We start from the raw sequence: 56,569 nt of genomic DNA, 5'->3' as shown, positions 1-56,569 counted from the left end.
CGACGCGATCCTGAAGGCGTTGCGTATCGAAGACCTTGCCTTCCGGGGGCTAGACGCCCTGTCGGGCGGCCAGCGACAGCTCGTCTCGCTCGGCCAGGCGCTGGTGCGCAAACCCGAGGTCTTGCTGATGGACGAGCCGACCTCGGCCCTCGACCTCCATCGTCAGATCGATGTATTGGAATTCGTCGTCGATCTTGCCAGCCGCACCGGCATGATCGTGCTCATTGCACTCCATGATCTCAATCACGCCTTGCGCTATTGCACAAACACGATCGTTATCGCCAATGGGGAAATGACCTCGAGCGGCGCGACCGCTGAAGTGATCACATCGAAAATGCTGCGCGACATCTATCGTGTGGATGCCCGCATCGAATCCTGCTCGCGCGGGCGACCTGTAGTCATTGTCGATGGGGCGCTCTGATCAAGTTAATGCTGGCGCGATAAGCCGGAGCATTCCTATCGCAAATCCAGAATCGCTCGCTTCGCGCAGGCACGATGACTCATTTTCGCTTCAAACAGGCTATTCGACGAGCTGACCTTCGAGTCACTTGCGCGCGGCGATAGCGATGATCGCAGTGGTCTGGTGGCAGCTCGTCGAAACCTCCAGCATGGTACTGATGTCCGGCCTTGAGCGCATCGACACAGGCCGCGGCTTTGGGCCGAGTTCTCAAACATCGCCCAGTCTGACGAGGTATATCCCATTGACATATCCCATTCGCGAAACTAAATGGGATATGGCTTTCGTATATTGCGGAGGATAGGAAATGGAACAAGGTGCAGTGTTTCAAAGCAATCGTAGCCAGGCCGTTCGGTTGCCGAAGGCCGTCGCTCTGCCTGATGATGTAAAGCGCGTCGACATTGTCGCAGTTGGACGCACGAGGATTATCGCCCCTGCCGGAGAAGTTTGGGACAGCTGGTTCGAAGGCGAAGCGGCTACCTCGGATTTTATGACCGAACGTGATCAACCGGCCTTGCAGGAGCGTGACGCATTTTAATGCTGAAGTACATGCTGGATACAAACATCTGTATCTTTACGGTGAAGAACCGCCCGCAGCAGGTGCGCGAGGCGTTCAACCGACACCATGGTCAACTCTGCATTAGCTCCATCAGTCTGATGGAACTAATCTATGGAGCAGAGAAGTCAGCCGCCCCAGAGCGGAATCTGTCGGTCGTCGAAGGCTTTGCCGCACGGCTCGAGGTCCTTCCATATGACGAGATGGCAGCAGGCCATACAGGACAATTGCGTGCAGAACTTGCACGCGGCGGCACCCCGATCGGGCCTTACGACCAGTTGATCGCCGGTCACGCCCGCTCGCGGGGGCTGATACTGGTCACGAACAATCGGCGTGAGTTTGATCGCGTGCCTGGCTTACGTGTCGAGGACTGGACAGCCTAGGCGCTTTGAATGATCACGACGGGCGAACTAAATTCGCCGAGTGTGATCTTCGTCGAGGTCGCCTTGCTGAAGCGGCATACAGGATCATTGCACCGACGGATGTCGCCGCTCATTCAGGTGTCGGTCTCGAAACCAGACACAATGCTGGTTAACCCAGCACAAGAATTTTCTCAATGTCGGGTTGGAACGCCCACGGCTTCTCGACTTGCCTTGTCCTTGCTGAGCCAGTCACTCCACATCCATTCGTGTAGGTTCCAGAGGAACCTCCGGCCGGCGGGGTGATCAACGTATGAGGTGAAAACGGAGTGCCACAACGTCTCCGAACTGGATGGTGACTTCACCCGATTCCGCTATCGAATTAGTCCACTGAGCGCGCCGGTCGTGACAATTGTCCCATTTTTGAGGGGACTCAATGTGGCCGACGTGCTGACGCCATTGGCGTAAGCAATGAGTGGACGCAACGTGTCGCCAAACGGAAAGCCGGCTGGTCGCTCGTTGACCGTTGGCCGTTCAGCCTCACAAAGATTGGCAGGTCCTCGATTGGAGGTTGCCGGTCGAATGCTTCCCCGGCCGATCACGTACCGCCTGTATTCATGAGGTAGCCAGTCCACATTGAGCGCAAATTCCGCCAGGCTCAGATCCTAAGATCTTATCGACGCCGCTCATTTTTTCACTTTGGTTGACCGGCACTTCCCTGCCAGCCAATTCAGGCGATCGAGCGGTGCGTATTTCCGATCTTGCGTATCGTGTCGTCGTCAACGCCGGCCTGGCTTGCGTAACGAGGCCAGTTCGAGACCACGTCGCGAATGTTGGCGACGAGTGCCTTCGCTCTCGCGGGCTTGATTGACGCGTTTCCGGCAAATGCAAGAAGGTCTTCGGAAATGAACCCGTCGCGCTTGCCGTTCAGGCTCATCTGATGTTGCCCGGTCCATTCGCCACCAGGGTTGTAGGAATAGTTGACGTCGAAGGCCGGCGAGAGCTTCCACTCCCCGGCCTGGTTCATCAGGAAGGCGATGTTCTTGACGTGGTCGTCCTGGTTACGTGCGACAATGTTGAACACGGCGCGAACAAACTGTTGTTCCAGAGCCAATGCGCTGAGCCCCAGTTGCCGGATCGTCAAGATCGCCTGTTCGTAGGAATAGCCGCGGGGATCATTGAAGTCGAAGTGCTGCAACGCGCAGAGGGATTGCATATGCAGTTTATGCGTCACGCCTTTTGCATCAACGGGGCGATCGAATCGCCTCGTCATGAAATGGCTTCGACCGCCTTCGTGATGCAACCGGCATGGCATCATGTCGATACCCGCTGCTGTCGCCATGAGATAGTAGGCATATTCGATCAGGCCGAAGCCTTGCGGATCGGGCTCTTCCTTGTCCCGGTTGGTGTCGATCCCGTCAAACTTCATGAGCCAGTGCTCGAAGCCATCGCCTGCATCGATCTGGCCATGCCGAAATTCTCCGGTCGCCTCGTTCCATGCAAGAATGGCTTTTGCGCGCGCACCGCCGGCCGAGGTGCCGACACGAAGGATGTCGTCGATCGCGGCAAGATCGTTCTTTCCGCCCGGGATGCCTTCGAGGCTTGCTTTCTGATTCAAAACGAGGTTGGCAAGGCGCACCAGGTTGGCGACCTCGATCCTGCGAACCTTCTGGTTCGACCCCATGAGAGCAGGCTTGAACTCGAGGGCACCCATGCCGCGCGTTCCGACATAGCAAAGCCTTTCCACCGGATTGAAGCTGTCGGGGGTGCGGCCTTCTTCTGCCAGCCATGCGTTGATCAGTCGATCTCCATACTTGTCGGGAAGTGCGTCTGCCAGCATGCCCGGCAAACCCTTGAAGGTGGTCCTCGGCAAAGCGGGAAACGAATAGGGGTCGGGACCGAGCGGCATGACGAGCGGTGAAAGCTCTATGCCGGAGCCGGCGAATTCAGGATCATACTGGAAAACGGCGTGCCCGAGGTCCGGGATCCAGGAGACGGCCGCAATCTCACGCCCCCAAAGCACGACGGACGCGTCTGTGGACGGCTCAGCCATTCGTCATTCCTTGGTTCCCCATTCCCATGGTTTCGGTTGCTTTGCAGTCTTCGTGGACCTTGATCTTTGGCGCTCCGTTCCTTTGGTGCGGACGCGCTCAATCGGCCGTATTCGAGAATCCGGGATGAGCAGGTCTATATTGCCTTGAATCTTGAGTGCGATCAGTACCCGGATCAGGGAGTCGAGAGTGGGATTGTCTCCCGACTCAAGCCGCCGGAGCGTCCGCTCCGATATTCCGGCATCGGTTGCGAGTTGTTGTTGGGTGATGTTTCTCGATAGGCGGAAGCGTTCGAGTTTCTGTCCCATTTCCCTGGCGATCGCATCTGGCGCCCTGGCATCTTGCGGAGTAAAACCGGACATATGTGGCCTCGAATCGCAACTTTTATGAGTTAAGCGGACGCATACGGCCGATTGATGTCTTATAATCAGTTCAGCCAATATAGGACATATACGGCCGTTTAAATGGTATGGAAATAGCAATCGGCCGTATTCGGCCGCTTATGTGAATGGAATCAACGGAACTCGTTCGACCGGGTTGCCATCATACGGCGCACGCGCCGGTCAGGACTTTCCCGATACACAGGGTATGGGTGGTGCCAATCCGAGTTATAACGACGAGCCACAACACTCGGAGTTGATGCCTAACTGCCGGTAAGGGCCAGACACACCGAAATCGTGACGATCGAACAAACGGTCGACACCAGAACCCGTGAGCCCTGCATTCCTGTTGTAGAATTCGGCGAGCATGAACGAGCCCGTACCAGTCGGAAGTGCGGCCAGCAAAACCGCGGTATGGGTCGCGATGGGTGTCAGTCCAATCACGGGGCCAGCGATGACCCACGTTATTGCGGGTTGGGCAACAAGCTTCAGTCCAACCAGGATGCCGACGGTCGAGAGGCGCTCTGCCTTCCTGTTCGGCTGCATTCCGGCAAGAAACAGGCCGAGCGCGATCAGCGCACACGGCGCAGCAGCACCCCCGAGCAACTTCAGAAACGTGTGGGCCGGCGCCGGCAGTTGCCAGCCTGAGACGAGCACGACAGTACCAAGCATAGGGGATATCAAAAGCGGATTCTTGGCTCGCAGCTCAACGAGCGCTGCATCTACACCGATGGTCATGAGAGGGCCTGTCACACAAGTTGATCCCTCCTTCGACCGCATCAATCGATCGCAGTTCTTCTTCGATCGAACTTGCCCAATGAGTGTCAACGTGACTCGCTCATCACGCAGTACCAAAGCCAGCGGCAGTTGGCCAAGGCTGACCGGGCCTGCCGGCGATCGCGTTCAACGAAATCGGAAAATGTGGCGCTCCGGGAGCGTTTCTAAGCTTGGCACATTTGGCACCATCACGGGAAGCTCAAGTCCAAACCGAGCATCCTGCTAAAGGTAAAGGCGACTAGCCCCGCGCCTATTACTGCTAGCATGAAGACTGCAGCCATCTTGCCGCAGGTGCGTAGCATAGCTTGCGTTTCCCCCTTCTCCCCCTGATCGTAGTGCCACTTGATGGCGAAGAACATCGCGATGCCTAACGCCAGTAGCTTAAAAGTAACGAAGACTACAGGTACCCAATCCATAATGAAGGCTCTCATGTGCATCGTGACGACCAACTTTGAAACCGTGCGCAAGCACCCTGGCTTCCGGTTTGACGCGTCAGCGCGGTTTCAATTCGGTCTGCGATTGCTGGTGTCGATATCAACCGCGCTCGGTGTGCGATTGTGCGGCTCCCATCGACCCTAGTCGGGGTCGATCATTCCCTCTTTTGCGTTGAAGCAGAACCGGCTGCTGATAAGCCAGCCTTTCAACGCCCGAAGGGGCAGAAGACAAGCGAGAAGCACGGGCGGGAAAGCGGCGAAGAGGTGGACCCAGATAGAAGGCGAATAAGCAACCTGGATCCGCCACGCCAGCGCAACACCTGTTACCCATATGAAGCAAATTACAAAGAACGCCAGTCTATCCGCCGGCGCGGCCAACGAACGATCGGGGCCACAAACTTCGCATTTAGGCTTCACAGTTAGAAAGCCAACATAACGCTGGCTTTGCTCGCACTGGGGACACAGCCCTCGCAATTCAGCTTTCATTGACGACAGCGGAGGCCATTGGTTGGTCATTTTCGTGCGTTCCAAGAATTGATCGGATGTGTCTATGCCCACAGGAGCCGACGTCAGTCGTGCTCGATTCGCGGCTCGGGTGCAGTAGGCCTCACGTAGTCGCGGTCGATTTTTCCTTCCTCTGCCTTGAAGAAGAACTGACTGTTGATCAGCCAGCCCTTCAATGGCCGGAGCGGCAAAAGACATGCCAGCAGTACCAGCGGGAGAGAGGTGAATAGGTGCACCCATATTGAAGGGGAATAGGCAACCTCAATCCAACATGCCACCGCGACGGCCGGCACGCATGTGAAGCAGATCACGAAAAACGCCGGCCCGTCTGCGGGATCGGCGAAGGAGTAGTCGAGGCCGCAAACTTCGCATTTGGGCTTCACAGTCAAAAAGCCGTCAAAAAGATGCCCTTGCCCGCACTGGGGACACAATCCGCGCAGTCCCGTTTGAATGGGTGGCAGTGGAGGCCATTCCATCGTCATCGCGTTACACTTCCAGAATTGATTGAATTAATGTATGCATACAATAATCCAATCAACACCGACAGTTTACAATTTGTCGCAGCTGTCGGCGCGTACCTGAAGTGATTGGCCGGTTCAGTTTTCAGACTGAACACCGCCGCAACCTCGACGCATCTGGGAGCTGCCACTCGACCACCAATCCGACAAAACATCATTTCTGTTACTATGGCTCCGAATTTCTGGGAGTCGTTCATCCCGGGCTCAAGCCCCTTGACAGCCAGGAGATATATATGGAGCTTATATGGATAACATGTTGTTACATTGAATGGAAAATCGATGACTGCGGCATCTTGGACACCTCGCCTTGGCACCCGTGAGGGGCCAATCTATTTGTCGATTGCGGATGCCTTGGCAGAGGACATCGCAAGTGGTCGCTTGGCCGAAGGGGTGCAACTTCCAACGCAGCGCAAACTCGCTGACAACCTCGGCATCGACTTCACCACAGTCAGCCGAGCCTACTCGGAGGCCCGCAGCCGTGGCCTGATTGAAGGCAAGGTGGGTCAAGGGACATACGTGCGATCAAAGCGTGGCGCGCGACCATCACAGCAGCCCTCTGGCGTCGTCGACATGAGCATGAATCTGCCGCCGCGGTTTCTCGATCCCGTCCTGGAACAGAGAATGTGGGATGGGGCGAAAGAGCTTCAGCAACAGGGCTTGGACCTCCTGCTAAGGTATCAGGAACCCGGCGGCATCATGGAGGATCGTATCGTTGGCGCGTCTTGGCTTTCAAGGCGGCTTCCGGGGATATCGCCTGATCGTGTGTTAGTCGCCTCAGGCGCGCAGGGAGCGCTTCACGCCATTCTCAGCGTCTTGACAGAGCCTGGTGATATCGTCTGCGCAGAAGAACTCACGTACCCCGGATTCCGCTCGATCGCATCCCATCTCAGGCTCAAATTGGCACCGGTTGCAATGGACGATCACGGGCTTGTTCCGGACGCCTTTGCGCAGGTATGCAGGGAGGCGAAGCCGAAAGCGCTCTATTGTATGCCAACGCTTCACAATCCGACTACACGGACACTGCCCGTTCATCGAAGGCACGATCTCGTAAATGTTGCGCGGACGTATGGCGTGCCGATTATCGAGGACGACGCGTATAGCGCCCTTGTTCCGGCCCCGCCACCGCCAGTCGCTGCGCTGCTGCCCGAGGCGGTCTATCACGTGGCCAGCTTATCCAAATGCCTGTCTCCCGCCCTTCGAGTCGCATATGTCGCCGTGCCGGAAGGTCGTACACACAGGGTGGCCAACGCGATCCGGGCGTCAGCGTCAATTGTTTCTCCGCTCACGAGTGCTCTCGCGTCTCAATGGATAGAGTCGGGAGTAGCGGATGTTGTCAGAGGCGAGATTGTCAAGGAAACAGTGAAGCGCCTGGATGCGGTCAAGGCGCTCCTTCCGTTCGATGTCGAATCCTCACCGGGCGGCTTCCACGTGTGGCTGAAGGCTCCTGAACCTTGGACGCGAGGCGAACTGGTTTCCAGATTGCGTTCGATAGGGATCGGTATCGTCACCAGCGACGCCTTTGCAATTGCCTCCGCGCCCGAAGCCATACGACTTGCGCTTGGCGCTCCGGTGAACCTGGAGGAACTTACACGTGCCCTCCGGATTTTGGCAGACCTTCTAGCCCAGCAGCCCGCGTTCTCGACGATGGTTGTCTGACCGAAGAAGCGGCAAGGCCTCGACCATCCTCATCGTGCAAGCGGCGCACGGGTGGGCGATCTCATATCTTATGCCTAGCACTGTTAAGGATCGACGGTTCGATTCCGTTCGAGAGCGGCATTCATTGTGTGATGACCTCAGTGGTCACATCTGCGGCCGAGCTTCTCTTCGCCTAATTTTTCTTCGTGCCCAATTTTCACGCTTGACAGCGGGATTGCGAGTGGCATTGTAAAGCGGTTTAGTAAATCGCTTTACAAGCTTGACCAAGCTATCTTGTCAGGGAGACATGATGTCCAGCAAGCGTGCTACAAGCCTGAAGGATGTCGCCGACGCCGCTGGCGTATCGGTAGCGACGGTATCACGGCTTCTGAACGGTTCGCTTCAACTTCCCCCTGAAACCAAAGAGCGCATCGATAAGGCAATCCGGGATCTTCGCTACGAGCCAAACCCGCATGCGCGCCGTCTGAGCCGCGGCCGTTCGGAGACGATCGGTCTTGTGGTGCCGGATATTGCCAATCCGTTCTTCGCGACGCTTGTTGCTGCTGTAGAGCAGGAGGCGGACAAGCGCGGGCTGGCGCTGTCGCTGCATGCGACGCTCAATCGTCCCGGCCGTGAAATCTCGTACGTGACGGCGCTTGCGCGCAATCATGTTGATGGTCTCATCTTCGTTACCAACCATCCCGACGACGGCGAACTGGCGGCAGTGATCAACCAGGCTGGCAAGGTCGTCATCGTCGACGAAGACGTGCCGAATGCGATAGTGCCGAAACTCTTCGCCGATAACGAGGAGGGCGGCTATCTCGCGGGTCGGCATCTAGCCGACCATGGGCATAGGCACATCGTCTACATCGGCGGCCCACAGGAAATGATCAGCACTCGCCGCCGCTTCCTCGGCCTGGAACGCGCGCTTATGGAGCGGGGAGAGCCGTTCCAGGTGACACGCTACGAGGGCAGCTTCACGGTGGAATTCGGCCGGCAGGCGGCGCGCCGTTTTATCGACGAGGGCAAGCAGGCGACGGGGATCTTTGCCAGTTCGGACGAAATAGCGATCGGCTTGATCGAAGTGCTGCTTGCCGAGGGCGTCTCGGTTCCCGGCGAGGTTTCAGTGATCGGCTTCGACGACGTCGGACCGCTACATCTTTTCGCGCCGCCGCTGACTGCCATACGCCAGCCCGTCCGGGCGCTTGGCGAACGCGCCTTGGCGCTGCTTCTCGAAACAAACTGGCAGGAGCCCGAGACCTTGCGCTCCGAGGAACTGCTGCCGGTCGAAATCGTCGTGCGGAACTCCGTTGCACCGCCGTCGAAACAATAAAAAAGCAACGAAGATGAACCTAACCAGAGGAACAAGACATGACTATTCTGACACGCAGGACGTTTACGACTGCACTCGCGACCACGGTCTTTGCCGGCATCTCGTTCGGGGGTGCCTTCGCCGCTGAAAAGACCTTCGCGCTTGTGCAGATCAACCAGCAGGCGCTGTTCTTCAACCAGATGAACGAAGGCGCGCAAAAGGCGGCCGACGCGGCCGGCGCCAAGCTGGTGATCTTCAACGCCAACAACGACCCGGCCGCGCAAAACAGCGCCATCGAAACCTATATCCAGCAGAAGGTCGACGGCCTCGCGGTCGTTGCCATCGACGTTAACGGCATCATGCCGGCAGTGCAGCAGGCCGCCGCCGCGGGCATTCCCGTTGTCGCCATCGATGCGATTCTCCCGGAAGGCCCGCAGAAGGCGCAGATCGGCGTCGACAATGCCAAGGCTGGTGCCGACATGGGCAAGTTCTTCCTCGACTACGTGAAAAGTAACATGGGCGGCAAGGTGAAGTATGGCGTTGTCGGCGCACTGAACTCCTTCATCCAGAACGTCCGCCAGGAAGGCTTCGAAAAGACCGTCAAAAGTGTCGAAGGCGTCACCACCGCCGGCGTCGTCGATGGCCAGAACATCCAGGACAACGCGCTGGCCGCCGCTGAAAACCTCATCACCGGCAACCCCGACATGAACGCAGTTTACGCCACCGGCGAGCCAGCGCTGATGGGCGCCATCGCCGCTGTCGAAAGCCAGGGCAAGCAGTCTGATGTCAAGATCTTCGGCTGGGATCTGACCGCCCAGGCAATCGCCGGCATCGACGCGGGCTACGTCACCGCCGTGATCCAGCAGGATCCGTCCGCCATGGGTGCGGCGGCCGTCGATGCCCTGAAGAAGATCTCGGACGGCGGCAGCGTCGAAAAGACGATCTCGGTGCCGATCACTATCGTCACCAAGGAGAATGTCGAACCCTACCGGGCCGTTTTCAAATGATCTCTGACGGACAGCACCCGACCGCTGTCGCAGGATCCGGGGGCGGAGAAATCCTCCCCCGGCAGTCCGGCGAAGGCGGCAATCGCCAGCCCCGCATTTCCTTGAAGGGCATCCGCAAGAACTTCGGCTCGCATCAGGCGCTGCGCGGCGTCGATCTCGACATTTATCCCGGCGAATGCCTGGGATTGGTCGGCGATAACGCAGCCGGCAAGTCGACGCTGACCAAGGTCATCTCCGGTACCTATATCCCCGATGACGGCACGATTGCCGTCGACGGACAGGAGGTTCGCTTCAGCGGACCAGCCGACGCCCGCGATCGGAATATCGAAATGGTGTTCCAGGACCTCAGCCTGTGCGACCATGTCGATGTGGTCGGCAATCTATTTCTGGGCCGCGAACTGACCAAGGGACCGTTCCTCGACCGCGCGCGCATGCTGACCGAGGCCCGCGCCATGCTGGATGCGCTCGAGATCCGCATCCCACGACTTGGTGCTAAGGTGGAGAAACTGTCGGGGGGTCAGCGGCAGGCGATCGCTATCGCGCGCGCCGCGTCCTTCAATCCGAAGGTGCTGATCATGGACGAGCCGACATCGGCTCTTGCCGTGGCGGAAGTCGAGGCTGTGCTCAACCTGATCAACCGCGTCAAGGCCAAAGGGGTCTCGGTCATCCTGATCACCCACCGTCTGCAGGATCTCTTCCGTGTCTGCGACCGTATCGCCGTCATGTACGAAGGCACCAAGGTCGCCGAACGCGATATCGCCAAGACCGACCTGCAGGATCTTGTGCAGCTCATCGTCGGAGGGCAGAAGCATTGAGCGCCTATACCGAACGCGCGGCCGGATCGCCGGTCGCGGACTTCCTTTCCGAACACGCGCAGGTGCTGTCGATCACCGCGTTCTTCCTCGCTTGCCTCGTCTTCTTCTCCGCCACCACGGACACGTTCCTGACGCTCGGCAATATCCTCAACGTCGTGCGCCAGGCGGCTCCCATCCTGGTTGTCGCGGTTGCGATGACGCTTGTCATCATCACCGGCGGCATCGACCTTTCCGTCGGTTCGCAGGTGGCGCTGGTTAATGCGGTGGCGGCAATCATCATGGCCATGGGCTATCCATGGCCAACTGTCGTGATCGGCATGATCGCCTTTGGCGCGCTCATGGGCATCGCCCAGGGCTGGTTCATTGCCTATCAGGGCATCCCGGCCTTCATCGTCACGCTCGCGGGCCTCTCCATTCTGCGAGGTTTCGCGCTGTGGCTGACGCAGGGATATTCGATCCCGATCAAGGATGCGCCCGGCTTCTTCTGGCTCGGCCGGGGCGAGTTCCTCGGGCTTCCGGTTCCGGCGCTGATAGCCGTGCTTGTGGCCGTGATCGGCTACGTTGTGATCGCCTACACGAAATACGGCCGGCAGGTCGTCGCGGTCGGCTCCAATCTCGAGGCCGCACGCCGTGTCGGCATGCCGGCGAAATGGATCGTTGCCTCGGTCTACATGGTGTCGGGGATTGCCTGCGCATTGGCCGGACTTCTGATCGCCGCCCGTCTCGGCTCCGGCTCGTCCAACGCAGCCGTCGGTTTCGAACTGCAGGTCATCGCGGCCGTGGTGCTCGGCGGCACATCGCTGATGGGCGGACGCGGCAGCATCCTCGGCACGGTGCTCGGGACACTCACCATCGCCGTCATCGGTAACGGGCTGATCCTGATGCACATCTCGCCCTTCTTCACGCAGATCGTGACGGGCGCCATCATCCTCGTGGCAATCTGGCTCAACACCAAGATCTTCACCACTAACTTCCGCTTCGGCGGAAAGAAGAAGTGAGGTCGGCATGAGCGAACTTTCAGAAGCCCATGTGCGCTCGGGCAAGGTGATGACGGTAGCGGGGGCAATCCCTGCTTCCGCTCTCGGCATCACGCTGATGCACGAGCATATCCTCAACGACTGCCGCTGCTGGTGGCATGCACCGAAGACGCCGGAGCGCCAGTATCTCTCCGACAGCTTCGTCTGCATAGAGATCCTGAGCGAGCTGCGCCAGGATCCCTTCGTCAACAAGCACAACATTACGCTGGATGATGAGCCGCTTGCTATCACCGAGCTCAAGGATTTCGCCGCACATGGCGGACAGACCGTTGTCGAACCGACCTGCCAGGGCATCGGTCGAGATCCCCGGGCACTGAAGCGGATATCGCAGGCTTCCGGGCTCAATATTATCATGGGCGCCGGCTACTATCTTGGCTCTTCGCATCCGGCAAAGGTCGCCGGCATGACGATCGACCAGATCGCCGACGAGATCGTTCAGGAAGCAACCGCCGGCGTAGATGGCACCGACATCAAGGTCGGATTGATCGGCGAGATCGGGGTGTCCTCGGATTTCACTGATCAGGAAGAGAAGTCGCTGAGGGCGGCGGCGCGGGCGCAGGCGCGCACCGGTCTTCCGCTGATGGTGCATCTGCCCGGCTGGTACCGCCTCGGCCACAAGGTGCTTGATATCGCGGCGGCAGAGGGGGCGGAGCTTCGCCACACCGTGCTCTGCCACATGAACCCGTCGCATGACGATCTTGCCTATCAGGGCGAGCTCGCCTCGCGTGGCGCCTTCCTGGAATACGACATGATCGGCATGGATTTCTTCTACGCCGACCAGCAGGTGCAGTGCCCGAGCGACGAGGAAGCGGCGCGCGCCATCGTCAAGCTCGTCGAGCAGGGGCATATCGACCGCATCCTGCTGTCCCATGACGTGTTCCTGAAGATGATGCTGACCCGCTACGGCGGTAATGGATATGCCTATATTCTTAAGCACTTCCTGCCGCGTCTGAAGCGCCATGGGCTGACCGATCAACAGCTCGATATTCTCATGCGCGACAATCCGAGATCGGTATTCGAGGCCAAGCCCTGATCGCAGAGCGTTTATAGAAATGGAAAAACCATGACAAAAAAAGTCCTCCTCGTCGGCGAGAGCTGGGTCAGCTCCGCCACCCATTACAAAGGCTTCGACCAGTTCGGAAGCGTCACCTTCCATCTCGGCGCCGAGCCGCTGGTAAAGGCGCTCGAAGGCAGTGAGTACGAGCTGACCTACATGCCGGCCCATGAGGCTGTTGAAAAATTCCCCTTCGACATGGCGGGGCTCGACGTCTATGACGTGATCATCCTGTCGGATATCGGCGCGAATTCGCTCCTGCTGCCGCCCGCTGTCTGGCTGCATTCGAAGACCGTGCCGAACCGGTTGAAGCTCATCAAGGCCTGGGTGGAAAAGGGCGGCGGCCTGTTGATGGTCGGCGGCTATTTCTCCTTCCAAGGTATCGACGGCAAGGCGCGTTGGCGCCGCACGCCGGTCGAGGATGTGCTCCCCGTCACCTGCCTGCCCTATGACGACCGCGTCGAGATTCCAGAAGGCACGGGAGCCGTCATCACCAAGGCGGACCACCCGACGGTAGCAGGCATGGGCGGTGAATGGCCGCTGCTGCTCGGCGTCAACGAGGTGGAAGTGCGCGACCGCGCCGACGTCGAAGTCGTCGCCCGCCTGCCGGATGATCAGGGCGGCCATCCGCTGCTCGTCACCGGAACGTTCAAAAAGGGGCGCAGCGCAGCCTGGACATCCGATATCGGCCCGCACTGGCTGTCGCCCGCCTTCTGTGAATGGGAAGGCTACGGCCGCCTGTGGAAGAATATCCTCAGTTGGCTGAGCGACAAGCGCTGAGGCGTCGATGGCCCTTGGCGCACTTCAGCGCGCCAAGATCGCCTGCAGCTCCTCGGTGGTCGGGAAGGCCGAGCGGGTACCGCGGCGGCTGACTGTCAGGGCGGAGGCGGAGGCGGCGTGGCCGATGGCGCGGGGGTCGAGTTCGACGCCGCGCAACGCTGCGGAAGCCAGCGCCACCGCCATGAAGGTGTCGCCGGCGCCTGTTGTGTCGATCGCCTTGGTGGACACGGCCGGGATGGTGGCGATAGCAGCCCCACGGCTTGCCAGCAGGGCGCCGTCGCCGCCGAGCGTCAGAACGACGTGGCGCACGCCCGATTGCAGCAGCTTTTCGGTCGCTGCCGTGTCGGATGAACCGGTGAGGCTCTCCGCCTCGCCTCGGTTCAGGAATGCGATGTCGACCAGCGGCCAGAAGTCGCCGAAATAGGGCCTGAGGGGCGAGGGGTTGAAGGCGGTAACGAGGTCGCGGCGGCGGGCTTCCTGGAGCAGGCCAAGCGTGGTTGCCTCGCTGAGATTGCCCTGCAGGACCATGAGGTCGCCTGACACGGCGGTGTCGAGCGCAGCGATGGCCTCTTCCGGCGTCAGCGATCCGGCTGAATCGGTGGTGGTGACGATGGCGTTTTCGCCATCCGGTGTGGTGAAGATGATGGAGAAGTCGCTGGATCGGCCGGCAAGCGCAATCAGCTTGGCCTCGACCGGTTCCGGCGCCAGCTGATCGCGAATGGTCTGGGCGCGGAAATCCTCGCCCACGGCCGCAACGAGGGTGGTGGGGAGGCCTGTGCGGGCCATGACCACGGCCTGGTTCGCACCCTTGCCGCCAAGGTCGCGCGTTTCTTCGCGGCCAAGGATCGAAGCCCCGGCTTCCGGCATGGTCGAAACGGATATGGTTTCGTCGACGGCGACGTTACCGATGACATGAGCACGAACATTGGCAGGCATGGCTGGCCTTCGAAAGGAAATGAAAATGCAGACGATTTCGGATAACAATTCAAGCGCCATAAGGGAAATATTCGGCACTGACAAGGCGCTGATCGGGATGATCCATTGCTCGCCCTTTCCCGGAGCCCCACGCTACCGCGGCGCGACTGTCGATGCGATCTACGATGCCGCGATGCGCGATGCCGAGGCGCTGATCGAGGGCGGCATGCATGGCCTGATCATCGAAAACCACGGCGACATTCCCTTCTCCAAGCCCGAGGATATCGGCCCCGAGACATCCGCCTTCATGTCCGTCGTCACCGACCGGATCAGACGGGCGACCGGCATCCCGATGGGCATCAACGTGCTTGCAAACGCCCCAATCCCGGCCTTCGCCATCGCCATGGCCGGCGGCGCCAGGTTTATCCGTGTAAACCAGTGGGCCAACGCCTATGTCGCCAACGAGGGCTTTATGGAAGGTCGCGCGGCCGAAGCGATGCGCTACCGTTCGGCTCTGCGCGCCGAGCACATCAAGGTCTTCGCCGACAGTCATGTGAAGCATGGTGCGCACGCGATCACCGCCGACCGGACGATCGAAGAACTGACCCGCGATCTCGCCTTCTTCGACGCCGATGTGGTGATTGCCACCGGCCAGCGCACCGGCAATTCGGCGACCGTGGAGGAGATCGAGACGATCGGCGCCGCGACCCATCTGCCGCTGCTCGTCGGCTCTGGCGTTACGAAGGAAAATATCGTCGAGATCCTGAAGCGGACGAACGGCGTCATCGTCGCGTCCTCGCTCAAGGAAGGCGGCGTCTGGTGGAATCCTGTGGAGCTCTCCCGTGTCAAGGCCTTCGTCGAAGCCGCGCGTCCAGGTCTGGAAGGCTGATATGAGCGAGACACTGTCCGAGCAGATCCTGCGTGAAAATGCCGCCGTCTTCGATGCGATGGTAAACCATCGTTTCGTCAAGGACATCAAGGCAAACCGGCTCTCGAAGGTAGTCTTCGAACGCTACCTCGTTTTCGAGGGCGCCTTCGTCGATACCGCCATTTCGATCTTTGCCTTTGCAGCCGCCAAGGCCGAGACGATCGCCCAGAAGCGCTGGCTGATCGGTGTTCTCCATGCGCTCGCCAACCAGCAGATCGCCTATTTCGAAAAGACCTTCGCCGAGCGCCGTATTGATCCCGAGGCCTACAACACGGCGATCCCCGAAGTGGCGGCGTTCCGCGACGACATGCTGGCGATCTCTCGGGATGGGGGCTATCTCGACACGGTCGCCGCCATGTTTGCCGCCGAGTGGATGTACTGGACCTGGTCGAAGGAGGCCACCCGTTACGAGATCAGCGATCCGCTGCTCAAGGAGTGGGTGGACCTGCACGCGCACGAGGACTTTGCCGCTCAGGCATTGTGGCTGAAGGCAGAGCTCGATGACGCCGGCGAGGGCATGAGCCTGGAGGAACGTTCCCGCCTCAGCGGCATCTTCGGCCGCGCGCAGGCGCTCGAGATCGCCTTCCACGACGCTCCATATCTCTGAGGTGAAACCATGCTCGACATAGACGGCGATCGTCTCAACGCACGGCTCGAAACCTTCGCCGCCATCGGCGGCACGGCGAAGGGCGGCGTCAATCGCCAGGCGCTGACAGAAGGCGACCGCCGGGCGCGGCGGCTTCTGGCCGAGCTTGCCTGGGCGAGGGGATTCCTCGTCTTCCAGGACCCGATGGCCAACCTCTTCATCCGCCGCAAGGGCCGGGTCGATACGCTCGCGCCGGTGATCATCGGCAGTCATCTCGACAGCCAGCCGGCCGGCGGCCGGTTCGACGGCGCGCTAGGGACGCTGTCCGCCTTCGAGGTGCTGGAGAGCCTGGAGGACGCGCGGATCGAGACGGCGCGTCCCGTTGTCGTCGTCTCCTGGACCAACGAGGAGGGGTGCCGCTTTGCGCCGGGATGCATGGGATCCATGGCCTTTTCGGAGGGTGAGATTCCGGCCGCCTGGCAGGGCAAGGTCGCCACTGATGGCGCCGGCTTTGCCGAGGAACTGGCACTGACGATCGCGAGCCTGCCGGAGGCCGAGATGCTGCCGCTCGGCTTTCCGGTTCACGCCTATATCGAAGTCCATATCGAGCAGGGGCCCGCTCTCGAGGCGAACGACATTCCGGTGGGCGTGGTGAAGGGTATCCAGGGCACGCGTTGGCTGGATGTGTCGGTTGCGGGGCAGACGGCCCATGCCGGCACGACGGGACTGTCGTACCGGCGCGACCCACTGCGCGCGCTGACCGCTGCGCTGTCTGGCCTCTACGGGGCGGTGATGCCGGCCGATCCGGACGCGCGGTTTACTGTTGGGCGGATTTCAGCCGAGCCCGGCTCGGTCAATGCGATCCCGGACAAGGTCCACTGCACTATCGATATGCGTCATCCAGAGCCATCGCGGCTGGATGATATCGAACGGCTCGTGACATCGCGTATAGCGGAGGAAGCGAAGCGGCACGGATGCACGACCGAGATCGCGCGATCGTTCGATATGGCGCCCTGCGTCTTTTCCGACGCATTGCAGCGGGCAATCGAGCAGGCAGTAGCTACGCGCGGGGTCAAAAGCACGGTAATGCTATCAGGGGCCTTTCACGATGCGCTGTTCGTTAATCGCGTTGCGCCGGCAGCGATGATCTTCGTTCCGTGCCGCGATGGGCTCAGTCACAACGAGGCCGAGTATGTCGAGGCTGCGCATGCCGTCATCGGCTGTGATGTGCTGGCACAGGCGACGCTTGCAATTGCTAGCGAGAGCAAAAATATCTCAGTCATTTCATTTCGTGAGCAGACTTGAGGTGATCGCTTGCAAGCCCTGCCTCAGCGCAGTGCTTCCGTTCGTCAACGTCAGCGACAATCCCAGCAGAAATACTTCGCCGACGGCATGACCGATGGCCTTGTCACGGAACTGGCCCAGATATCCTATTCGTCACCCGCTGCGGCTACCTGACCTTCTTGCCTTCTGAGACTGTCCAGGAGTATGCGTGGCCCTCAATGAGGAAGGCGATACGCTTCCTGTCGCCCATGACCGCGTGGCATTGCCATACTTTGCCCTTTCCACCGGAATCCAGAAGGCGGACATCAGTGCTCACGTCAGAGCAGAGTTTGTAACCGTCGATCCTCCACCGTCCACTCACGCTCTTGCTGCCTTTCTGGTAGATCGTCGTTCCGTCCGGATTGAAATACTGAATCTCATCCTCGTTGCTGATCGAATTTCCCTCCAGCGTCGCCCTAATCTCGGGGCTCGTCATGGTTTGAGCAGAAGCCGTGCCGGCTGCGAGAGTTCCAACAGTCGCAGCGAGCAATATTGATGGTTTCAACCAAGCCATTTTATCTCTCCTCTGGACGTCCGGTCAGGGCAGCGGAACGGGCGAGTCGCTGAGCGCTCTCAAATAGGCGATCACGTTTAGCCGATCCGCTTCGTCGGGTGCGCCGCGAACGTCCATATCTACCCCCGGCGTTGTGAGGGTAGGACCGGCGATGAAGATGTTGAGGTCCTCGTATGTCCAGGAACCTGGCCAGCCTCTCAGCGTCTTGGAGTAGCCGCCGAACGGCGTCGAGGCCTTCTTGCGTCCTACGACATTCCACAGGTTCGGGCCCCTTCTTGGCGGGTCCTTCACGCCAGTGACATGGCAATTGGCGCAATTGGAGGCGAAGAAAGCTGCCCCTTTGGTCGGATCACCGTTCGCCAGTTTCGCTGAAATCGGCTGGGGTTTCTGAACAATGACGCCGTTGTTCAGGAGGTAGTCGGCGATTTCTGCGCGATCGTCATGTTTCGCGAGGTGATAAGGCGTTATGATAGAGGGGTTGCGCTTGGGATCACCCCGCACCCAGATGGCGTTGACGTCTGCGCCCGCTTCAACGAGCGCCTTGACGCACTCGAGGCAGTTACTGGCGACCGCGAAATGTAACATACGCTCGCCACGCGCGGCGGCATTGGGGTCAGCGCCATTCGCAACCAGCAACCGGACGAGGCCCGGAGACGCCGTCAGGACGGCAGCGGTAAGAGGCAATCCAAGTGCGGACTCCTTGTTCACGTCGGCACCGCGCTTGATCAGAAGTTCCGCTGAATCGGCATGGCCGCTACGCACCGCGACAACGAGAGGCGTGGCCCCTTTGTCCTGTTCCTCAATGTCTGTTCCAGCATCCAGCAATGCCGCGAGCGCGACCAAATCACCGGTCTTGGCGGCATCGTGAAGCGGACCGCCGTAGGACATTGCAAGAGTGCTAAAGTAGATCGCCACGCTTCCTATCAGCCCGCGCATGGGTCCCTCCCCAGGCTAAATCTTTGGCGGGAAAATTATAAACCTGATCCTTTCCGAGGAACAGTAACAAGCAATTTGCAACGCCAACGTCGTGGCCTCATTCGCCTCGGCACATGCCAGCGAGAAGTAGTCCTTCCAGGATTGGCTCGATCCGACCCGGAATATTGGCGGCTTGACCTTCGCGTATACTGGCGACAGAGATCGTGGGTGAAATAGCGAGCAAACTGGCGACATGTCTTCGGGCCTCGTCAATGCGACCGAGCCGTGCGTTGGCCGCGATTAGCATCCAAAAACATGGACCGTAGTGTTGATTGGCCGCCAGCGACTTGCCCGCCCAGACCAGTGCTTGCTCCAGATTGCCGCGCACCAACTCGGCGTGGGCGTAGAGTCGACAGTCGCGTAGTGAGCCAGGACACCATCGGCCACGCCCTGGCGCCACCAGTTCGCAATGATCGCCTCAGAAAGCTCGGCCTCGTCAAGGTTTGTAACTTTAGAACGGTTCTCAGGGACGAACCAGGGGGAGACAAAGTTCCGATTAGGCCCCTAGCCGTTTCTCTGCGTAGTTATCGTCGTAGTCGTCATTTGCGTGGCCGATCTCATGCTTGGCAGCTCGGACCAAGAAGCCTGATCGGGTCAACCCATGGGCTTCGGCGAACGCATCGATTGCCTTTAGGACATCTTCTGGCAGAGTGATATTTACGCGAACCGCTCTTTTGGCTTCCGTCTTGACGCCAACTAGAATTGCAACGCCGTCTTGGTTCTCCACGTCTGCCATCACCGCCTCCAGTGTGGAGGGTTCGGGAATTGCTTCGCCGTCTTCGGCTAGACCTTCGACGTGTAGGGCTAAGGCTTCTTCGGCCATAGCTCGCGCATCGTCGAGGTCCGTTCCAGCAGTGATCAGGCCAGGAAAATCGGGAAAGGACACGCCGTAATCACTGTCAGCGTCCTTATGGATCAATCCGATATAATTGCGCATGTTCGCTACCTCAGTTTAAGTCCCGCTTGTTTCTCGATACTCTTCAGTGTTCCGATTGGGATGTCCCTTTTCGGGTGTGGAACAGTGACGCGTCCATGTTTCTCGGGATGCCTAAACTGGACATGACTGCCCTTGGTGGCGACCTCGTACCAGCCATCCTTTTGCAAGGCCCAATGATATCACCGCTCTTCATTCCCAGACCATACACACGAATGTGTATGGTGACGAGCGCAACGCGGCGGACCCTTTACAATCGAAACATGTCCTGTTTGTGCTTAGAAAGTCGGGACCATTCGAAGGGAACCGGCGCCACAGGCGAACAAAGAAGATAAGCGTTAGCAGGTACATAGCTATTCGCACAGGTGGTTTCCGGTTCGATCCTGTTTAAGACCTTGGAATTTGCTACGTGCTGAAACTGGGTGAGGAGCGCGCCGTTCACGTGCGATGGAACAATTGCTCACCGAGGGGCGGCGTCGAGCCGACAAGCACTTATCCGATTGCTACCGTCTCGAGCACCCATGCCGTTCGCTCGGCGAGTTCGGGAATCTTGCCGAGATAAGCTTGATAGTGGGGTGTTATGCGATGCGCCTCGACGGCGGCTGCGTCCAGATAGAGTTCGTCCAGTATGTAGCGCTCGCCATGCGCTCGGTCGCACCATACATCCCAACGTAAATTGCCAGGCTCGGCTCTACAAAGCGGCGCCATGCCAATGAGCAATGCTCGCAGCTCGGGCGCCTTGCCAAGGTGAGCGGTCAGGATCGCGATGATCTTGGTCGGCGTTTGCGTCATGCCGAAAGCTCCTGATTGACCGCACGTGGGCGAGTCGTTGGGGCAGATAACAGGTTGTGGGTCTGAACAACTGCATGGAAGGTGTATCAACACCTTTCATGCCGCACTTCATCAATTCAGGCCGAAACCGTCACTCGGTCGAGGGCGGCGATCAATTTCGCTGCAAGGGGATGATCCGATCGGGGATTCTGGCCGGTGATAAGCTCGCGGTCTTCCACCACATGCGGGGAGAAGTCGACCGGGTTCGTTGTGACGTCGCCACCCGCCATGCTTAGCGCGTCGGGCATCGTGAAATAAAGCTTGCCATGGAGAATCTGCTCTTCGATTGGTTTCTCTTCGCTGGCTGAGAACACCGTCATCTTGTAGCTGGCATACTGCCAGCCCCTAGCGAGTTCGGACGCTTTGGAAATGTCGCCGGCAATCAGGGCCGCCCGATATTCCGTTGCGTGGGGTAGCGCGGCGAGCGAGGCAATAGGCCCGTGGCAAAGGAAGGCCGTTGGCTTCCCGCGTGCATGAAAGTGCCGCAGGATTTCGCCGAGATCAGCGTCCTGCATGAGATCGACGACCGGTGCCTGGCCGCCAGGCACAAACAGGCCAGCATAGCGATCGAGCCCGCCCTCTATCACGGATCGCAAGGTCCTAACATCGTTCATCGCTCGATGGTCTTTGAAAAATGCGTGCCCGCGCTTGTAGGCAGCTTCGTCGCCGTCAAAATGTTGCGCTACGTCCGACACGGGATCGATGTGCGGTTTGGTGCCGTCGGGGGTAGCCAACGTGATCTCGTATCCGGCATCAACAAGGGCCATCGCTGGCACCACTGTTTCATTTAGATATTGGCCGGTCGGACCGGTGCCACCTCCCTGAATTTCAATCCGGGTGGCGTTTGAGCCAACGACGAGAACGTTACCTTTGCTCATAGCAATCTCCTGATCTGGTGCGGGTTAGATCTATGCGCCGGCGGACGGCCACAGTGGTTGGGCTCGCCAGCGATCGGAATTTCGTTACTGCTCTGCCTGTGCTTGTCACGATTACCGGTCTATTGGGCGGCCCTCACAATGAGATCCGCAACCTCTTTCGGATGAGACAGCATCGCGACGTGACCAGACGGCACTTCAACCATCTCGGCTTTCGCGGATTTCACTTGATCCCTCTGTAACTCGGGAGCGATGATCTGATCCTCAGTCGCCACAACCATGAACGACGGTTTGTCGCGCCAGGCCGCATGGCTGACGGGCGTGGTGGTGGCGTTCGCATTCAGCCGTCCTTGAACAGCGGCAACGAGCCTCTGCTCTTCCGGAGGCAGCCCGGCAGCGAAGTATCTGGCGATACCGTCATCGCTTATCTTGAGAAAACCGTCCTCGTCCTTGACGTATGTTTTTCTGCTTTCTTGGGCCGGGTATTTTGAAGCGACGTCGACCAGCGATTTTCCGGCATCAGGCGCATAGGCAGCCACATAGACCAATGACTTGACCTTCGGAGCATCGCCCGCTTCGGTGATGACGACGCCGCCCCACGAATGACCGACGAGTACGACGGGTCCTTCGGCATCACGGATCGCTCGCTCCGTGAAGGCCACGTCGCTTTCCAGAGATTCCAGTGGATTTTGGACAGCGATGACTTTCAGTCCGGCTCGTTCCAAGAGAGGGATGACCTTCTGCCAGGACGATCCGTCGGCGAAAGCGCCGTGAACAAGGACGACGGTCTTGGCTTTGAGATCCGCCGCGACAGCGGCGGGACAGGTGGCTGCGAACGCCACCAGGGCGCTGAAGAGAAGTCCAGGGGCTCGGGACATGCGACATCCTCCGATAAGTGCTCTCAATGGCGATGCCGGGAATAATCATCCAAGGGAGGCTCGGAAGCATATTAATTGCGGTTAAATCCTGCGATTATTGCGCGGTTAGACGCGCGTATGCGTTTTCTCAACGTCTGTGTCTGGTCCCGATGGAAAATTGGTAAATCAGAGGCCGGCGGCGCTAAGGCGGGCCGTCGGAAGCGCGTGTCAGGTAGGTCGGGCAATCGTAAGGCGCTGCCCGAACGCTGACTACGCTTGGAGTTGAATCGCCCGTCCGTTATGCGAAGAGGCAGCCATGCTTCCGCGGCGCTGTCGGGGCGCTTGGGGCTGGTACAAAGATCGGCGTTCCTCGATGAGGGCGCGCTCCCCCGTAGCAAGGAGCTTGTACGCGGCATATGTCCTAGCGATCCCCGTCAACATGAAGTGCGCGGGTCCTGTTCCCGGATGAGGTGAAAGGAGAGACTTGTCGACAAGGTTGCCGATCGATTCAATGATGTCTGCGTGTCCGTGGCCATCGTCTTCCAGGATCGCGATGGCAGCATCAACGGAGAATTCGCCCGCAAATACCGACAGTCGCCTGAATACCTGTTGATCGGGTTCGGATAGGAGAGCGTAACTCCAATCCATCATCGCTTCAGCTGTTTGATGGCGTGCGCTGGCGTGGCGGTTGCCTCTCCATCGTAAGGCGAGTTGATTGTCCAATAGTTCTGCAACTCTCTCTAAGCCATAAGATCCCATGCGGCTTGCCACGAGTTCAATCGCCAGCGGATTGCCGTCCAACCGTCTGCAGATGGTCGCTATTGTTGCTACTTCCTCGGTGCCCATCGGCTCCAGGTAGCCGCTATCGATCGCACGGTCCACGAAGAGCTGGATCGCCGGCCAAAGCAGCGCCTTTGCGAGGGTCAACCGTCCTGCATGAGGAGGAACCGCAAGTGGGCGGAGAAGGTAAACTCCTTCACCGGGCAAACGGAAAGCTTCCCGGCTCGTGGCGAGAATATGCGCATTGGCACTATGCCGCAGTAGCGACCCCACGATATCTGTCACGGCGTCAATAACGTGTTCGCAATTGTCAAGAACCACCAGGGTGCGCTGTGACGACAGGTGGCCGACAATGTCGTCTGTGGTATTCGCTTCTGAAAGGGGAATCCCCAGAGCCGAGGCCACCGCTCCCAATACCGCCGCTTCACTATCGATCGTGCCAAGATCGACAAAATACGCATGTTCGAACGCGGGTAGCGCGTGCGCCACTAAAATGGCGAGTGTCGTTTTGCCCACTCCGCCCGTCCCCACAATTGTGACGAACCGGCGTTCCGCCACCATCTGCGAAAGTTTGGAAACGTTCTCCTCGCGGCCGACAGGATGGCTCAACCGAGGCGGAAAGGCGGTTGCCATTGCGACGGATCCACTGTGGTTCAAGTGTGTATAGACGGTTCGTTCGAGCTCGGCAGTGTCCTCCCATTTGACCGGGGCGACGAAACTGTAACCGCGACCTGCCACGCTGACGATATAGCGATTGCCGTTTTCGCCGCAGCCGATTTCGCGCCTGAGATGTGTCATTTGCACTCGTATGTTTGAGGCTTCGACATTGAGGCCGGGCCATGCAAACGCCATAAGTTCCGCTTGGGAAAGGACGCGCCCGTGGTTTTGGACTAGAGCAACAAGGATGTCGAAGGCGCGGCTACCAATTGCAAGCAGATCATCGTCTCGCAACAGAACCCTTGCCGCCGGATTCAGGCGATATGGCCCAAAGCCGAAATAGCCATTCCTGCCGTGAAATCCCATTTCGGTTCCCCTCAATGGCCTTGCCCCCGTGGGCAGGGTGAAATCCACATAAGATCACATACTGATAATACAGGACATCGCCGGCAACGGAGGTTAAATGCGGTAAATAATCGGCTGGGTTCGTTTCCCAAGATGCGAGCGCTTGCGCGCGATGGAGATTTCACGGGCTTTGACAATGTTTTACGCGCGACGGAGACGCTGCCGGCGTAGTTTTGCTGATGGCCGGTGAGAGTGACGACCCCTCCAAATCGATTTGCAAGTTGGGGTGCGGGTCGAGGTCGTTTCTGTTGGTCGGAGCTTCCGCAACCGCGCGCGAATCCCGGGCGAGGCGGCTCCCGATCTTAGGGTGCCGAGCCTCAAAATGCGTCAAACTGCAGTCTTTTCGCAAAGCGCATCCAATGACACGGAGTGAAGCTAATGCCCACAGCGTCTCTCTTCAAACCCATTAAAATTGGGAGCCTAAACCTACTTAATCGCATAGTGATCGCCCCGATGTGCCAATACTCGGCCGAAGAGGGCTGTATGAACGAATGGCATCTCATCCATCTTGGGAAGCTGGCGTTGTCCGGCGCGGCTTTGCTGACCATAGAGGCAACCGCCGTCCTTCCTGAGGGACGTATAACCTATGCAGATCTCGGCTTGTGGAACGAGCGGTGCTATGCGGCGATGGGACTTATACTTGAGAGTATCCGTCGCTGGACGGATATGCCCATCGGAATTCAGCTCAGCCATGCGGGTCGGAAAGCGTCGACTGAAGTTCCCTGGAAGGGTGGAGCACAGATTTCACCATCTGAAGCGCTCGGGTGGCAAACATTTGCGCCGTCGGCACTTCGGCACAGCAAGGGCATGTTCAATCCCGCGGCCTTGGACAAGGAGGGATTGAAGCTTGTTCGGAATGCGTTTGCGGCGGCAGCAAAGCGCGCCGCCAAGCTCGGCCTTGATCTGATTCAGGTCCATGCGGCTCACGGATATCTCCTTCATCAGTTCCTCTCTCCACTAAGCAATCGCAGGGGCGATGATTACGGCGGATCGCTGGCAAATCGGATGCGCTTTCCTCTCGAGATATTCGATGCCGTCCGCTCGGTGGCGCCCGCTGAGATGCCGGTCTCGATCAGGCTGTCCGCCACTGATTGGGTCGAGGGAGGCTGGGACGTGGAGCAAACGCTTCACTTTGCCGCGGAACTGCAGCAGCGGGGATGTGATGCCATACACGTCTCCAGCGGCGGCTTGCATTCAGACCAACGTATCCCGATCGGGCCGGGCTATCAGGTGCCGTTTGCCCGGGCGGTCAAGAAAGAGGTCAAGATACCCGTGGTCGCGGTTGGGCTTATTACAGGTTTTGAGCAGGCCGAAGCTATCGTCGGAACAGGTGATGCCGACATGGTGGCACTTGCCCGGACCATCCTGTTCGATCCGCACTGGCCTTGGCATGCCGCTGCACAGCTTGGCGGCAAGGTACAGGTTCCGAAGCAATACCTTCCGTCAAAGCCCAGTCGATTCAATAACCTATTCGAAAATGAATGACATACGCGGCGGGGCTTGGGGTCGCCACATGGTGGAGGTGACGCAGTCACATGAAATGAGTTAACACTACGACCGCCCGACTGCTTTCCGAAATTCCGAGCCGCTGGTCAAATCAAATAGCGGCGGGGCAATGGAGCAAACGGTTCGAGTTGCATTGGCAGAATTTGTCGGCGAGCGATGGCGATGATATGCAAGGAACCGATTGCGGTAGGCTTGTCTATTTGTAGCATCCATTGGCAGGCGACCCGCTGGGTGGCGAACTGGAACTACCACATCCGCTAGCGCGATAATGACCTCGACATCGTTTTTGTGCGGAGCCAACCAAAGCGCGCGAAGGGGAACATATGGCATCGACGGAACCGGATGAGGTAGTCGCATTTGGCCCCTTTCGCCTTCATGGGGAACATCGCCGATTGTTCTGCGGTTCCGAGGAGGTCCAGCTCGGCGGTCGGGCAATGGAGATGCTCCTGACCTTGGCCCGGAAGAAGGGTGAACTGGTACACAAGGAAGAGCTTTACAACGCCGCGTGGCCCGGCATCTTTGTCCATGAAGCCAATCTGAAAGTGACAATCGCCTCGCTGAGGCGAGCGCTGAGGGAATATTCTCCTGCGGAGGACTACATCAGGACACTGATAGGCCGTGGCTATTGGCTAAGCGATCAGGTCGTTGCCCCAGATATGCAAGGCATCGCGGATCTGCCTGCAGTGGCGAATACGCGGTTTCCCGAACTAGGCACAGTGATCGGGCGCGATGCCGAAATTGCCGAGCTTAGGGGCAAGATTGCCGCTAACCGCCTGACAACGATTGTTGGTCCAGGCGGCATTGGAAAGACAACGGTGGCCGTCGCCACCGTGCAACTCATCGAAGACGAGGAGGGGGGGCTCGTTACCTTCATCGATCTCGCGCGAGCGACCGGGGAGGAATTCGTCATTCCCTCGGTTGCCGCGGCGCTCGGCATCAGTGCCGGAAGCCAGGATCGCCTCGAGGCGATCTCATCGATCCTCGCCCGTAGGAGGGCCTTGGTCCTGCTGGATACGTGCGAGCATGTGCTCAATGCCGTCGCGCATCTTTGCGACGTCGTCCTCGCAAACACGAGGGACGTCAGAATCGTCGCGACGAGCCGTCAGGCACTCCGGGCGAAGCGAGAAGTTGTCTTCCAGCTTGCTCCTTTGGAGGTTCCGCCGTCGGGTCGCACCTACACTGCCGAACAGGTCGTTAGGTATTCCGCGCCGCAACTTCTCGTCGAACGAGCGTCCGAGAAGGGGAAGTACAAGGTTGGGGACAAAGATGCTTCTGCGGTCGCAGAAATATGCAGGCGGCTCGACGGCTCTCCTCTTGCAATCGAGCTGATTTCACCCCGACTCACGAGCCGAAGTGCTCCCGACGTTCTCAGGGAGCTTGGCGATCGCTTCACCACACTGGTTGGAGCTGCGCAGGACGGACCCCTTCGGCAACAGACCCTGCTCGCGACGCTGGAGTGGAGTTATGCGCTGTTGACGAAGAGCGAAGCGGCCGTATTGCGTTCCGTCTCGATCTTCATGGGTACATTCGACATGGATGCAGTTGTCAATGTCGTGGTTCACCATGATCTGGATCCGACGGCCGTTTTTGATGCCATTGCCGGGTTGCGCGCCAAATCTATGCTGAGTGTCGAACAAATTGCAGGCGGGATGCGATACCGCCTTCTCGACAGTACTCGCGCGTTCGCTGGCAATCTGCTCGAAACCTCTGGGGAATTGCCTGCGGTGTCAGGAGCACACGCCCGCCTTATGCTGGGTATCTTTGCTCGCGCGAACGCCGACCGGGCAAGGCTTCCCGCGCGACCATGGCACGCTGCCTATGCCGGCAATGCCGATGATTTGCGCAGAGCCATCGGATGGGCGCTGTTTCGGCGTGGCGATCCGCTGCTCGGTATCCAGTTGGTCGCATCCGGCGTGCCTCTATGGCATGAACTGTCGTTGAGCGAAGAGGCACGCAGGAATTGTGAGCAGGCCCTCGCCGAGTTCGATCGCATCGGCTGCACTGATCCAGCGCTGAAACTCAAGCTGATTGTCGGGCTGGCTGCCGTGAGCAGCTATATTTCCGCCGATGCCGAGAAAGCCACAGAAACCTTTGAGGCGGCAATTCAATTGTCACGACAGATCGGCGATACGAATGCCGAATGCCAAGCCCTGGGTGCCTTCGCAAGATACCGACTCCTGCCTGGCAACCAGACCGAGGTTTGGAAGATTCTCAAGGGGTTGAAGCGTGTCGCTATGCGATCGAACAATCGCCCCGCGAAGTGGGAGCATGAGTTTCTCCTTACTGAAGTGGATATTATCCACTGCCAATATCCACCTGCGATAGCCAGGATGGAGATGCTGCGCCAAGAGCTGCGGGGTGTATCCGATGGTTCCGTTTCGCGGTTTGATCTGGATCCCAAGATCAGATCAGAAACTGCAATAAGCGCAATGACGTGGCTTGGCTCCCGCAGACCTGGAACAGGCTTGAGCGGCGCCAAAGTTACCGCCCGCGAGGCGTTGGAAGCCCACCATGGATGGACACTAATCTATTCTTACGTGCACGGAATACTTTTCGTGCTCAGTGAATGTGAGGAATGGGCCCTGGCGAAGCACTATGCCGACCTGCTGAAGGACACGATATACCGACACGGAATGCCGGCATGGATCCCGGTCGCAAACTGCCACATTGAAGCACTTGACGCACTTTCCGGCTTTCGAACGGACCCTGACGGACTTATGTCGGCGTTTGATGAACTCCGCACGGGCCTTCGGCAGATGGGACGTCATGTTTACTATGCGCTTTTGATAAGGGCTCTCTATGCGCACGGGCACGTGGATCAAGGCGTCCAGATTCTCGACTACTTGTTCGACATAGGACCGCAACGTTCGATGGTGCCTGAATTGCTGCGACTTCGAGCTGTCAAGGAACGATCCGTCGGCCGCAACGAAGACGCGCTTTCCACCCTGCAACGTTCTTTGACGGTGGCAGAAGAAAATGGAGCATGGGCGTGGCGGATTCGTTGTGCTACAGATCTTGCCACTCTCCTGCGAGACCGAATGCAGGTCGACGAAGCCAAGAGGGTGCTTGAACCGGTATATGGTCAATTCCTCGATGGATTTGACATTCCCGACTTGCAGAGGGCCGGAAATCTCTTAACGGAGTTGCGGAATTTTGGACGCGCCCAAGGTTCATAGCGGGTTGCCAAGACGATCCTCAAACACCCGCCGCCGCCCGCCCTCCGGTTTCGCGGCTCACCGGGTTGTTCGTCAGCCAGCCGTGGATTGAATGCACCACGACTGATCCCTCGCCGACACTTGAGGCAACGCGCTTCACCGATTGGGCACGAACGTCGCCAACCGCGAATATGCCAGGGACGCTGGTAGCATAGGGCGAACTCCTAGGCACACGATTGTTGTCGTGCCCGGTAAGAATGAAGCCACGATTGTCGAGTTCAACGCAGCCGTCCAGCCAGTCGGTATTCGGGATCGCGCCGATCATAAGAAACAGGTTCGAAATTGGCTGTTCGAACTCCTCTTTCCCGTGTTGCGTCCATCGGACGCTGGAAAGGAAGTTTTCGCCGACAAGCGAAGTGATCTGGCTCCGCGTGTGGAGTGTGATCCGCGGAGACAGGGCGATGCGCCCAACGAGATAGTCCGACATGGTGTCAGACAAGCCATCGCCCCGCACGACCAGATGCACGTGACGCGCCTGCGCCGACAGGAAGATCGCAGCCTGTCCAGCGGAGTTCCCGCCGCCCACGACCGCGACTTCGGTGCCTTCGCAAAGCTGCGCCTCGATCGAGGTTGCCGCGTAGTGAATTCCCTTTCCTTCGAAGCGCGGAGACTCGGGAATGTCCAATCGGCGGTAGCGCGCGCCGGTCGCGACGACGACAGATCGGCCAAATACCACGTTGCCACCTTCCAAATGCACCCCGAACGGATAGCAGGTGCAATCGAGGCGGCATGCTGCATCAGCGACGACGAACCGCGCGCCGAATTTCTGAGCCTGTATCTGAGCTCGCCGCGCAAGATCCTGTCCCGATATACCCATCGGAAATCCGAGGTAGTTCTCGATACGCGAACTCGTGCTCGCCTGCCCACCGGGGCCAACCGCCTCCAAGACAAGCGTGTCCAGTCCTTCGGATGCCGCATAGACCGCCGCGGCGAGGCCGGAGGGCCCGGCCCCCACGACAATCACGTCATATGAATGTGAGGGGCTCAGCCGCTCGGTGATCCCGAGAGCCTCGGCAAGGTCACGGTTGCTTGGTCGAGTGAGCACCTTGACGCCATTGAGAACCACGATCGGCATATTGTCGATATCGGCATGGAAGGATTCCATTGCCGCTCGTGCAACCTCGTCGGTGTCGGTGTCCAGGCAGCGATAGGGATAACCATTCCTTTCGAGAAACGTCTGGATGCGGACCGTGTCTCCAGCGCGACAACTGCCGACGACCACGGTACCACCTTCTGCATGCTCGATAAGCCTGGCGCGTCTGAGTATGAACGAGCGCAGGATAATCTCTCCGATATCGGGTTCGGCGCTGACGAGTTTCAGCAGTGATGAGCGGGAGAGACGGATGACTGACGTGGAAACAGTCGCTCTTCCACAAACCAAAACCGCCCGTCCGCTCAAATGGTGCAGTTCCCCGGTGAACTGGCTTTCGCGATGTGTGGCGATAAGCTTATGCCCACCTTGTCCGTCGCTTTCGAAAACGTCGACCGATCCGTTCAGAATGACGAAAAAGTCAACCTCCCGATCGCCGACCTCGTACAGATACATGCCGCCATCGAAACTGTCCCTGCGTCCGAACGGGCTAATGCGCTCCACCATATCGGACGTGAGGCGAGGAAACGCCTCGCCGGGGATTTCACGCAGCGCGGCGGAAACCGGACTGCTTATAGTGCTGAAGTCAGCTCTCTCGGCCATCGGGAAAAACCTCGGTAAAGCCCCTTCCAATGCACTTGGTCGGAAAAGCCTACGCGGGCCAGCTGAGGGCGGCGTGTTAAAGGGCGCTTATCATCGCGAAATTCCGGGAACGGTCGGGGCATACGCTGATCGAGCGCGACGGCCTCGTTCAAGAACGACGAGGCGATCGGTCGCTTCCGGGCGTGCGAATGACGTTGGATAGCTGCAACACAGCTCCTGAACGACTGGTGCTGAAGGCCGTTCTCTACGCTCCATGGGAGTTGTTAACTTGAGCAAGAGAAGTGAAATCCCGGATTTCACGCGCATTGACGGCGTTTAGCGAGCGTTGCCGGGATCAGATGCTAGCCTGCATCCAATTCAAACGACGGACACGCATCGTCCGAACGTTCCGGCTTGTCGGGCGGTTCGCTCGGATGATGCCCTCCCATCGGAATCCAAGGGACGCAAGATGACCAGGCTAATCGCTACTCTTACGCTGGGTGACGCCAAACTGATGCTGTCAGCGGCAGAGGCAAAGGCGGCGGAGTTCGCCATTGCCTACAATATAGCGGTGGTCGACGCCGGTGGGCATCTGATCGCCTTCGTCCGTCAGGACGACGCTCTAATCGGCAGTATCGATCTCGCCATCAAGAAGGCCGTCACGACGAGGCTCTTCGACAAGAAGACTGACTACCTGGCAAAGCTGGCGCAACCCGGCGAGCCGCTCTTCGGTATTGATCAGAGCAATGACGGAAACGTCGTCATCTTCGGTGGCGGACTTCCTGTGATCCGCGACGGTCATTTGATCGGTGCCGTGGGCGCAAGCGCCGGATCGGTGGAGCAGGACATTGCTGTCGCCCAAGCCGCCGTATCGGCCATCGACCTCATGCCCGCAGACTCGCAATTGCTAACTTCAGGAAAGGAGCAAAGACGATGACAACAAATATCGAAGGGAAAGTCGTGCTGATCACCGGCGGTGGTACGGGACTGGGCGCTGAGACTGCTCAGATACTCGCCCAGAAGGGGGCGAAGGTCGCGATCGCTGCGCGTCGGCGCGGAAAGCTCGACGAAGTCGCAACCAGAATTTCCAACTCCGGTGGCAAGGCAAAGGGTTACGAGCTGGACGTGGCCAACAAGGACCAGTTCAAGTCGGTCGTGAATACGGTGGCATCCGATTTCGGAAGGCTGGATGTCCTTATCAACAACGCAGGGCTGATGCCAATCCGCCCGATGGCGGAAGTGAACACGGACGAATGGGACGCAATGATCGACGTCAACCTCAGGGGAACGCTCTACGGAATTGCCGCAGTTCTTCCGATGTTTATCAAACAGGAAGCTGGCCACATCATCAACATCAGCTCTGTTGCGGGCGTCAAGGTTTTCGCACCTGGTGGCACGGTTTACTCCGGCACCAAATTTGCCGTTCGTGCTATCTCCGAAGGGCTGCGCCAGGAGATAGGCAGCAAGATCAGGGTGACCTCGATCGAGCCCGGCGCGGTCGAGAGCGATCTCAAGCACACGACCAGCGGCACATCGCAGGATGCGGTCATGGAATTCTACAAGTCGGCAATCCCTGCAAGCTCGGTTGCCAGGGCAATCACCTTCGCCATCGAGCAGCCTGCCGACGTGGACATCAACGAGATCGTGTTGCGGCCGACGGCACAGGAATTCTGATCGGCGGATCAAACCCGCTATCACACCACCTTCCACTGATCGCGGCTCTCGATGGAGCGCAGTGCTCCGCGAATGCGCGCCGTAGTTCGCAAGACCTGGTCCGACCCAGACATCAAAAGGAGGAATGACATGGCTTATCAGAGTGTAAATCCTGCGACCGGCAAGGTTCTCAAGACATTCAACAACCACAGCGATGAAGAAATCGAGAGGGCGCTCACGCTGGCACACTCCCTCTACAAGTCGCCTTGGTGCAAGGGCGACCGGGGGCCTCGCCTTGAGGTCCTGCGCCGGTTTGCCGAGCTGGCCAACGCGCGCGTCGACGACCTGGCGCGCATTCTCACCCTGGAAATGGGCAAGCGGATCAACGAGGCGCGGACCGAAGTGCGGATAACCGCCGACATCGCCCAGTATTATGCCGACAATGCCGAAGCCTTTCTAGCACGCGAGAAGGTGACCACACCGAAGGGCGAGGCATGGCTGGAGTACCATCCAATCGGCGTCGTCGTTGCTGTCGAGCCCTGGAATTTCCCTTTCTATCAGCTGATCCGCGTCGCCGGACCGAACCTCGCGATCGGCAATCCCGTGCTCGCAAAGCATGCCAGCATGGTTCCGCAGGCTGCGGTGGCCTTCGAGGAGCTTCTTGCCGAGGCAGGTGCACCTGAGGGCGCCTGGACGAACATATTCGCAACGGGCGATCAGATTTCGAAGCTCATCGCCGACGATCGCGTACAGGGCGTAGCTCTAACAGGTTCCGAGGGCGCCGGCAGTATCGTGGCGGCCAACGCTGGCAAGAACCTCAAGAAATCAGTGATGGAACTCGGCGGCAGCGACGTCTTCGTCGTTCTCGACGATGCCGACCTGGACAAGGCGGTCTCCGCTGGGGTCGAGGCCAGGCTTCGCGGGTGCGGCCAGGTCTGCAATGGTGCGAAGCGCTTCCTCATCCACGAGAAGGTTGCCGACGAATTCACGAAGAAGCTAGCCGACAGGTTCACGAACACGAAGATCGGCGACCCCATGGATGAAACTGTCGGATTGGGGCCGATGTCTTCTATCGGGGCTCGCGACGATATCGCAGGACAGGTCGAGCGCGCAGTGAAGGCCGGGGCCAAGGTGCTGGTTGGTGGGAGCGCAATCGACGGACCGGGCGCCTACTACAAGCCGACCATCCTGACGAATGTGTCTCGAGACAACCCCGCCTATTTCGAGGAGTTCTTCGGCCCCGTGGCGCAGGTACATGTGATAAAAAACGATGATGAGGTCGTCAGGATCGCAAACGACTCGAATTTCGGCCTTTCGGGGGCGATATTCACTGCTGACGTTGAACGGGCGAAATCCCTAGCGTCGCAGGTCGAGACCGGATCCGTTTGGATCAATACGTCCTCTTTCACTGGGCCGGAGCTTCCGTTCGGCGGGGTCAAGAGATCCGGCTACGGTCGCGAGCTCGCAGGAGCAGGTATCAAGGAACTGGTAAACCAAAAGATGGTGCTCGTCGCGCACTGAGCCCTGGAGGAACCGAGCCGTCTGGTGGCCAGTCCGCTTAATGGGTCGCGTTCAAGCGGCCCATTGTGCTTGAGATGACGTGGAAAAGGGGATTGGAAGGCCTCCGTCAGTTCATCCACGCATGTTGCATTTTCGCGCAAGTTCGGTTCTCCCCCGATAAAGAGTAAAGCGCATGGATGATACGCAAAGCATCACGCCTTCGTCGTCGACTCTGGTGCTTTCCGCGGACACTCGTCTTCCACGACTGCCCCACCGATAACGCGAACGGAACGGCACTCCAATGCAAGACGTTGCAAATTTGAGGAGTTCCGATGGTAATGCGGAAAGCTTCTGGCCGAGCCGAGGCCATGCTTCGCGGAAAATGGCGTGATGAAGGATCGTTTTTTGACATGACTTTCCGTTTCTCTCGGCGCTAATGCCGAGGGCGAGCGGAAAATAGGAGAGGTGGCCTCTAACAAAGCATGTTCAGTGATAGGCAGGACCGCGCCAATGCGACAAGAGCAATCAAGCGTGGATGGCTTCGGCCAGAGCTTCGTCATCAGGATAGTGTCGCCGACCATCTAACGAACGACAGGTTGATCCGTGTACTCGACGCCTGGTGCACGCTGTCACCTTATACTACCCGGGTAGACGGCAACCTTCGGCAGCGTTTCGATGTTGGTCGAGGCCCTTCGCTACCAACTGTGAACGAGCCTGCAGGCTTCGAACTGGAAAGCAAAATGGAACCGGAAACCAGCGACGAGTGTGAGACGACCGTGAGGTCAGCAACAAAGGCAGACATCGATCTCCTTGGCATGTACGGAGCGGAGCTTGTCTCGATCCACCACGGCTGGGATGCGCGACGCTTTATCGCCGGAGGCCCTAGAACTCCGACGGCATATTCGGGCCACCTGAGAGGTCAACTCGACAAGCCGGACGTCCTGGTTCTTGTTGCGGAGATCCATGGAAAGGTTGTCGGATACGCTTATGCGGGTCTTGAGGGATCCGATTATATGGCACTGCGTGGGCCGGCTGGCGCTATCTATGACCTCTTCGTCGAGGAGAGCCACCGTCGACGAGGAGCCGGTCGAGCTCTGCTGACGGCAGTGGTCGGGGAATTGAGAGAGCGAGGAGCGACACAGATCGTCTTGTCGACGGCGCATCGCAACGACGCCGGGCAACGTCTCTTCGCTTCCATGGGTTTCGAGCCAACGATGGTGGAAATGACCCTCCAGCTTTGAACTGCGGCCTCGATTGGCAGCCGCTTTTGGATCCCATGATCGACGCCACCAAGTTGGCGAACCTCGACAAGATTGCAAACCGGCGGTTCCCATTGGATAATTCCGCGACACGCGGGGAGGAACATGAGCAGGGCGAATTACACGGACATTGCCCGCGAGGCAGGCGTGGGGACGGCCACCGTCGAGCGAGTGATGAACGGGCGAGGGGGCGTCAGGCCGGAACTGGTCGAGAAGGTCGTTATTGCCGCGCGCAGTCTGGATTATCCGCGCGTCCTTCCCGATACGCATCGCGGCCTGCTGCGGGTTGACGTTTTGATGGTCCGTCCGGAAACCACGTTTTATCGGCGGCTCTCCAAGGCATTCGAACAGATTGCCCACAGTATTGATCCGCTGGTCGTCGTCCACAGGCGCTTCGTCGAGGAAATGAACCCGCAGGAAATCGCTCGCGCAATTACAGCGGCGGACTATCCGCGAGCTGGGCTTATACTCGCCGTCCCCAACAGCCCGCTGGTCAAGGCGGCGGTGGAAGCTGTGGCAGCGCAGGGTATCCCTATCGTCCATGTGGTTACGCGCGCGTCTGAGGATCAGGTCGAATTTGTCGGAATAGACAACTATGCCGCCGGCCGCACGGCCGCCCATTTCATCTGCCGCATGGTTCGGTCGCAAGGGCCGGTTGTCGCCCTTTGCCACCCTATCTACCAGGTGCATCGCGATCGGATCCGCGGCTTTTCCGAGTACTTCCGTGATCACCCCGGTTCGATCAACTTCGAGTGGCTCGGCTTTACCCGTGACGAGGAGCGGTTCAGTGCGGAGACCTTGATCATGGCGATGCAGAGGTATTCGAACCTCGTCGGGCTCTATAATGCCGGTGGCGCGAATTCCGCCTTGATCGACGTTCTCCGCCGCAGCGACCGGGGCAGAGACATTCTTTTCGTCGGTCACGAACTGACCGACTACACCCGCACGGCGCTGCGCGACGGCATCATGGACGTGGTGCTGGATCAGGCGCCCGAAGCACAGGCGCAGCGCGCCCTCGATATCGTGCTGCACCGCGTCGGTCTTACGAAAATCGAGCCGGACCGAAACCCCATTCGCTTCATCACGATCACCGCCGAAAGCCTTTGATCTATTTTGATCAATGAAGTCTTCGCAGGTTTCAGTGTCTCCTGCTAGTTTCAAAAGCGGGAGGAGAGCCGGCGTTTCAAGGGAAACGACACGGATTCAGGCGCTTGGCCACTCCTTTCCGTAAAAGGATTTGCCGAAGGAGAGCGCCATGGACGACCTGAAATACGGGACGCGGAACAAGCGAGGCGACTGGGCGCCGAACAAGCCGGTCGAGACTGCGCCGCTGTTCGTCTTTCCCCCAAAGCTGTTGGCAATCGCAAAGTGGCTGCCGCACTATTTCTTCCCCTGGAACGTCATATTCGCGGCTTCTGCTGTCGCCTATTGGGCTTTGATCATTCCGTCGGTCGAGACGCTGCAGACGTTGAGTGTTGGGTGGGCACTTTGGCTCTATGCGGTAAACGCAGCCTGCGTGTTCCTGTTCTACGGAGCCTTCGAGTTGCATCTCTATGTGTTGAAGCGGCAAGAAAACCGCTTCAAGTACAATGGCAAATTCCCGGCTGATCAGAAGAACAACGTCTTCTGGTTTGATCGCCAGAACGTCGACAACATGTTACGTACATTCCTGTCGGGCGTGACGATCTGGACGGGCATCGAGGTCGTGATGCTCTGGGCTCATGCCAATGGCTATGCGCCGTGGCTGAGCTTTTCGGAAAATCCGTGGACACTGGCGCTTGTCGCTCTCGTTGTTCCTGTCATCCATGAGTTCCATTTCTTCTGCATCCACAGGCTCATCCACACGCCGTTCCTCTACAAGTGGGTGCACTCGGTACACCACAATTCGGTGAATCCGTCGCCCTGGTCGTCGCTGTCGATGCATCCGGTGGAACATATCCTTTATCTCGGGACCGCGTTTTATCACCTCATTCTGCCGTCAAACCCGATCCTGATGCTCTATCAGCTTCACTATGCAGGCTTCGGCGCAATCCCCGGTCATGTGGGCTTTGACAAGGTGGAAGTCGGTGAAGACAAGCTCGTCGACAGCCACGCCTATGCACATTACCTGCACCACAAGTATTTCGAGGTGAACTACGGCGATGCACTGATCCCCCTCGATAAGTGGTTCGGGACCTGGCATGACGGCTCTGCCGACGGCGAGGCCCGCATGCAGGAACGCTATCGCAAGCGCAAGGAAAGGCTCTCCGCCCGCAAGGCTTCCTCCGAACTGCAGGGAGCCGCCAAATGAGCTGGGTATCCGCATGCAAATTCGAAGACATCGAACAGGAAGGCGCGATCCGCTTTGATCATGAAGGCCGCACCTATGCGATCTACCGCGGACCGGATGACAGCATCTACTGCACGGCCGGTCTCTGCACCCATGAGAAGATCCATCTTGCGGACGGGCTCGTCATGGACTTCGAGGTGGAATGTCCCAAGCATTCCGGCGCCTTCGACTATCGGACGGGGGAGGCCATGCGGCTTCCGGCCTGCGAGAACCTCAAGACCTATCCGGCGGAGGTGGTTGATGGAGAGGTTCGTGTGGCCCTCGGTTAGGCCGCGCTTCAGCCAATAGCCCATCGGGCTTCCGGAGTGCAATCGGGGTGATCCGGCACCTTACGGAGGATGACATGAAATCATTGTGCTTGGCGGCTGCTCTGGCCGCCATGATGGGAAGTGCTGCCTTCGCTGAAACCATCGGCGTCTCGATGCAAAGCTTCGACAACAACTTCCAGACGCTTCTGCGTGAAGGCATCACTGCAAGGGCATCGCAGGTCGATGGTGTCAGCGTGCAGGTGGAAGATGCCCAGACGGACATTTCCAAACAGCTGAACCAGGTCAACAACTTCATAGCCGCCGGCGTCGATGCCATCGTCATGACGCTGACAGACACGTCAGCTGCCCCCGGCATCAGCGAAGCCGCGGAGAAAGCCGGCATTCCTCTGGTCTATCTCAACCTTGAACCCGACAATTCGGGCAAGTTGCCGGAAAAGCAGGCCTATGTCGGTTCGAAGGAAACGGATTCCGGCAGGCTTGGCGCAGAAGCGGCATGTTCGCTTCTGAAGGAGAAGGGAAAGGCCAGTGATGCGCAGGTCTACATTCTGATGGGCGATCTGGCTCACCAGGCCTCGCGCGATCGCACCAATTCCTTCAAGGAAGCGTTGGCGGCCGGAGATTGCAAGGGTGTCACGATTGCGGACGAGCAGTCCGCCGCCTGGAACCGCACGACCGCAATGGACCTGACGACGAACTGGATCACAGCGGGTAAACCGATCGATGTCGTCTTTGCAAATAACGATGAAATGGCCATCGGCGCCGTTCAGGCGTTGAAGGCAGCGGGCGTCTCTATGAACGACGTGATTGTCATCGGTATCGACGCAACCCAGGATGCCCTTGCCGCAATGGCTGCCGGCGACCTTGATGCGACCGTCTTCCAGAACGCAAAGAGCCAGTCCGCAAGTGCAGTGGATTCTGCAGTCGCACTTGCGCGCGGCAAAGCCATCGACAAGCAGGTCTGGGTGCCCTTCGAACTCGTCACGCCGAAGAACATGGCCGACTACACAAATAAGAACTGATCCTTCCGACCGGCGCTTTCATGCGCCGGCCACTTTTCAAGGGGAGAATGCATGAGCGGGATCGTCATTATCGGCGCCGGAGAAGCCGGCACGCGCGCAGCCTTTGCCTTGCGGGAGGCTGAATACGGCGGAGCCATTGCAATGGTCGGCACCGAGCCGAACATGCCTTATGAACGACCGCCTCTCTCCAAACCACTGGACGGGGCGGTGCAGATGAAGGCGATCTGCACCGCCGAGGCACTGGACGCTGCCGGCATCGAGTATTTTCCCGGCAGATCGGTGTCTCGGATTGATCCGCACGAGCGGCGCGTCGTTTTGAGCGATGGACAGGCGCTGGCTTATGACAAATTGCTTCTTGCAACGGGCGCGCGCCCCAGGCAGTTGTGCTGTCCCGGCGCGGAACGGGCCCTTGATTTCCGGACTTTCTCGGACGCGTCCACGATCTTCTCACGTGTGGAGAGCGCCAGAACCGTCGCCATCATTGGTGGCGGACTGATCGGCATGGAGCTTGCAGCGGTGCTGCGCGGCAAGGGGGTTGCTGTCAACATTATCGAGGCTGCATCAAGGCCGCTCGGTCGCGCTGTGCCGGCGCGATTTGCACAAAGCCTGCACGCCCGCCACGTCGAGGAGGGCGCCGGCGGCTTGCGCAGGACGCCGGGATTCCCGTTTTCATCGAAACCCATCGCGACCGGATGACGACGGACTTGTACTTCACGCTCGACCTTCTCGATCGGCGACCGGATCTGCCACTCCTTGCCGACCTCTCGCACTTCCTCGTCGCTCGCGAGTTCGCCTTTCCGGTTACGAAGGAAGACGATGTATCCATCCGGCGCATACTTGCCAATGCGCACGCCTTCCACGGCCGTGTCGCCTCGCGTGAACAGGTGCAGATCGAGATCTCCTTCCCGCACCATCGTCCGTGGGTCGATCTCTTCCTGGGTTGGTGGGAGTACGGTTTTCGCGCGTGGCGTGCGCGCGCTTCGGAAGACGCCAAACTGGTCTTTACCTGTGAGCTGGGACCGAAGCCTTACGCGATAACCGGAAGGGATGGTAACGACACGACCGACCGCTGGGCCGAGGCCCTCATGCTCCGCAAGATGGTGCATGATCTTTGGAACGCCACCGCGCAGTAGGGCCGTCGCCAAAGGCAGCTAACTTTACCGCCGCGCCGCCTGGCGATCACTTAATCTTCGGTGCGTCTAAAGATGCTGCTCGTTCATGAGTTGACGGCCTGCTTTCCGGAATGCCGAGGCCGCGGCAAATGTCGCGGCCTGGCTGTAGACAGAGGCGGACAAGGGCCAACCGGGGTCCGTCGGGCCTTGGCGCCGATAAACCCTGCTCACAGAAGAGCTAGAGTACATAGCATAATACCACTTTGACGGGAAAGTTTGGCGCATCCCTTCGAAGAGGTCGGCTCAGCCTTTAGGTGGGGCAAAGGACGAGGCCCCCAGCTGAGCCTATTCGTCGTCGTTTGGCACCAGAACGTCGAAGACTTCAAGGAGAGCCTCTGCAATGGCGGCTCCGAGTGCGTTTCCGGTCGCAGCGATTGCCGGTTCATCCATATCGCGTGCTGCAATCGCCAAGTTTCCACCTTGCTCGGCGACGATTGCCCGTGCCCGCTCGATTGCCCATTGCGCGAAGTCATTCCGGCTTTCGATCGTAACTGTTTCGGTTTCCATGAGCTTTCTTTCAGAGATCGTTCAGATTTATTTGGGAAAGTGCCGCTGCGCGTTGAGTTGTGCGTACGCGCTTGTTAGGCGAAGTATCGGTGAGACGCCCGCCTTGCAAGGCCAATGAGCCAATCCGCGGCGCTCCCGCTTCGCATTACTCGCACTAAGACCGATTTGTAAATTGCAATGGTGATACGTGTGGCAATGGGAGCCAGGCGCCTACAAGTTCGGTGACGTCTGACCCCTTGGCCTGTTGCGACGAGGCTTGGTGCAGGACAGGGACAGGTAAGCATCAGGATCGCCATCAGAGCCAAGACAGTTGGTCTCTTGGCAGCCGCCCGCTGGGGTCGAAAACCTCTACCCGATGGGGCAAGTTCGGACCCCAGTCCCAGAGCACCAGATTGCGGTCTGATGGGTCCGTGCCGGGCGCAAAACTCGGGACAACAACGCCGGCGATACCCTTGGCCGTAAGCCGGTCGTAGATTGACCAAGAGGACGGCCGGTTGCCATTCGCAAGCGCGGTCGCCCAGGCGCAGCTCATATCCTCCAGCGTCACCGAGAATTCCCTCCGGCCCTCATCGGCGGAGAGATCGGCTATATCCTCGCAGTCGATTTCATAAGAACACAATACACAGGGGTCGATACGGTGAGCGAAACCCTGGTTGGCCTCTTTTATGGCCGTTAAGATGCTCAATCCGAGATAGAGCGCCGGTACGCCCCGGGGATTGAAGCGAGCGCCACGGATCGCCGCACCGTCACCGGACGTCGGTTTGAAAGACCAGCGGGGATCATGGGCTCGGTAGCAGGTTGAGGTAAACCTCACGCAAAGCCACCAACCGCCATGTGATCGAGATAGTCCCTGACCGCCCCGGCCTTGCCGTCCTTGACGAGCGCTTCTGCTGTTCTTCCACCAAACGCCGGAAGCGGCTGAGCACGGTACCATGCCATGGCTTGTTCTTTGCCACCTGCCCAGTCACTTACCCGGCTGATGATTTCGAGCATTTCTCGTAGGCGCGCCTGTGCTTTTGCTGCTCTGCTTCGCTCTGCTCTGTAGAGCGTCTCGCGGGATAATCCGGCTGTTTCGGCAAGCTGGCCCCTGGACATCCCAAACCCGTCTGCAACCTGCGCAATGCCAATCTTTCCGGACCTGTCCATGTAGGACAGAATTAAGGGTTCATTTTGAGGGGATCGCTTCAGAGCCTGTCCCATCGTCTTCCTTGCCATACTGGATGCCACATTCTCTGTACAAAATATATGACATACCTCAGCCTCCTTCAAGGAGGCAAAGTACACAATGTCGCGGCTACGGGCACGAATTGGATTCGTATTTTCAGCACCTTGGCCGATGAAAATTTATGGAGCCGCCAATTGTGGGGGAGTTGGCGACGTCGGGCATGATACACGTCCGATGCTACAGCGCTGCCTGGAACATGCGCAATAAGAACGGCTCGATGCTATGTCTATATGCGAAGAGGATCCTGACCGAGATGGTCGTCCACCATGCTACCCGAGGCCCGCAGATTTTGCGGAACCTCGGAGCGCCGTTACAGCGACATGAACGCAGGCCGCGCTCAACAAATCAGGAAGCCTCCGTCGATCGCGTACACGTCGATGGTGACAAATGCACCTGCCTTCAAAAGAGAAGTTGGAGAATTCCAATGAGTGTAGGCATTTCGGCGCTGCGGGAGATGCCGGCCGCCGGAAAGCGGTGAGCCGACCTCAAAATGCTCAGTGGGCGAGCGCGCCGCCGAGAATGGCACCAAGGGCGAAAGCCGCCGCTGGATACCAGAAACCATCTGGTCCACGGCGATAGCCAGGCCGGTGGTCGTGGTAGCCACGATATCCGTGGTAGTAACCATGCCTGTCAGGGCTGCGATGCGGTCCCCAACCATTCGGATAATTCTTGGAATGATGGGGTGGGGGTGGTGGCGGACGATGATGTGGCTGCTTTGCCTGCGCCATAGGCGCGGCAATCACAGTGGCGGCCATTGCCATGATCAGTAGTTTCTTCATTTACGACTCCTCGTTTAACGACCGAAGACTAAGTGGCCACAGATGAACCGTAAGTGAACTAATAATATGCTCACTATTTCGTGTGGCGACGTGATCGGTTTCGTGTCGTTCTGATGTTGCATGCAGATTGCGTGCGGCGTTGGGGGCCTCACGCTTGCTCCATCAGTGGACGCCTTCTGGGTTGAGGCCTCGAAAGGCGCTGCGGGCGACGGTTAGCCCCGGTGCGGAAAAGCGTGACCGAGTGCCAGTCATCAGGTCCAGCCAGCGACCGTCATTTAGCCGACCGCTGCAATCAGGCGGGGCCTATATAAACAAAGCCAGACATGACATTGCCGACCCCGACCCGGCTGCTGCTAGCGTGGCTGCAACCGCCAGGTCCGGATTTCAAAAGGCATGATATCTGCAGGTCCAACACGTTCAATCGGCTCTTCGAGGATGTTCAACGCTCCTGATGCCTGCCATCCCGATGGCAATGTCAGTGACAGGGGGCCGCGGCGGCCTGCGGGTTCGTAAATCCGCAGGATCAGACCCTTTCCCTCCTCGGTCGGCTTCAGTCCCGAGAGGGCGACCGGTATGCCCTCCACGCCGAGAGGCGATAGTGTGCCCACCGAGAGACCGCTTGCCTCGATGGTAACGAGTGGCTGATTGAGATCGATCGCCTCTTGCAAAACGCCTCCCTCATGCCATGCGCCCTCATGCGGCATCAGTGCATAGGTGAAGCTTTGTTCGCCTTCGTCGGCAAGTGGATCGGGATAGATCGGTGAGCGCACCAGGCTCATGCCGAGGACATTGCCGCGCGCGCTGTGTCCGTATTTGGCGTTGTTGAGCAAAGCGACGCCAAAGCCCGGTTCGCTCAGATCGACAAAACGATGCGCGGCAGCCTCGAACATCGCCTGTTCCCAAGACGTGTTCGTATGCGTTTGCCTCTCGACGACCCCGTAAGCGCACTCGAAGGTGGCGGTGCGTGAGGCCACAGCGACCGGGTTCAGCGTTCTCAAAAGCGTACGCCGGTCATGCCAGTCGATCGTCATCTCGACGTCGAGCCGGCGTGCATTGGCCGTCAGCACATAGAGCTGAGTGACCGTTGAGTTTCGGTACCGGTAGGCGACACGGATCGCGGCACGGTGCGGTCCCTGTTCGACAAGCGTAATGCTCTCAGGCTTATCGAGGCGGACAGCCTTTTCGGCATAGTCGGCGTCAACGTCCCAGGCATCCCAATTGCGAGGCTTGTCGGCCGGATAGACCCATAGCTGATTTGCCGTGCCATCGATCGCTTCCCTTCCCGATGGCTTGTGGACGAGGCTTGAAACGGCTCCATCCTTGCCGATGACGACCGACAGATACTCGTTTTCGAGGCTGTGTGCGGTGGATTTCAACATGCCGGCGGGCCTGAGTGTCTTGCGATCAAAAACTGCGACGGAAAGAGGCGCGACGGGATCGGCGCATGACAAGACCGTTCCGTCGGAGAGCTTTGCAGCAAGTGGCCGCGGCGCAAGTGATGGGTTAACCGCAATCAACGCGTCCGACACTCCACCTGCCGGAAGATTGGCCGACAGCGACTTGAGAGCCTTGGCTTGCTCCAGCCTGGCATTGTGTATAACCCCGTCGAGCTCTTGTTCGGCATCGATATAGACCTCGCGTATGCTCGAGCCTGGCAGGATGTCATGAAACTCGTTCTTCAGGACGACGCGCCAATCCGGCTCGAGGCTTTGAGGTCGGTCGGCGCCCAAAAGATGAGCGAGTGAGGCGAGTGTCTCTGCTGTTATCAGCGCCCGTTCTGCTTGGCGGTGCTTGCGCTTGACGCCGCTTTGCGATGTCAGCGTGGCGCGGTGGAGCTCGAGGTAGATTTCCCCATCCCAGACCGGAAGGTCCTTACTTGCCGCAACCCGGTGCGTCATTTCGTAATAGCCCTTCACCGTGCCCCAGCGTGCCGTGGGGATTGCAGGGAAGTCACGCAGTTGCACTTCGCGTTCGACCATCTCCGGGGTAACACCGCCACCGCCATCGCCGTAGCCGACCGCCAGCAGAGACGTGTCGTGCTGCGTCTTGCCGCGGAAATTCTTCCACGTCGGCACGAAGCAGTCCGGCTGCACGAAACCATTATAGCCCTGCATGGGGTTGTCGAAGGTATGGGTCAGTACCTTGCTTCCATCCAGCCCCTTCCACCAGAAGAGATCAGACGGAATATGATTGGTCTCGCTCCAGTTCACCTTGATCGTGAAGAAGCTGTCGATACCTCCAAGCCGCAAGATCTGTGGCAATGCCCCCGAAAAGCCGAAGCAATCTGGCAGCCAGCAGACAGTGTGGCGCAAGCCGAATTGCTTCTCGAAATAGCGCTGCCCATAAAGCACCTGCCGTGCAAGGCTTTCGCCGGTTGGCATGTTGGTGTCGGGTTCGACCCACATGCCGCCAACAGTTTCCCACTTGCCCTCGGCGACCTTCTTCTTGATGCGCTCGAGAAGCTCGGGATCATCTTCCTCCATCTGCGCGTAATAGTGAGCAGTCGATTGATTGAACCGGAAGTCGTCCGACCGCTCCATCAGCGAAAGCGCGGTATTGAAAGTGCGTCGCATCTTCCGACGCGTCTCGCCGTAGGGCCAAAGCCAGGCGAGGTCTATATGAGCATGGCCGGTCAGCAGCAATTCGCCGTTCGGCGGAAAACGTGTCTGAAGCTCCTTCAGTCGGACAATCAGCGCATCGAAAGCCGTGGCTGCCAAAGCGCTCTGCGCCTCACTCAAACCGGCCGGATTTGCCCGAAGCTCCGGCAGTTCCCAGATCTTCTGCTGCATGACCGCATCGGATGTGCGCGAAATATAGGATGATGTGTCCGAAGGCCAGTCGAGGCTGCCAAGCGCCCGTTCGGCCGCATCAATCATGTGCGGCACCACCTCGTGGGTTTCGAGTGCGTCTGCGGCCTCGCCGATTTGCCGCAATAGAAGGTGAAGCTTGTGGACCGGCTCATCCAGCCAGATCAGCCGCGCCTTATTGAGCCGCGGTGCCCGGTTCGGCTCTCCAAAGGGAAAGCGCGCGACGCTCTCCGTGGTAATCGAAAACTCCCTGCCTTTGATCGGGAACTCCTGATGATAGGGATCGAGCCCGAACGTCTCGGTCTGGCCGCCAGAATAATGCAACGTGATCAAGCTCTCACCACCGAGATCGAGCTGCAGGCGGATCTCGTCGATTGGCCAGTCGCGCGGCGCGCTCACCGATGTCGCGAAATGAACCGTCCCCCTGCGGTGTGGCCAATCCTGATGATGAGCAATCGGCTCGCCCTCAAAGGTCCAGCCGTCGATCAGGACGCTTTGCCTGTCGCGCCAGTGGGCTAGCTCGGCTGTACGGACCTTCAGACGATCAAGGCGTTGGGCAATCGTGAGAGACATGGCGGGTCCTATCGGAAAAGAAGCAATGGTGGGCGGGGAGAACATGTGGTCGCGCGATTGGGCCGCTGGCATCCGCGTCCCGTCTCCTCCAACCGGGGCGCGTTGCAGCGCTTAGATTAAGTAACTTTGTTTTCCCGTCAAGCGCACAAGAAATAAGTTGCGAGAGTTTTCCTTGTGATACACAAGCATTCAGGTGCTTGGGGAAGACAGTTATGCGGTATCTTCGTTCTGGGCCGCGACGACGCCAACCAGATGAATCGGCCGTTTCGCGGGGAAAAACAATTGGTTTGCGGTCGGGAGAAATCGCAGACAGAAATATCCGCGTCATCCTTGAGGCAATCCGCCGGCACGGTCCATTGACCCGCATGGAGCTCGGCCAGCACTCCGGGCTCACAGGCCCGGGCATCACCAATATTCTGCGCCGCCTCGGCGACGAGGGTCTGGTGACATCGCACCGGCGAAGCGGCGCAGGCAGCGGTGCAACCGCCACCGAATTTGCGTTACGCCCGGATGGCGCGTTTTCAATCGGCGTCAGGGTCCGCCAAAGCAGAGGCGAAGCCGTCCTTATCGATCTCAGCGGCCAGGTCCGTGACCGCCAATATTTTCCGCTCGTGCCGACAGCAAGAGTTCCGTCGATCCTGTCAGCCACGCAGACCATGATGGGTCGGCATGCCGGCCTGCCGATCATCGGCATGGGGATAGGGTCAAATGATTGGACTTCGCAAGAAAGCGATGAGCTCGACGCGGCATCGATCGTTGTTCGCAGCCATGTGGAAAATGAGTGCACGGCAAGCCTCCTTGCCGAGCGCACCATTGGCGCGCCTGCCCCCGAAGGTGGACTGGCGATGATCATCATCGACGAAGATGTGCAGGCCGGGTTCCTCGTTCGCGGCGTTCCTTATTCAGGCATGCATGGACGCGCAGGCAGCATCGGCGAGATGCTGACCGGCCCCGACAATGTCCAGCTGAACACTGTGGTCGGCTTTGGCGCCCTGCGCGCACTCGTCAGTGATGACGAGTTCAAATGCCTTATCGCGGGCGAGGAGGCGTCTTCCCCTCAGTTGACCCAGTGGATCCGCGACGCCGCAAGCCACCTGCTCGACCCGATCATTGCGATTGCAGGCTTTATCGCGCCGAGCACCATCATGATCGGCGGCGACCTTCCGCGAGGCGCCATCGAGGCGCTGATTCACCAGCTCTCCGTCGAACGCCGTGACACATCCAAACGGCCCTTCCTGACGCCATGGATTTCGCCGATGAAACCCGCAAGCTTCAGTGGCGGCGGCGTTGCCTTGGGGGCGGCACTGCTACCCTTTCTCAACACCTTGCTGCCGCCCGTTTCCGCCTGACACCGGCGTGCCGGCTCAGACCAATGCCTCGTCTGCGTGGCTGATATCCGAGGCAAGCGCCTTATCGAGCACCTTTTGGATATTTGCCGCGCGACGGAAGGAAGGTTCCTGTGTCTTGCCTGCCCGGACGGCCTGCACGAACCGCTGGTAGTTGGTCTCCACCGGCTCGAAGGGAACGTCACGCCATGTCGCGGTGTGAACGTCTTCTTTGAGGCAAGCGCGCAGCGTTGACTTTCCGGTGTCATAGATCATCTCGATCGACCCCGTCTCGCCATAGACCCTGAGACGCAGTTGATCCATCTGGCCGGCGGCAGTTCGTGTCGCCTGGATGGTGCCGATCGCCCCGCTCGTGAAGTCGACATTCATCGTGAAGCTGTCATTCGCATCGAGATCATATTCGCCGATCTTGTCGCCCGGCGCCTTGTTGAAGGTTTTCAGCCGCGCGAAGACATGGGCGACATCCAGTCCCGAGCCGTAGGAGGCAAAATCTACGATATGGATGCCGATATCGCCGAGCGCGCCGTTCGACCCATGCTTCTTGCTGAGACGCCAAAGCCACTTGCTCTCGGTTTTCCAGTCGCCCCAATGACGCCCGACAAGCCAGCTCTGCAGGTGGGATGCCTCGACATGCCGGACCTCGCCGATCTCACCGGCCAGCACCATCTGGCGGCCCTTCTGCAGGGCGGGCGAATTGCGATAGGTGAAGTTGACCATGCCGACCTTGCCCGCTTTCTCTATGGCATCGGTCATTTCCATCGCCTTGATGGCATCGGTCGCCAGCGGTTTTTCGCAAAAGACATGTTTGCCCGCTGCAATCGCCTGAAGCGTAGTCGGGTAGTGGATACGGTCGGGCGTGACGTTGGCAACGGCATCAAACTCGCCCCAGGCAAGGGCTTCCTCCAGCGAGCTGAAGTGGTGGGGGATGCTGTGCTCCGAACAAAAGACCGCCAGCCGTTCTGGCACGACGTCCACCCCGCCCACGACACTAACGCCGTCGATCGCCTTGAAATTTACGGCATGCTGGTTTGCCATCCCACCGGTGCCGAGAATGAGTAAGCGCATCTTTTCCTCCATAGAAGTCACATTTGGCCATAGCCGAGGCAAAGCCTCACCACGCCATTGCGGGTGCCCGAAATGGCTCAATTCTTGTGTGATCGGGAAGTGCGGTTGCGAGCCGCTAACTTGTGTTGAATGTCGCCGGCATCTCAATCCTCCCAAGCTGCGGCTTGACATCAAATCAAAGTAACTTAATCTAATTAATGCAGCATGGAAATGAGGAGAGGTCAACCGACCACCAGGCTGTATCCGTTTAAATGGGGAGGAGACCCATCATGAAGAGAGCGTTCATCAGCGCACTAGCGCTGAGCACAATGTTATTTTCAGTGCCTGCCGCATTTGCCCAGGAGCTCGCGACAAAGGATCGGATCGGCGCTGCCGACGCACCGAAAACCCTCGTCGTACGGCTCACGAACGATAGTCCCAACAACGCCGATCCGGCTATTGCCGAGGGGTATCAGAAACTCTTCGTCGATTTCATCAAGAAGCATCCCGAGTGGAAACTGCAGATGCAGTTCATGTCGGCTGACATAGGCACCGAACAGGCCAAGATGCTCGAGCAGGCCAAGGCCGGAAATGCTCCGGATTGCGCTGCGGTCGACTCCTTTGTGCTCTCCCAGTTCATGGTCAACCACGTCCTCGCCGACTTCACGCCCTATTTCTCGAAGGACGAGATCAACGACCTTTTCCCCTTCATCCGCAACGGCATTACCGACAAGGACCAGACGATCCGTGCATGGTGGTGGGATACAGACCTTCGCGTGCTCTACCGCAACAAATCGGTCGTGGCCGATGCGCCCCAGACCTGGGATGATCTGAAGAAGGCCGGGCTTTCTTCCGTCGAGAAGGGCATGGAAGGCATCCTCTTCAACGCGGGCCGCTACGAGGGGTCCACATTCGATTGGCTGGCGAACTACTGGGCGCTCGGCGGGAAGCTCGTCGACGATTCCGGTAAGCCGATCTTCGGTGAGGGTGAAAACAAGGAGAAATTCCTGAAGGCCCTTACCTATTACAAGGACCTCGTTGATTCCGGTGCAGCGCCGAAGCGGGTGACAACCATCGGCAACTATGACGACCTCAACGCCGCGGCGGCGGCTGGAACCACTGCTCTCTTCATCGGTGGCAACTGGCAATATGCCCAGTTGAAGGTCACGCTCGACGAAGACGAGTTCAAGAACTGGACCTTCTCGCCGATCCCCGGTCCAACCGCCGATCAGCGCTCCACAGGAACGGGCGGATGGACGATCGCCTCGTTCAGCAAGGACAAGGACAAGGTGGAGATGTGCGCCAACCTTGCTCGCGAAGTCTACATGGGCCCAGCCAATGCGCTGCAGCAGCAGTTGCCGACGCGCAAGTCGCTCTTCGACAAGTATGATGTCTTCGCAACGGAAGCCAACAAGACCTTTGCCGGCGCTCTTGTCGATGGTCAGGCCCGTCCAGGCGCCCCGATCTATCCGGAAATCTCCAACCAGATCCAGATCATGATGGGCGATGTGCTGTCTGGTACCAAGAAGCCGGAAGAGGCTCTGGATGGCGCGTTCAACGCGACGATGGAGGCTTACAAGCGTCTCTAGCGAATGAGATCGCGGCGGCGCCCATGACGGGCGTCGCCGTTCGTGTCAAACCCGGACAGAGAAGCCCAATGAGCCCAATTGCCATCGAGGCTGCCAGCGCGCCTCACAGCAGACCGTTCATGCGCCGTTTTGCCGGGGCACCCTTGCCCTGGATCATGCCCGTGATCGTCGTCATCGGCATCTTCTATCTCTACCCGGTGATCGACGTTTTCCGCCTGTCGTTCACCAATGCAACGCTGATCGGCGACAATCCCGTCTATACGCTGAGCACGATATCAAACACGTTGAGTTCGCCGCAGCTACCAGACATCTTGTGGGCAACTGTAATTTTTGTCGGTGGCAGCGTCATCGGTCAGCAGATACTGGGTCTTGCCGTGGCCGTCGTCGTCGTTCGCGGCGAGAAGCGTGGCCTGTTCGGCACGACCATCCTGCGCACGACAGCGCTCGTTGCCTGGGTCGTTCCGGGGATTGCCGGCGGCATCATCTGGCAGATGCTGTTTTCCGAGGCTCCATACGGGGCGCTTAACAGCATCTTGCGGCTCATGCACCTGCCCGTCGTCGCCTGGCTTTCCGATCCGGCAATCGCCCCGTGGTCGGCGCTGATTGCCAACATCTGGCGCGGCACTGCCTTCTCGATGGTGGTCATGTACGCTGCGCTCAAATCGATCGACCCCTCGCTGTACGAAGCGGCTGATGTCGACGGCGCAACGGGCTCGCAGCAGTTCTTCTTCATCACCATCCCCCAGCTGCGCGCAGCCATGCTCGTCAATATGATCCTCATTACGATCATGACGCTCAATACCTTCGATGCGATCATCACGCTGACGGGCGGTGGCCCCGGGCGCGCGACCGAGGTTATCTCGCTCTACGTGTTCAATATCGTTTTCCGCAATTACGATCTTTCCGGCGGAAGTGTGCTCTCAGTTCTGATGCTGATCATCAGCCTCGGACTTGCCTTCGTTTACGCATCGTTCCTGCCCAAGGAGGAACAGCAATGAGCAGGCGTACCGGCACGCGCTCCGGCGATTTCCTGAGCTACCTCTTCATGCTGGCGATGTTCATCTTCTTCGCCGGTCCCCTTAGCTATCTCCTGTCAATGGCCTTGCGTGACAAACGCGAAATCTATCGCGGCGTGGCACGCTATATCCCCCACAACCCCACCATCGACAACTTCGTGACAGTGCTCAACAACAGCTACTTCCCGCTTTATCTCTGGAACGGGCTGAAGCTTGCCGCGCTGAGCGGCCTCGGCGTCCTGATCGTCGCCTTGCCGGCCGCTTACGCCTTCTCGCGTTTCCAGTTCCGCGGCAAGGGGCTGTCGATGATGGGTCTTTTGCTCTTCCAGATGATCTCGCCGCTGGTCATCATGGTGCCGCTCTATCGCTACATGAACCGTCTCGGTCTGCTCGACACGCATTTTGCGGTGACGATGGTCTACATTGCTCTTGGCGTGCCACTCGCGACGTGGCTGTTGAAAAGTACAGTCGACGGGATCCCCCGCAGTCTTGACGAAGCGGCCATGATCGACGGATGCAACCGCTTTTCGGTTTTCTGGCGGATCGTCCTGCCGCTGTCAGCGCCTGGTATCGCCTCCGTCTTCATCATCACCGTGATTGCAGGCTGGTCGCAGTTTCTTGTGCCCTTTCTTCTGCTCACACAAAACAATCTGATGCCGATCGGCGTTGGAATCTTTAACTTCCGTGGCATGCAAACCGACTCGTCCATCCAGCTGCTTGCGGCCGCCTGCCTGATCTCCGTCGTGCCCGCGATCGTGGCGTTCCTGTCGCTCCAGCGGCTAATCCTCGGTGCCATGACCAGCGGCGCGGTAAAGGGGTAAGGACGGTTTGCGTTTCCGTGGCTGATCAAGGATCCCGTTTCATGAACCAGATAACCGGCACCAGATTGTCCCCCGACCTGACGGGGGCCAATGTTGAGGATGCTGGCGAGCACAACAGAGCCGTTGTGCTGCGCTGTATCCATCGGCAGGCACCGATCTCACGAGCCGAGATCGCCAGGCAGACCGGTTTTACCAAGCCGGCGATCGCCCGGATCGTTGACCGCCTGCTTGACGAGGGACTTATCATTGAGGCTCGCCGCCGGCATGGGTTGAGGGGCCAGCCGGCAATCGAGCTCGAGATCAATCCCGACGCCTTCTTCGCGATCGGCATCAACATCGACCGCGATCACCTGACGATCGTCGCTGTTGATGCCGTCGGCAACGTGCGCGCACGCGTCCATCACGAGAAACGTTACGTGCGCCCGGCCGAATTCATGCAGCTGACGGCCGATGCGATATCGCATTTCCAGCGAAGCCGGCTGATCGACGATGCGCATCTGGCCGGAATTGGCCTTGCGATGCCGGACTGGCTCGGCGAAATCTCGTTCCTCGGCATGCCTGACGACTACTCCGATTGGATGGAGTTCGACGTACGCGCGGCCCTTGAAAATCTGACACAGCATCCGGTCTTCATCGAAAATGAGACGAATGCCGCAGCCCTTGCCGAGCTTGACTACGGCCTCGGAGCGGAAAGCCGCAGTTTCTTTTATATCGCCATCAATGCCTGCCTGGGCGGAGGCCTCGTGCTCGATGGCAGCGGTCATCGTGGCGCCATGGCTCTGAGCGGCGAAATCGGTTGGCTGCCGATTGCCAATGACCGGGACAAGACCGCACAGAAGGTCGATCTGCTTGGCGAAAAGGTGACGCTCTTCTTCCTCTACAAATTCCTTTCGGAGCACGGCATCCGCGCGAGCGTACCCCAGGACCTCCTATCGCTTGACGGCCACGGCAGAGCGCTTGTTTCGAGGTGGCTTAAGGAAATGAGTGCGCATCTTGCCATTGCGGTCAAGCATATCGGCATGATCGTCGACCCTGACGCCATCATCATAGGGGGCCGACTCCCGATCCGCATGATCGACGAGTTGCTGTGCTATGTTCACGAACATCTGACTGCAGGAGACATCACTTTGCCTTCGCTGCATCGCGCCTCGCTCGGCGAGGACGCCTCAGCGCTTGGTGCGGCAGCGATGCCAATGGGGGCGGCCCTGATGCTGGCATCGGCCGACGCCGTTCAACGCACCCGTTCGCCCCTCAAATTCATGGATCGCCTGAACAACTGAAGCAGCCGGCAATGCCACTGGGAGGATTTTGATGAGGATTGGGTTCTATACGTCGACATTCAACGATCGGCCGCTTGAGGAAGTGGTGGAGTTCGCTGCCTCTGCCGGTTTCGACGCAATCGAAATTGATGTCGGCGGCCATATCAAGACGCCGGAGAGGGTGCGGGCCGCCGTCGCACTCGCTCGCGACCACAATCTCTTCGTCTCCTCTATCACCTACTTCGGCAATCAACTCGACAGCGATCGCGGCAAGCGTAGCGAACTTCGCGCCAGGACGGAGGATTTTGCTGAAGCGATCGGCGAAGCGGGCGTGCCGATCTTTGTGATCTTTTCCGGACGTGACGACAATGCTGACGACGAAGCCAACTATGATGGTTTTGCCGAGTTCGCCAATCGGCTGATCAGCAAGACGGCAGCAAGCGGTCTCATCTTCGCAATCGAGAACTGGCCGGGCCCCAAGGACAACTTCATTGGAACCACGCCGAAGGGCTGGGAAGAGCTCTTCAAGCGGATACCCGACCGGCGCTTTGGTCTCGAATTTGATCCTTCGCACCTTATCCGCATTGGCATTGACCCCTATGCCGCGATGGACGCAGTCAGGGATCGCATCGCCATCCTCCACGCCAAGGATACCGCAATCGATGCGGCCACGCAGCAGGCCGTCGGCTATCACGGCAAGGGCTGGTGGCAGTACAAGCTGCCAGGCAAGGGCCTCCTCGACTGGCCGCGGTTCCTGCGCCAGGCCCGCACCAACGGCTTTAACGGCACCCTTTCTATCGAGCACGAGGATGCCGCCTACGGATGGCCGGGCAAGGATCTCGAAGCACGAAAAGAGGGCGAACGCCTTGGCCTCGCCTATCTCAGAAACGTTTTGAACAAGCTTTGAGAGCGACCCCGGGAGGACGCAAATGGCCCATGTCAGAGTGAATAACGCGCGCAAGGATTATGGCGCCTTCAAAGCCATCAAGGGCGTTTCAGTCGATATCCGAGATGGTGAGTTCGTCGTGCTCGTCGGGCCCTCGGGCTGCGGCAAATCTACCCTGCTCAGAATGATCGCCGGTCTGGAAGACATCAGCTCGGGCGAGATCCAGATCGGAAAGCATATTGTCAATGAGCTGGCGCCAAAAGATCGCGACATTGCCATGGTGTTTCAGAATTACGCCCTCTATCCGCATATGACGGTCGCGAGAAACATGGGCTTCTCATTGCGGCTGAAGCGCATGCCGAAGACGGAAATCGATCAGCGTGTCGGCAACGCTGCCAAGATCCTGGGCCTTGAGGCCCTTCTCGAGCGCTATCCGAAGCAATTGTCCGGCGGCCAACGGCAGCGAGTTGCGATGGGCCGCGCGATCGTTCGGGATCCGGCCGTCTTCCTTTTCGACGAACCTCTATCGAACCTTGACGCCAAGCTCCGTGTCCAGATGCGATCCGAGATCAAAGAGCTGCATCAGCGGCTGCAGACCACGACCATTTATGTCACGCACGATCAGATCGAGGCGATGACGATGGCGGACAAGATCGTCGTGATGAAGGACGGGTTGATTGAACAGTCGGGTTCGCCGCTTGAGCTCTACGATCGCCCGAACAACCTCTTCGTCGCCGGTTTCATCGGTTCTCCCGCAATGAACTTCATCAAGGGCAGCATGACGAACGAGGGCTTCCGGACAGAGGACGGGCTCATCCTGCCAAGCGAGCGACGCCCGTCCGGCGCCGTTACCTACGGCATTCGCCCGGAGCACATCAGGCTCGACCCCAATGGCATCGAAGTGAAAACCGTTGTCGTTGAACCGACGGGGTCGGAGACGTTGGTGATAGCCCGCCTTGGTACCCAGACGATCAGTTGCGTCTTTCGTGAAAGGATCAGGGCAGCCCCCGACGAGGTACTGCGGATTGCTCCGGTCCACGATGCAGTCCACCTGTTTGATGAGGGTGAACGGCGCATCACCGCAGGCGAACCGATGTTGACCACGTGCGCGTGAAAAAGGGTTGCCGCGGCGAACGTTGTGCGAGATTGCCTGATGGCAGTTTCGTCGCCATGTGTAGGTCAACCGGCTCGGTTCCGGCGCTTCGTGTGGGAGGCGTAGTACGTGTGTACCAAGACCCTAGTGGTTTTTCGCACCAGTTCACGGGACCGTTGGGATAGTTGCACGTCCGACCGACGTCTAGAATTGCCCCCGGCTTCCGGGGGGCGGTGTTGTGACCGAGACAATTGCTCGAGAATTGATCTTCACCTTGCGTGTTGCGCAAGAGATTGCGTCGCGGGAAAGCCCCGACTATGACCTCGTTCTGCTGTTCATCCAGAAAGCCATTGAGGTGGCCACGGAAGAGGCGTCGCGTCATGGCATCATGGTCGATTTCGATGACGTCTCGGAACGCGAGCATTGAGCGCGCGGTCGCGGCCATTCGTCTTTAGCCCAGACCGAACGTCGTCGACCCAGGGGGCGGTGGTCAATGTCCTGGGTTGGCTCACGGTTAATTCCGGCGTTGTCGTCCCTCTCCAAATCTGCCTTTTCTTCGACAGTTTGAGGTCGGGGATCTTATTTTATTGCAAGCTAATGTGCGCTTCGATAGCCTCTCCACGTGGGGAGGACTCAAATGCAGAACATCGATTCGACGGCCGCCGAGCCAATCATGACAACGAGGGTATGGAGTATCGCGGATTTTTGCTTGCAGCACCGTTTGGACAGCAAGGAAGAAGCAAGGCTCACTGCCTTGTTTGGCCAATTCGCGACGACCAGTGAGCTGGTTCACAACGTGACGCGCAGATCGCGGTCAAGGTGAGAAATTCGGCCGACAACCTGCGCTCAGCTTAAATCTCATTCGGCCTAGCTGACTACGAAGCGACCCCAGGAGTGGTCCACGCCGTCCGCGCGGCATACGGACCGCCGTGTGCCGTCCAAAAAGCCTTCGAGGTCGCCACGGAAGAGGCGTCGCATCACGGTGTCATGGTCGATTTTCTGGCGTCTCGGTACGAGACGCTTTGAGAGCGCGCGGTCGAAGCAAATTCGCCATGAGCTCCAACCGCACACCCGTTGCTCCGGAGGGGCTGGGGTCCTGGCTCCAAAAGCAACGTGCTGGAAGTTAAGCGTTCATGGTTAATTTAGTATTTATGCAATTACTAATGTGCGGAAAAAGGCCCCGCTGTCGCGGTTGCAGGGCAGTCGCGCGTATGGCCAAGAAACTACCGCAATCGGGAAATTATTTGAAATCGGAGGTCGAGAGCCGTTTTCTTTCAGCCGACGTCTATTTACGGCAATGAACTGCAATCAATTTCCGCTCGATGCATTAGTTCATACGGGTCCACGCCGATCGCCTTGCTGACGAGCAAAAACTCTGCGGTATCCAATCGTCGTTCTTCAGTCTCGATCTTGGAAATCACGGTCTGCCGCTGGCCGATACGTCTTCCGAGTTCCACTTGAGTAATGTTGGCCCTTCTCCTCGCTTCAACAAGAAGTTCAATCAATCGTCGGTAAAGTATGCGGTCGAATGAGGACAATGCCAAATGCCAGTTGAAATTTCACCGGCACTTCCGATAAAACCGATTTTCGAATACCCCAAAATAGGGTATCGTCAGTTTCGTAATCGCGACGAGAAATGTTCGGGGGAAGCAGCTTTCATGGAATTACGCCAACTCTCCTATTTCAAAGCGGTGGCCGAGGAACTGCACTTCGGCCGGGCGGCAGCCAGGATGCGCATTGCCCAGCCGGCGCTCAGCAATCATGTGATGTCGCT

At 58.8% G+C, this 56,569-nt stretch carries 55 protein-coding genes and 3 pseudogenes (1 of these 58 running past the window's edge); 35 read left to right on the top strand and 23 right to left on the bottom strand.

Annotation, left to right across the window (positions count from 1 at the left end):
- The 3 genes from AS026_RS12590 to vapC form a co-directional block, all read left to right on the top strand.
- On the top strand, positions 1–421 hold the 3' portion of the coding sequence (locus AS026_RS12590; protein WP_062369792.1) for an ABC transporter ATP-binding protein. Its footprint begins 332 nt before the window's first position; 421 of the gene's 753 nt are visible here — the last part of the coding sequence; the start codon falls outside the window, past its left edge; the stop codon is at positions 419–421.
- A 343-nt stretch (positions 422–764) separates the two neighbouring features.
- Positions 765–995 carry a type II toxin-antitoxin system VapB family antitoxin gene (gene vapB, locus AS026_RS12585; RefSeq protein ID WP_007788143.1) on the top strand — a complete coding sequence of 77 codons (231 nt, stop codon included), beginning with the start codon at positions 765–767 and terminating at the stop codon, positions 993–995.
- Positions 995–1,396 carry a type II toxin-antitoxin system tRNA(fMet)-specific endonuclease VapC gene (gene vapC, locus AS026_RS12580; protein WP_025661497.1) on the top strand — a complete coding sequence of 134 codons (402 nt, stop codon included), beginning with the start codon at positions 995–997 and terminating at the stop codon, positions 1,394–1,396. The genes vapB and vapC overlap by 1 nt, the downstream gene beginning before the upstream one ends.
- Positions 1,397–2,102: 706 nt before the next feature.
- On the opposite strand, the gene AS026_RS12575 is transcribed toward vapC, so the two are convergent.
- From AS026_RS12575 to AS026_RS12550, 6 genes are all read right to left on the bottom strand, one after another.
- Complete coding sequence (locus AS026_RS12575; protein ID WP_062369791.1) at positions 2,103–3,425, bottom strand: type II toxin-antitoxin system HipA family toxin; 1,323 nt, start codon at positions 3,423–3,425, stop codon at positions 2,103–2,105.
- A gap of 3 nt (positions 3,426–3,428) precedes the next feature.
- On the bottom strand, positions 3,429–3,731 hold the full coding sequence (locus AS026_RS12570) for a helix-turn-helix domain-containing protein (RefSeq protein ID WP_245307462.1): 303 nt from the start codon (positions 3,729–3,731) through the stop codon (positions 3,429–3,431).
- A gap of 300 nt (positions 3,732–4,031) precedes the next feature.
- Positions 4,032–4,556: an AEC family transporter gene (locus tag AS026_RS12565; RefSeq protein ID WP_245307460.1), complete on the bottom strand. Its 525-nt coding sequence runs from the start codon at positions 4,554–4,556 to the stop codon at positions 4,032–4,034.
- Positions 4,557–4,768: 212 nt separating this feature from the next.
- Entirely contained in the window at positions 4,769–4,996 is a 228-nt protein-coding gene (locus AS026_RS12560; RefSeq protein WP_082728511.1) for a hypothetical protein, read from the bottom strand.
- Between the two features lie 159 nt (positions 4,997–5,155).
- Entirely contained in the window at positions 5,156–5,530 is a 375-nt protein-coding gene (locus AS026_RS12555) for a DUF983 domain-containing protein (RefSeq protein WP_062369788.1), read from the bottom strand.
- Between the two features lie 53 nt (positions 5,531–5,583).
- Positions 5,584–6,000, bottom strand: a complete 417-nt coding sequence (locus AS026_RS12550) for a DUF983 domain-containing protein (protein WP_062369787.1) — start codon at positions 5,998–6,000, stop codon at positions 5,584–5,586.
- 315 nt (positions 6,001–6,315) lie between these two features.
- On the opposite strand from AS026_RS12550, the gene AS026_RS12545 reads away from it, so the two are divergent.
- The 7 genes from AS026_RS12545 (at position 6,316) to AS026_RS12515 (ending at position 13,676) form a co-directional block, all read left to right on the top strand.
- Positions 6,316–7,692 carry an aminotransferase-like domain-containing protein gene (locus tag AS026_RS12545; protein WP_062369786.1) on the top strand — a complete coding sequence of 459 codons (1,377 nt, stop codon included), beginning with the start codon at positions 6,316–6,318 and terminating at the stop codon, positions 7,690–7,692.
- 289 nt (positions 7,693–7,981) lie between these two features.
- Positions 7,982–9,004: a LacI family DNA-binding transcriptional regulator gene (locus tag AS026_RS12540; RefSeq protein ID WP_062369785.1), complete on the top strand. Its 1,023-nt coding sequence runs from the start codon at positions 7,982–7,984 to the stop codon at positions 9,002–9,004.
- Between the two features lie 38 nt (positions 9,005–9,042).
- A complete protein-coding gene (locus tag AS026_RS12535) occupies positions 9,043–9,990 on the top strand; it encodes an ABC transporter substrate-binding protein (protein WP_062369784.1) in 948 nt (315 codons plus the stop codon).
- Positions 9,987–10,805 carry an ATP-binding cassette domain-containing protein gene (locus tag AS026_RS12530; protein ID WP_062369783.1) on the top strand — a complete coding sequence of 273 codons (819 nt, stop codon included), beginning with the start codon at positions 9,987–9,989 and terminating at the stop codon, positions 10,803–10,805. The genes AS026_RS12535 and AS026_RS12530 overlap by 4 nt, the downstream gene beginning before the upstream one ends.
- Entirely contained in the window at positions 10,802–11,803 is a 1,002-nt protein-coding gene (locus tag AS026_RS12525; RefSeq protein ID WP_062369782.1) for an ABC transporter permease, read from the top strand. The genes AS026_RS12530 and AS026_RS12525 overlap by 4 nt, the downstream gene beginning before the upstream one ends.
- A gap of 7 nt (positions 11,804–11,810) precedes the next feature.
- The gene (locus AS026_RS12520) at positions 11,811–12,875 is read left to right on the top strand and encodes a phosphotriesterase family protein (RefSeq protein WP_062369781.1); all 1,065 of its coding nucleotides are present in this window, start codon (positions 11,811–11,813) and stop codon (positions 12,873–12,875) included.
- A 30-nt stretch (positions 12,876–12,905) separates the two neighbouring features.
- Positions 12,906–13,676 (top strand): glutamine amidotransferase, encoded by a 771-nt coding sequence (locus tag AS026_RS12515; protein ID WP_062369780.1) that lies wholly within the window; start codon positions 12,906–12,908, stop codon positions 13,674–13,676.
- Between the two features lie 24 nt (positions 13,677–13,700).
- On the opposite strand, the gene AS026_RS12510 is transcribed toward AS026_RS12515, so the two are convergent.
- Complete coding sequence (locus AS026_RS12510; RefSeq protein WP_062369779.1) at positions 13,701–14,612, bottom strand: ribokinase; 912 nt, start codon at positions 14,610–14,612, stop codon at positions 13,701–13,703.
- A gap of 25 nt (positions 14,613–14,637) precedes the next feature.
- Here AS026_RS12510 and AS026_RS12505 point away from each other — a divergent pair, with 25 nt between their 5' ends.
- From AS026_RS12505 to AS026_RS12495, 3 genes are read left to right on the top strand one after another with little or no spacing between them, the layout of a single operon-like run.
- Positions 14,638–15,480: a BtpA/SgcQ family protein gene (locus AS026_RS12505; protein WP_062369806.1), complete on the top strand. Its 843-nt coding sequence runs from the start codon at positions 14,638–14,640 to the stop codon at positions 15,478–15,480.
- Position 15,481: 1 nt separating this feature from the next.
- Positions 15,482–16,126 carry a TenA family protein gene (locus AS026_RS12500; protein ID WP_062369778.1) on the top strand — a complete coding sequence of 215 codons (645 nt, stop codon included), beginning with the start codon at positions 15,482–15,484 and terminating at the stop codon, positions 16,124–16,126.
- A 9-nt stretch (positions 16,127–16,135) separates the two neighbouring features.
- A complete protein-coding gene (locus AS026_RS12495; RefSeq protein WP_062369777.1) occupies positions 16,136–17,410 on the top strand; it encodes a Zn-dependent hydrolase in 1,275 nt (424 codons plus the stop codon).
- Positions 17,411–17,555: 145 nt separating this feature from the next.
- On the opposite strand, the gene AS026_RS12490 is transcribed toward AS026_RS12495, so the two are convergent.
- From AS026_RS12490 to AS026_RS12460, 8 genes and pseudogenes are all read right to left on the bottom strand, one after another.
- Complete coding sequence (locus AS026_RS12490) at positions 17,556–17,942, bottom strand: hypothetical protein (RefSeq protein ID WP_062369776.1); 387 nt, start codon at positions 17,940–17,942, stop codon at positions 17,556–17,558.
- A 24-nt stretch (positions 17,943–17,966) separates the two neighbouring features.
- Complete coding sequence (locus tag AS026_RS12485) at positions 17,967–18,878, bottom strand: ankyrin repeat domain-containing protein (protein ID WP_062369775.1); 912 nt, start codon at positions 18,876–18,878, stop codon at positions 17,967–17,969.
- A gap of 535 nt (positions 18,879–19,413) precedes the next feature.
- Entirely contained in the window at positions 19,414–19,854 is a 441-nt protein-coding gene (locus AS026_RS12480; RefSeq protein WP_062369774.1) for a type II toxin-antitoxin system HicB family antitoxin, read from the bottom strand.
- 5 nt (positions 19,855–19,859) lie between these two features.
- A pseudogene (locus AS026_RS39815) lies at positions 19,860–20,047 on the bottom strand (type II toxin-antitoxin system HicA family toxin).
- 296 nt (positions 20,048–20,343) lie between these two features.
- Positions 20,344–20,643, bottom strand: coding sequence for a putative quinol monooxygenase (locus tag AS026_RS12475; RefSeq protein ID WP_062369773.1), 300 nt, complete (start codon positions 20,641–20,643; stop codon positions 20,344–20,346).
- A 116-nt stretch (positions 20,644–20,759) separates the two neighbouring features.
- Positions 20,760–21,560 (bottom strand): type 1 glutamine amidotransferase domain-containing protein, encoded by an 801-nt coding sequence (locus tag AS026_RS12470; RefSeq protein ID WP_062369772.1) that lies wholly within the window; start codon positions 21,558–21,560, stop codon positions 20,760–20,762.
- 119 nt (positions 21,561–21,679) lie between these two features.
- Positions 21,680–22,435, bottom strand: a complete 756-nt coding sequence (locus AS026_RS12465; RefSeq protein ID WP_062369771.1) for an alpha/beta fold hydrolase — start codon at positions 22,433–22,435, stop codon at positions 21,680–21,682.
- Between the two features lie 249 nt (positions 22,436–22,684).
- Positions 22,685–24,217, bottom strand: coding sequence for an ATP-binding protein (locus AS026_RS12460; protein WP_062369770.1), 1,533 nt, complete (start codon positions 24,215–24,217; stop codon positions 22,685–22,687).
- A gap of 417 nt (positions 24,218–24,634) precedes the next feature.
- Between AS026_RS12460 and AS026_RS12455 the strand changes: the two genes are divergently transcribed.
- Positions 24,635–25,741, top strand: a complete 1,107-nt coding sequence (locus AS026_RS12455) for an NADH:flavin oxidoreductase/NADH oxidase (protein WP_062369769.1) — start codon at positions 24,635–24,637, stop codon at positions 25,739–25,741.
- Between the two features lie 344 nt (positions 25,742–26,085).
- A complete protein-coding gene (locus AS026_RS12450; protein ID WP_062369768.1) occupies positions 26,086–28,938 on the top strand; it encodes an ATP-binding protein in 2,853 nt (950 codons plus the stop codon).
- A 19-nt stretch (positions 28,939–28,957) separates the two neighbouring features.
- On the opposite strand, the gene AS026_RS12445 is transcribed toward AS026_RS12450, so the two are convergent.
- Positions 28,958–30,670 carry an FAD-dependent oxidoreductase gene (locus tag AS026_RS12445; protein WP_062369767.1) on the bottom strand — a complete coding sequence of 571 codons (1,713 nt, stop codon included), beginning with the start codon at positions 30,668–30,670 and terminating at the stop codon, positions 28,958–28,960.
- Positions 30,671–31,118: 448 nt separating this feature from the next.
- On the opposite strand from AS026_RS12445, the gene AS026_RS12440 reads away from it, so the two are divergent.
- From AS026_RS12440 to AS026_RS12395, 10 genes and pseudogenes are all read left to right on the top strand, one after another.
- Positions 31,119–31,586, top strand: coding sequence for a GlcG/HbpS family heme-binding protein (locus AS026_RS12440; RefSeq protein ID WP_062369766.1), 468 nt, complete (start codon positions 31,119–31,121; stop codon positions 31,584–31,586).
- A complete protein-coding gene (locus AS026_RS12435; RefSeq protein WP_062369765.1) occupies positions 31,583–32,323 on the top strand; it encodes an SDR family oxidoreductase in 741 nt (246 codons plus the stop codon). Before AS026_RS12440 ends, AS026_RS12435 begins: the two co-directional genes overlap by 4 nt.
- 129 nt (positions 32,324–32,452) lie before the next feature.
- Positions 32,453–33,823, top strand: a complete 1,371-nt coding sequence (locus AS026_RS12430; RefSeq protein ID WP_062369764.1) for an NAD-dependent succinate-semialdehyde dehydrogenase — start codon at positions 32,453–32,455, stop codon at positions 33,821–33,823.
- Positions 33,824–34,542: 719 nt separating this feature from the next.
- Complete coding sequence (locus AS026_RS12425; RefSeq protein ID WP_062369805.1) at positions 34,543–35,043, top strand: GNAT family N-acetyltransferase; 501 nt, start codon at positions 34,543–34,545, stop codon at positions 35,041–35,043.
- Between the two features lie 123 nt (positions 35,044–35,166).
- A complete protein-coding gene (locus AS026_RS12420; protein ID WP_062369763.1) occupies positions 35,167–36,168 on the top strand; it encodes a LacI family DNA-binding transcriptional regulator in 1,002 nt (333 codons plus the stop codon).
- Between the two features lie 148 nt (positions 36,169–36,316).
- On the top strand, positions 36,317–37,351 hold the full coding sequence (locus AS026_RS12415) for a sterol desaturase family protein (RefSeq protein WP_062369762.1): 1,035 nt from the start codon (positions 36,317–36,319) through the stop codon (positions 37,349–37,351).
- Positions 37,348–37,659: a MocE family 2Fe-2S type ferredoxin gene (locus AS026_RS12410; protein ID WP_018857947.1), complete on the top strand. Its 312-nt coding sequence runs from the start codon at positions 37,348–37,350 to the stop codon at positions 37,657–37,659. The genes AS026_RS12415 and AS026_RS12410 overlap by 4 nt, the downstream gene beginning before the upstream one ends.
- 74 nt (positions 37,660–37,733) lie before the next feature.
- Positions 37,734–38,678 (top strand): substrate-binding domain-containing protein, encoded by a 945-nt coding sequence (locus AS026_RS12405; protein WP_062369761.1) that lies wholly within the window; start codon positions 37,734–37,736, stop codon positions 38,676–38,678.
- A 51-nt stretch (positions 38,679–38,729) separates the two neighbouring features.
- Positions 38,730–39,311: pseudogene (locus AS026_RS12400) on the top strand (NAD(P)/FAD-dependent oxidoreductase); the annotation flags it as partial.
- Positions 39,308–39,811: pseudogene (locus AS026_RS12395) on the top strand (sugar phosphate isomerase/epimerase); the annotation flags it as partial. The pseudogenes AS026_RS12400 and AS026_RS12395, both read left to right, overlap by 4 nt.
- 324 nt (positions 39,812–40,135) lie before the next feature.
- On the opposite strand, the gene AS026_RS12390 reads toward AS026_RS12395, so the two are convergent.
- From AS026_RS12390 to AS026_RS12370, 5 genes are all read right to left on the bottom strand, one after another.
- Entirely contained in the window at positions 40,136–40,357 is a 222-nt protein-coding gene (locus AS026_RS12390) for a hypothetical protein (protein ID WP_018857951.1), read from the bottom strand.
- A gap of 295 nt (positions 40,358–40,652) precedes the next feature.
- The gene (locus AS026_RS12385; RefSeq protein ID WP_062369760.1) at positions 40,653–41,171 is read right to left on the bottom strand and encodes an RES family NAD+ phosphorylase; all 519 of its coding nucleotides are present in this window, start codon (positions 41,169–41,171) and stop codon (positions 40,653–40,655) included.
- The gene (locus tag AS026_RS12380) at positions 41,168–41,557 is read right to left on the bottom strand and encodes an antitoxin Xre/MbcA/ParS toxin-binding domain-containing protein (protein WP_062369759.1); all 390 of its coding nucleotides are present in this window, start codon (positions 41,555–41,557) and stop codon (positions 41,168–41,170) included. Before AS026_RS12380 ends, AS026_RS12385 begins: the two co-directional genes overlap by 4 nt.
- A gap of 519 nt (positions 41,558–42,076) precedes the next feature.
- Positions 42,077–42,361 (bottom strand): hypothetical protein, encoded by a 285-nt coding sequence (locus AS026_RS41695; protein ID WP_131815312.1) that lies wholly within the window; start codon positions 42,359–42,361, stop codon positions 42,077–42,079.
- Positions 42,362–42,714: 353 nt separating this feature from the next.
- Complete coding sequence (locus AS026_RS12370) at positions 42,715–45,741, bottom strand: alpha-mannosidase (protein WP_062369804.1); 3,027 nt, start codon at positions 45,739–45,741, stop codon at positions 42,715–42,717.
- A 212-nt stretch (positions 45,742–45,953) separates the two neighbouring features.
- Here AS026_RS12370 and AS026_RS12365 point away from each other — a divergent pair, with 212 nt between their 5' ends.
- A complete protein-coding gene (locus AS026_RS12365; RefSeq protein WP_062369757.1) occupies positions 45,954–47,090 on the top strand; it encodes an ROK family transcriptional regulator in 1,137 nt (378 codons plus the stop codon).
- Between the two features lie 15 nt (positions 47,091–47,105).
- Here AS026_RS12365 and AS026_RS12360 read toward each other — a convergent pair whose 3' ends face one another.
- Entirely contained in the window at positions 47,106–48,152 is a 1,047-nt protein-coding gene (locus tag AS026_RS12360; protein ID WP_062369756.1) for a Gfo/Idh/MocA family protein, read from the bottom strand.
- 269 nt (positions 48,153–48,421) lie between these two features.
- Between AS026_RS12360 and AS026_RS12355 the strand changes: the two genes are divergently transcribed.
- The 8 genes from AS026_RS12355 (at position 48,422) to AS026_RS12320 (ending at position 55,618) form a co-directional block, all read left to right on the top strand.
- A complete protein-coding gene (locus AS026_RS12355; RefSeq protein WP_062369755.1) occupies positions 48,422–49,720 on the top strand; it encodes an extracellular solute-binding protein in 1,299 nt (432 codons plus the stop codon).
- Positions 49,721–49,788: 68 nt separating this feature from the next.
- Entirely contained in the window at positions 49,789–50,718 is a 930-nt protein-coding gene (locus AS026_RS12350) for a carbohydrate ABC transporter permease (RefSeq protein WP_062369754.1), read from the top strand.
- The gene (locus AS026_RS12345; protein WP_062369753.1) at positions 50,715–51,557 is read left to right on the top strand and encodes a carbohydrate ABC transporter permease; all 843 of its coding nucleotides are present in this window, start codon (positions 50,715–50,717) and stop codon (positions 51,555–51,557) included. The genes AS026_RS12350 and AS026_RS12345 overlap by 4 nt, the downstream gene beginning before the upstream one ends.
- Before the next feature lie 41 nt (positions 51,558–51,598).
- A complete protein-coding gene (locus AS026_RS12340) occupies positions 51,599–52,837 on the top strand; it encodes an ROK family transcriptional regulator (protein WP_062369752.1) in 1,239 nt (412 codons plus the stop codon).
- A gap of 31 nt (positions 52,838–52,868) precedes the next feature.
- Positions 52,869–53,723, top strand: a complete 855-nt coding sequence (locus AS026_RS12335) for a sugar phosphate isomerase/epimerase family protein (protein ID WP_062369751.1) — start codon at positions 52,869–52,871, stop codon at positions 53,721–53,723.
- A 22-nt stretch (positions 53,724–53,745) separates the two neighbouring features.
- A complete protein-coding gene (locus tag AS026_RS12330; protein WP_062369750.1) occupies positions 53,746–54,816 on the top strand; it encodes an ABC transporter ATP-binding protein in 1,071 nt (356 codons plus the stop codon).
- Between the two features lie 217 nt (positions 54,817–55,033).
- Positions 55,034–55,222 (top strand): hypothetical protein, encoded by a 189-nt coding sequence (locus tag AS026_RS12325; protein WP_025662326.1) that lies wholly within the window; start codon positions 55,034–55,036, stop codon positions 55,220–55,222.
- 210 nt (positions 55,223–55,432) lie between these two features.
- Entirely contained in the window at positions 55,433–55,618 is a 186-nt protein-coding gene (locus AS026_RS12320) for a hypothetical protein (protein ID WP_062369749.1), read from the top strand.
- Between the two features lie 466 nt (positions 55,619–56,084).
- Here AS026_RS12320 and AS026_RS12315 read toward each other — a convergent pair whose 3' ends face one another.
- On the bottom strand, positions 56,085–56,300 hold the full coding sequence (locus tag AS026_RS12315; protein WP_026371877.1) for a helix-turn-helix domain-containing protein: 216 nt from the start codon (positions 56,298–56,300) through the stop codon (positions 56,085–56,087).
- Between the two features lie 39 nt (positions 56,301–56,339).
- On the opposite strand from AS026_RS12315, the gene AS026_RS43315 reads away from it, so the two are divergent.
- The coding region (locus AS026_RS43315) for a LysR family transcriptional regulator (RefSeq protein ID WP_245307457.1) at positions 56,340–56,569 on the top strand (230 nt) is incomplete at its 3' end.

It is taken from the genome of Rhizobium altiplani (genome assembly GCF_001542405.1).
GTDB lineage: Bacteria > Pseudomonadota > Alphaproteobacteria > Rhizobiales > Rhizobiaceae > Rhizobium > Rhizobium altiplani.
This window is presented reverse-complemented; position numbering and strand designations above follow the sequence as displayed.

What these genes read in the sequence shown, in the direction of transcription:
- AS026_RS12570 (WP_245307462.1), bottom strand. Translation starts at nt 3,731, where the DNA reads ATGGGACAGAAACTCGAACGCTTCCGCCTATCGAGAAACATCACCCAA.
- AS026_RS12370 (WP_062369804.1), bottom strand. Translation starts at nt 45,741, where the DNA reads ATGTCTCTCACGATTGCCCAACGCCTTGATCGTCTGAAGGTCCGTACA.
- AS026_RS12490 (WP_062369776.1), bottom strand. Translation starts at nt 17,942, where the DNA reads ATGGCTTGGTTGAAACCATCAATATTGCTCGCTGCGACTGTTGGAACT.
- AS026_RS12415 (WP_062369762.1), top strand. Translation starts at nt 36,317, where the DNA reads ATGGACGACCTGAAATACGGGACGCGGAACAAGCGAGGCGACTGGGCG.
- AS026_RS12510 (WP_062369779.1), bottom strand. Translation starts at nt 14,612, where the DNA reads ATGCCTGCCAATGTTCGTGCTCATGTCATCGGTAACGTCGCCGTCGAC.
- AS026_RS41695 (WP_131815312.1), bottom strand. Translation starts at nt 42,361, where the DNA reads ATGAAGAAACTACTGATCATGGCAATGGCCGCCACTGTGATTGCCGCG.
- AS026_RS12435 (WP_062369765.1), top strand. Translation starts at nt 31,583, where the DNA reads ATGACAACAAATATCGAAGGGAAAGTCGTGCTGATCACCGGCGGTGGT.
- AS026_RS12475 (WP_062369773.1), bottom strand. Translation starts at nt 20,643, where the DNA reads ATGACGCAAACGCCGACCAAGATCATCGCGATCCTGACCGCTCACCTT.
- AS026_RS12545 (WP_062369786.1), top strand. Translation starts at nt 6,316, where the DNA reads ATGACTGCGGCATCTTGGACACCTCGCCTTGGCACCCGTGAGGGGCCA.
- AS026_RS12485 (WP_062369775.1), bottom strand. Translation starts at nt 18,878, where the DNA reads ATGCGCGGGCTGATAGGAAGCGTGGCGATCTACTTTAGCACTCTTGCA.
- AS026_RS12560 (WP_082728511.1), bottom strand. Translation starts at nt 4,996, where the DNA reads ATGGATTGGGTACCTGTAGTCTTCGTTACTTTTAAGCTACTGGCGTTA.
- AS026_RS12320 (WP_062369749.1), top strand. Translation starts at nt 55,433, where the DNA reads ATGCAGAACATCGATTCGACGGCCGCCGAGCCAATCATGACAACGAGG.
- AS026_RS12330 (WP_062369750.1), top strand. Translation starts at nt 53,746, where the DNA reads ATGGCCCATGTCAGAGTGAATAACGCGCGCAAGGATTATGGCGCCTTC.
- AS026_RS12340 (WP_062369752.1), top strand. Translation starts at nt 51,599, where the DNA reads ATGAACCAGATAACCGGCACCAGATTGTCCCCCGACCTGACGGGGGCC.
- AS026_RS12345 (WP_062369753.1), top strand. Translation starts at nt 50,715, where the DNA reads ATGAGCAGGCGTACCGGCACGCGCTCCGGCGATTTCCTGAGCTACCTC.
- AS026_RS12365 (WP_062369757.1), top strand. Translation starts at nt 45,954, where the DNA reads ATGCGGTATCTTCGTTCTGGGCCGCGACGACGCCAACCAGATGAATCG.
- AS026_RS12495 (WP_062369777.1), top strand. Translation starts at nt 16,136, where the DNA reads ATGCTCGACATAGACGGCGATCGTCTCAACGCACGGCTCGAAACCTTC.
- AS026_RS12430 (WP_062369764.1), top strand. Translation starts at nt 32,453, where the DNA reads ATGGCTTATCAGAGTGTAAATCCTGCGACCGGCAAGGTTCTCAAGACA.
- AS026_RS12380 (WP_062369759.1), bottom strand. Translation starts at nt 41,557, where the DNA reads ATGGGACAGGCTCTGAAGCGATCCCCTCAAAATGAACCCTTAATTCTG.
- vapC (WP_025661497.1), top strand. Translation starts at nt 995, where the DNA reads ATGCTGAAGTACATGCTGGATACAAACATCTGTATCTTTACGGTGAAG.
- AS026_RS12450 (WP_062369768.1), top strand. Translation starts at nt 26,086, where the DNA reads ATGGCATCGACGGAACCGGATGAGGTAGTCGCATTTGGCCCCTTTCGC.
- AS026_RS12505 (WP_062369806.1), top strand. Translation starts at nt 14,638, where the DNA reads ATGCAGACGATTTCGGATAACAATTCAAGCGCCATAAGGGAAATATTC.
- AS026_RS12530 (WP_062369783.1), top strand. Translation starts at nt 9,987, where the DNA reads ATGATCTCTGACGGACAGCACCCGACCGCTGTCGCAGGATCCGGGGGC.
- AS026_RS12355 (WP_062369755.1), top strand. Translation starts at nt 48,422, where the DNA reads ATGAAGAGAGCGTTCATCAGCGCACTAGCGCTGAGCACAATGTTATTT.
- AS026_RS12555 (WP_062369788.1), bottom strand. Translation starts at nt 5,530, where the DNA reads ATGACCAACCAATGGCCTCCGCTGTCGTCAATGAAAGCTGAATTGCGA.
- AS026_RS12470 (WP_062369772.1), bottom strand. Translation starts at nt 21,560, where the DNA reads ATGAGCAAAGGTAACGTTCTCGTCGTTGGCTCAAACGCCACCCGGATT.
- AS026_RS12390 (WP_018857951.1), bottom strand. Translation starts at nt 40,357, where the DNA reads ATGGAAACCGAAACAGTTACGATCGAAAGCCGGAATGACTTCGCGCAA.
- AS026_RS12465 (WP_062369771.1), bottom strand. Translation starts at nt 22,435, where the DNA reads ATGTCCCGAGCCCCTGGACTTCTCTTCAGCGCCCTGGTGGCGTTCGCA.
- AS026_RS12360 (WP_062369756.1), bottom strand. Translation starts at nt 48,152, where the DNA reads ATGCGCTTACTCATTCTCGGCACCGGTGGGATGGCAAACCAGCATGCC.
- AS026_RS12420 (WP_062369763.1), top strand. Translation starts at nt 35,167, where the DNA reads ATGAGCAGGGCGAATTACACGGACATTGCCCGCGAGGCAGGCGTGGGG.
- AS026_RS12550 (WP_062369787.1), bottom strand. Translation starts at nt 6,000, where the DNA reads ATGACGATGGAATGGCCTCCACTGCCACCCATTCAAACGGGACTGCGC.
- AS026_RS12515 (WP_062369780.1), top strand. Translation starts at nt 12,906, where the DNA reads ATGACAAAAAAAGTCCTCCTCGTCGGCGAGAGCTGGGTCAGCTCCGCC.
- AS026_RS12480 (WP_062369774.1), bottom strand. Translation starts at nt 19,854, where the DNA reads ATGCGCAATTATATCGGATTGATCCATAAGGACGCTGACAGTGATTAC.
- AS026_RS12500 (WP_062369778.1), top strand. Translation starts at nt 15,482, where the DNA reads ATGAGCGAGACACTGTCCGAGCAGATCCTGCGTGAAAATGCCGCCGTC.
- AS026_RS12425 (WP_062369805.1), top strand. Translation starts at nt 34,543, where the DNA reads ATGGAACCGGAAACCAGCGACGAGTGTGAGACGACCGTGAGGTCAGCA.
- AS026_RS12440 (WP_062369766.1), top strand. Translation starts at nt 31,119, where the DNA reads ATGACCAGGCTAATCGCTACTCTTACGCTGGGTGACGCCAAACTGATG.
- AS026_RS12460 (WP_062369770.1), bottom strand. Translation starts at nt 24,217, where the DNA reads ATGGGATTTCACGGCAGGAATGGCTATTTCGGCTTTGGGCCATATCGC.
- AS026_RS12335 (WP_062369751.1), top strand. Translation starts at nt 52,869, where the DNA reads ATGAGGATTGGGTTCTATACGTCGACATTCAACGATCGGCCGCTTGAG.
- AS026_RS12520 (WP_062369781.1), top strand. Translation starts at nt 11,811, where the DNA reads ATGAGCGAACTTTCAGAAGCCCATGTGCGCTCGGGCAAGGTGATGACG.
- AS026_RS12445 (WP_062369767.1), bottom strand. Translation starts at nt 30,670, where the DNA reads ATGGCCGAGAGAGCTGACTTCAGCACTATAAGCAGTCCGGTTTCCGCC.
- AS026_RS12535 (WP_062369784.1), top strand. Translation starts at nt 9,043, where the DNA reads ATGACTATTCTGACACGCAGGACGTTTACGACTGCACTCGCGACCACG.
- AS026_RS12575 (WP_062369791.1), bottom strand. Translation starts at nt 3,425, where the DNA reads ATGGCTGAGCCGTCCACAGACGCGTCCGTCGTGCTTTGGGGGCGTGAG.
- vapB (WP_007788143.1), top strand. Translation starts at nt 765, where the DNA reads ATGGAACAAGGTGCAGTGTTTCAAAGCAATCGTAGCCAGGCCGTTCGG.
- AS026_RS12540 (WP_062369785.1), top strand. Translation starts at nt 7,982, where the DNA reads ATGTCCAGCAAGCGTGCTACAAGCCTGAAGGATGTCGCCGACGCCGCT.
- AS026_RS12350 (WP_062369754.1), top strand. Translation starts at nt 49,789, where the DNA reads ATGAGCCCAATTGCCATCGAGGCTGCCAGCGCGCCTCACAGCAGACCG.
- AS026_RS12410 (WP_018857947.1), top strand. Translation starts at nt 37,348, where the DNA reads ATGAGCTGGGTATCCGCATGCAAATTCGAAGACATCGAACAGGAAGGC.
- AS026_RS12455 (WP_062369769.1), top strand. Translation starts at nt 24,635, where the DNA reads ATGCCCACAGCGTCTCTCTTCAAACCCATTAAAATTGGGAGCCTAAAC.
- AS026_RS12405 (WP_062369761.1), top strand. Translation starts at nt 37,734, where the DNA reads ATGAAATCATTGTGCTTGGCGGCTGCTCTGGCCGCCATGATGGGAAGT.